This window comes from Paenibacillus sp. AN1007 (assembly GCF_040702995.1).
Taxonomy (GTDB): domain Bacteria; phylum Bacillota; class Bacilli; order Paenibacillales; family Paenibacillaceae; genus Paenibacillus.
On sequence record NZ_CP159992.1, the window covers coordinates 130,172 to 187,842 of the forward strand.

Sequence of the window (57,671 nt, forward strand, 5' to 3'; positions counted from 1 at the left end):
CTGGCGCAGCTGCCTCTGACGCCGAACGGCAAAATCGACCGGAAGGCACTGCCGGCACCAGAGGCCGGAGTAGGCATAGGCAGCGAATATACTGCACCGCGCAGCAGGCTGGAGGCGAAACTGGTTACCATTTGGCAGGACGTACTCGGGCCAGTCAAGATTGGCGTGACGGACAACTTCTTCGACCTTGGCGGGCACTCTCTGAAGGCAACGATGCTCGTCAGCAAAGTGCACAAAGAACTGAGCGTGGACCTGCCGCTCCGCGATGTGTTCAGACACTCGACCATAGAAACGATGGCTGAAGCGATCAGCCAATTAGAATATCAGGAATATCTCTCGATTCCAGTCCTGGATCAGAGGCATCATTATCCGCTTTCCTCCGTGCAGAAAAGGCTGTACATTCAGCAGCAGATGGAAGGTGCCGAGCTTAGTTACAACATGTCCGGCATGACCGTTCTTGTCGGACGCTTGGAACGGAATCAATTCGAGTTGGCGCTCAATGAATTAATCGCTCGACACGAAATTTTGCGAACAGGGTTCGAAATGGTCGACGGAGAACCGGTACAGCGGATTTATTCGGACTTGAAATTTGCTATCGAGTACACGAAAGCAGCGGAAAGCGAAACAAAGAGCATTGCAGACAGTTTTGTGCGTGTCTTTGATCTGGAACGGCCGCCGCTGCTGCGTGTCGGCTTAGTCGAGTGGGAAGCGGAACGGCATCTGCTCATGCTGGACATTCACCATATCATCACAGATGGCATGTCCATGGGCATCTTCGTTGAAGAACTGCTCCGCCTTTATAACGGCGAGACGTTGGAACCGCTCCGGATTCAATACAAGGAATTTGCTGCTTGGCAGCAGTCTGAACCTGTGAAAGAACAGCTGAAACGTCAGGAAGCTTACTGGCTGAACGTGCTGGAAGGTGAACTGCCAACACTTGAACTGCCTACGGATTTTGTCAGACCTGCTGTTCGCAGTTTTGAAGGAGATGTGCTGCCCTTCAACATTGACAAGCAAATGACCGACAGCCTGCAGTCCATTGCAGATGAGCACGGTGTCACCCTGTATATGGTGTTATCGGCTGCTTATTCGATCCTGCTCAGCAAATACTCGGGACAAGAAGACTTCATAATAGGAACGCCAGTGTCGGGCCGCACACATGCCGAACTGGAGCCGCTCATCGGGATGTTTGTCAACACGCTGGCGATCCGCCACTATCCGTCCGGAGAGAAAACGTTCATCACTTACTTGAATGAGGTCAAAGAAACCATGCTGGGGGCCTACGACAACCAGGACTATCCGTTCGAAGAGCTTGTGAAAAAGCTGCAGGTGCCGCGAGATCAAAGCCGTAACCCTGTATTTGATGTTATGTTTGCTGTGGAAACGAAGGAAGATAACGTGCAAAACTTCGGGGAGATCCAGATCGAGTCTTACCCTGAAACACATACGGTTTCCCAATTTGATCTTACTTTGGTTATTTCGATGCTGGATGAAGGAATGAATGGGCAGTTTGAATATGCCACCAAGCTGTTTACGCGTAATCTGATCGACAATTTCGCTCAGGATCTGCTCATGATTATCAACCAGATTTGCGAACAGCCTTCTGTGCTGTTGAAAGATATTTCCCTGAACGGGCAATCCGAACAGGAACAAGATGAGCTGGAAGCCATTGATATTATTTTCTAATCTCTTACCCGGTTTGGGTGTATGCCGTGCTTCTCGCGGTCGCATCCTGCCGGGTGTTTTTATGGTGATCTGTGGTGGAGTTGGACTTTTTATTGTTATTTTAATTAACTTTTTACAAAAAAATGATTACTATAAGAGAGAAGATAAAATTTAATGTTGTAATAAGGAGAAGATATGAGTAAAACACTGGATATAAAAAGTTACCGTAAACTTATTGATGTGTCTCTTGAATTAAGTCCAAACATCAATTTAATCTCTGGTACGAATGGAACTTGTAAAAGTTCTATTTTGTATTTGCTTTCTAATTCGTATCAACAAAAGGTTTCTACTAATGCTTACGGTAATATGAAAAATTGCATTAATACTATAAATAATATTAACAACATCATGAATCCAAAAATAGAAACATTGAGTCGTGGAGATAAAGTGTCAAATGATCCGACAAACGGAAGAAAAGGGACAATTTTAGAAGTTACATATTTTGACAATAAAAAACTTGAATTTAGAAAACATAATTCTCCGAAGAATTCAAGATATTCAATAAAACCTAAGTATAGACCTGGAAAAAACGAGTCACTTCCAGAAATGCCTGTTATTTATTTAGGTTTATCACGCCTAATGTCATTTGGTGAGTATCAAGAATTACAATTAGAAAAAATCAATGATAAATTAAGTAAAAGTTTGCAGCTGGATGTTCAAATACTCGCAAAAATAAAATCAATTTTAAAAAAAGAATTGAAAGATAGCTACATCACTCAGATTAAGAGCTCTCTTCCTGACGATTATATTGCTAAAATAAATAAACTATATTCATCATTCACAAATATAGAGGTAATCCATGAATCTTATAGCAATATTGGTTTGAAGAAAAGAGCGGAGTTTGTGACCAGTTTAAATGGTATTGATTCAAACACTATTTCCGCTGGAGAAGATAATCTATACATTATAATTACAGCACTTGTTTCTCTTAAATATTACTATGATGAACTCCAAAAAGAAGTAGGCATAGAAAACTACCAAAACATAAGTAGTATACTATTAATAGATGAAATTGATGCTACTTTACATCCTTCTTACCAATTGAAGTTGTATGACTTACTAAAACAATTCTCAGAGGATTATTCAATTCAGATAGTGTTTACAACACACAGTTTTTCGCTTATTGAACATGCAATTAATAAAAAAGCTAACGTTCTTTATCTTCTCAATGAACAGAATAAAGTCAGTATCTTTGAAGAGATAGATATGTTTACAATAAGAATGTATCTTGAACAAATAACATCTCTTGAATTACAACAAAATAGTAAAATTCCCGTATTTACAGAAGATGAAGAGGCTAGAGATCTTCTCGAAAATATTTTTATGCTCTTGGGGGATTGGGATCCCGAATTTAATAAAGTTAAAGGAAGGTTTCATTTTGTCAATTCAAATGTTGGTTCTAGTAATTTAGAAAGTATTTTCAAAGATAAAATACTAACTAATAATATTATAAAAGCTATATGTATATTAGATGGGGATGCTCGAAATCAATTAGAACATAATATTATTACTTTGCCAGGTAAAGTGAATCCTGAAAAACTAATTTTTGATTATTTGAGCCTACTTATAGATAATCAAGAATATAGCGAGTTTTGGAGTTTTAAAGAAGCACATGTAAGAGAAGGATACTCATATGATAAAGCTAGAGAAATAAGAGGAGAGATAATGAGTATAGAAGATCACTTAGAATCTCTTCCTTCGACAAAGGGAATACGCAGGGAAAAATATAAGAAATTATATCGTAAGTATAAATTCTTTTTTTCTATTGTATTCGTAAAGTGGTTAAAAGATAAAGAAAATCAAGCTGAAGTTCAGTGCTTTTATAATAACTTGTTTACTATGTTTAATAAGACCAGAGTCGCTTACAGCATTCCGTCTTCAGAGTGGAGAAAAAAAATAAACTTATTTGAGAGTGTTGAGCATGCCAATAACTGATAGTCCATTAAGATATCCCGGAGGAAAGTCACAATTAGCAGGATTTGTTAGAAATTTAATGTATTTGAATAATTTATCAAAAATCACTTATATTGAACCGTTTTCAGGAGGGTCGGGAATCTCAATAAATTTACTACTTAAGGAAGTTGTTGATCGAATTTTTATAAATGATTTTGATCCTTCGATTCATGCTTTTTGGTATTCAATTCTACACAAAAATGATGAATTCGTACAAAAAATAATTGATACGCCAATAACTATTGAGTGTTGGCTTGATCAGAAAAAGATTTATGAACAAAATAGAAATGATCCATATTCCTTGTCTAATGGATTTGCTACATTCTATCTTAACAGAACAAACAGAAGTGGAATTATATCAGGTGGTGTAATTGGTGGCCTAAAACAAGAAGGGAAGTATAAAATAGATTGTAGATTTAATAAACAATCATTGATTAACAAAGTGAGAAGAATTGGAGAAAAGAGGTCAAAAATAAATCTGTTTAATTTAGATGCTAAAGTTATGGTAACTGAAATCATTAGTAGTTTAGTACCTAAAAATTCTTTTATATTTTTTGATCCTCCATATTATGTTCAGGGGAAAAATTTGTACCAAAATTCATTTGAGCACGAAGATCACATCTCTCTAAGAGATTCTATTTTAAATTTAAAAGAATATTACTGGATAACAACTTATGATCATCAAGAACCTTTAATCAATCTATATTCTAGCGTTCCTAAATATCAATACTATTTAACCTACTCAGCACAAACTAAAAGAAGAGAGAAAGAGTTGTTATTCTGTAGTGAAAAAACTAAGATTGAATCTTTTGAGAGAGTACTAGTTGAACAATTGAATTAATAGTTAAGAAGGATTTAGGTATAAAATAATCCTACTATTTTTGCGCCTAAAGTCTATAGTAGGATTATTATAATACTCAGGTGGATCACTCATAAAAGCTTACGAGCTGAGTAAATCAGCACTAATGAAGTTTGGAGTAAACTGGCTCATAAAAAAGGATTGTATGATATTTTTACATAGGGGACGGGTATGCGGATGTAAGTGGAATTTACTAAATATGATCCAGCAAATTCATATAATACTGTCTCAGTGATTCCTTCAACGTGAGAGGCTCGATAATCTGAATGGACTTGCCGTAACCGGCGAGGTAGTTCACGATAAAATCCAGTTCATGAGGTTCGTAAGTTCCGACGAGCAGAGGGTCCCCATCCTGCTCTTCAAGCCGCATGGACGGGTAGTGATTTTGTTGAAACAGCTCTATACCGGCTTCATTTAACCTGCATCGAAACGAAACCGCAGCTTCAGATGCTTTCCATAAGGAATGTAAATGTCCACTTTGTAAGTGGGCAAGATGGCTGACAGGTGCCGTATCTGTTAGTGCAGCCGATGCCATTCGATCACAGCGAAATACACGGTAAGCTTTCTTTTCCAGATCATACGCATGACAATACCAATATCCTCTACTAGCGTACAGCTCAAGGGGCTGTATGATACGGGTGCTGATGTTTGTTCTGAACATGGGTCCAGCGCCCTCTTTTTGCAGCTCATCCTGCACAAAACTATTGATTTGGGGATGTTCTGCGTTCTCATGAGCAGCCTCTTTGTTCCCGAATGGAACGATGGCTCTGCTCGGCTTCGCGTTCGTGTTTTGGTCAGGATACGTAATCTGAATCACTTCCTGCTGCACCGCAGCTTTCAATAGAAGCTCCAGATGGGAACTGTCTTTGATCTGTTCGGTATGTTTAAAGGTGACAAGTCGCTGTATATTAACAATATTCTCCCGCTGCCGATCTGATAGTGCCGCCATGAATTTCTCATGGACAGAATGAAATGTCGTCTGAAAAGGCAGGCTGGAGAAGCTGCGCAGGGCCTGCATGGCAAAATACAAGGCATGAAGCTCATCCGTATTAAAAGAAATCGGAGGCAGCTGCATCTGCTGAAGCAGCCGATATCCGCCATAACGTCCATATTCCACATAGATGGGTGCTCCCATCTCTTCCAAAGAAGCGATATCCCGTAAAGCGGTTCGTTTGGATATATGAAACTCCTGCATCAGGTCCGTCAGGGTGAAGTGCTGTTTCTGATTAATGAAGCGAAGCATATGATGTAAACGTTCTGTTTTATTCAAGCGGGTTGACCTCATTTTTGTTCAATTATATTTAAGGTGCCATGTAATGGCACCTTTATTCGTTATAGTCATAAGTGTAAGGCAAACGAATGAAGGAGGCAAACGATATGAATGTTGAAGTAATTCCTTTTCTCTCAATGAATGGAGAAGCAGCGGAAGCTATTGCGTTTTACGAAAAGACTCTGGGGGCAAAGGTATTGTTCCGAAAAAGCTACAAAGAAATGAAGCAGATGAGCCCAAGCTTCACGTACCCTGCAGGACAGGATGATTACATTACACATTCCGTGCTGGAGATTGGAGCGAACAAAATCATGATTGCCGAGGAAGCGATGGATGCGGAAAGACCTTGGGAGCTGGGGAACAGCACTTCGCTGTGCATTCAATCTCAGGATCAAGAGCAGATGGATGGACTGTACGAAGCACTATCGCGGCATGCAGGAGTGAAGGTGCTGGTACCTTATGAACGGAATGAATTCAGTCCGGGGTATGGTATTGTGCGTGATCCATTTGGGGTTGTACTCCAGCTATGTGTAACGGTACATGATTTTTGATCATTGAGTTATTGAATTCCGTGTGAATGCCTGTATATAAGGTTGAAATTTTCTACGGAAGAGTAAGTCATGATGTTCATGATTTACTCTTTTTTCTTCTATTCTCCCACAGATCGTGAATTATGTTCCAGCAAGGAGCATGTAAATAGTGTAAGATCAAGCCCAAAGCCTATAGTGTCAGAAAATGAAAGCTTTATGTAATAAAAAAATATATATAATTATTTCTCTGTTATATGTGATTTTAGTGATCCAAAAGTCCCGAATTCGGGTATCAATACTAGAGTCAAGCGCAGGGGAACTGTTTAAAACGAATCCCTCTGCCCTTAGGCTTATCAAGCGTAAAACATATCGACTACCGGAAGGATTGTGGGGGATTTAGATGTCTTTATTGGAGGCTGGACGGCAAGAACAGGTTACGGACGAACTGATGGTCAAAGCGATGGAGAAAAGCTTGTCAATTATTCGTTTCGACTTAAATCGCAGGGTTACATACGTGAACGATGTATTCGCTTCAACGATGGGGTACTCCAAGGAAGAAATGTACGGGATGCAGCATCGACAATTATGTTTTGGAAAATTTGCAGATAGTCCGGCGTACGAGGCGTTCTGGAGAAGTATTTTTAACGGGAAAAGTTTTCAGGATAAGGTGGAACGCAAGGATTCTAAAGGCCAATCGGTTTGGCTTGAAGCTACATATATGCCCGTGTTCGATGAGTCAGGTCGGAAAATATTGGGGGTCTGCAAGATGGCAACCAATATTACGGATCGTCAAAATAACATTACAACCGTTGTTCAGGAATTGAAGACATTGTCTCAAGAATTGAATGAGCAGGCTGGGGCGGGGATCGAACGAAGCCATGAATTGATGTCCAGCATTTCTTATATCTCGGAAGTGTCGGCAGCTAATCAGTTCACTTTAAGTCATCTGCAGGAACAAGCCGGTTCGATTCAGGGTGTGGTACGAACGATTCGAGAAATTTCTTCTCAAACCCAGCTCCTTGCGCTGAATGCTGCGATTGAGGCTGCACATGCGGGGGAGTTCGGACGTGGATTCGATATTGTGGCAAAGGAAGTACGCAAGTTGTCTGCCATGGTGGAAAATTCAATCAATGAGATTCGTGACAGTGTGGCGGGCATTACCAAAGAGATCACCAATATTACGAGTGGCACAAAAAAGGTTGAAGACTATCTGCAGCAGAGTCATGAGAGAATTGAGATTGCATTAAATGATTTTAAAACCATCTCGACCGCAGCTCATCAGCTTGATGATAAGGCACAGCATGTGACTCGGATTGTGTAAGTGAAAAGAATACGGCTCCGAATCTAGTGCGTGTCTTGAAACCCGCTGAAGTGCATCGTTTACCCCCTTTTCGCCCCCTGCTGCGTCACTTTCCCTTGACGTGCCACCGGCACGCCTGCGGTAAACTTCTTAGCATGGAACAAAAATTCGGCAAAATGGGCTTCCTTCAGCGTTTTCAGACACAACCTAGAACGATTCTGAATGTATTGCAGGATCGTTTTTTTTGTTGTGTCAAAAGATTACTCTCTCATCGGGATTTTCGCAATGCAGCTGGTAAGAAAGCGTTCCACTGCATAACCTGCCAAAATAACGGGAATTTTTACAGGCAAACAGGACACAATAATCCGGAATCCGGAAATACCTGTGGTTTGATTTTGCAGAGAAGGAGGACGGGAGTATGTGGTCAACCATTTTATCTTATATACCGAAGTGGACCATATGGGCACAGGCATTCATGGTATTTATTGTACCGGTTATCATGGTGGTGATTATAAACTGGGTTAATACCGCAATCAAGCGGGGCAGCTTCTCTCGCAAAAGAAAAATGGTTACCTCCCCGAAGGATATCTCACCGGCTGAAGCGGGCTTGGGCTTAGGAACGGAGACCGGGCATTATGCCAATATCAAGCTAACCGGAACATACACGACGGATGTAATTACGGTTCGAGAGACTTTTGGGAAAAATGCAGATGTACATATTCGGGAATTTAGGATCCGGGGAACCAATACGAGAGCGGCAATCATGTTTACAGAAGGGCTGACGGATACGGACCTGCTTGACAGCTATTTAATCAAACCTTTAATGATTGACGGGATACCTGAACTGAAGCAGGAAAGTTTTACGCACCCTGAACAAGCAGATTTCCTGTCCGCATATCTGAAAAATCAAATCCTTCCTGTCAGCGAGATTCAAGAGACAGAATCTCTTCAGGAGGTTGCTTTAGGTGTACTGTTGGGGAAAAATGCTCTATTAATCGACGGCATGCCGGGAGCAATGCTGATTGGAACCTCCAGATTAAAAACCCGCAGTGTTGGTGAACCGTTATCGGAAGGGCTGTTGCGCGGGCCGCGGATTAGTTTTACGGAGGAACTGAGTGACAATACGGGGATTTTACGCCGCTATGGCAGTGATCAGAGTCTGTTTATCGAAAAACTTGAAGTGGGCAGCCGCATCAAGAAGGACTTGGCTGTTGCTTATATTCAGGATATTGCTGATCCCAAACTCGTAGCCGAGGTTCTGAAACGTGTAAAGAGCATCGATATGGATATGATGCTGGAGTCAGGTTACGTAGAACAGCTGATTGAGGATGATACACTGAGTCCTTTCCAGCAAGTACTGAATACAGAAAGACCTGACCGGGTTATCGGTGCTCTGCTTGAAGGACGAGTGGCTATTTTGCTGGACGGAACACCGTTTGCACTCGTTGTACCGGTAACATTCAGCATGCTTCTCCAATCTCCGGAAGACTACTATGAACGCTGGATACCAAGCTCTTTCCTTCGTGTTCTGCGTTTTATGGCGGCCATGTTAGCTTTGCTTGCCCCGGCGCTCTATATCTCCTTCATTTCGTTCCATCCGGGTCTAATTCCGACGAAATTGGTACTGACGATTATTGAAACACGATCCGGGGTGCCTTTCCCTTCCTTAATCGAGGCTTTAATTATGGAGCTGTCAATTGAGATTTTAAGAGAAGCCGGCATTCGTCTGCCCAAACCGATCGCACCTGCGATGGGCATTGTGGGTGGTCTGATTATCGGTCAAGCTGCCGTGCAGGCAGGTATTATCAGTCAGTTTTTGGTTATTGTTGTAGCTGTCACAGCTATTTCATCCTTCACCATTCCCGTGTACAGCGCAGGGTTAACCCTGCGGCTGCTTCGCTTTGCTGCGATGTTTAGCGCTGCTGTACTGGGATTGTACGGTGTCGTCATGTTCTTCCTGCTGGTGTGTACACATCTAGCCCGACTATCCAGCTTCGGGGTGCCTTACATCGCGCCAGCTGTTCCATATCATTTAAGCGATTGGAAGGATTTTGTCATACGTGCCCCGCTTAACATGATGAGAAGACGTCCTGACATGATGAACCCAATTGATGAAGACCGGAAGGAATAGTTGTATTTGCGAAGGTTTGGTGTGCAGTGCAGTTCCCAGCGCTTTGATACAGTTTAAGTTCGATACAGTTCGCAGAAGGTCTGGAGGTGTTATTGCAGTGAATGACTCCCAAGTTAAAATCAGCACCACACAGGCGGTAGTTATTATCGTCAATTACATGCTTGGTGCAGGCATATTGACGCTGCCGCGAACAACCAGCAAAGCGGTTGGGACACCGGACGTCTGGATCTCCATCATTCTTTCGGGGCTTATTATTACGGGTGTTGGTATGATTTTGGTGACTTTATGCCGAAGATTTCCGGGAAAAACAGTGTTCCAATTCACTCGTGAAATCACGGGCCGCTGGATTGGTTACATCTTTGGCTGTGTCACCATTCTGTATTTTATGGTGATTGCAGCCTTCGAAATCCGGGTGATGGCTGATGTTACCGGAATGTATCTATTGGAACGTACACCTACCTGGGCCATTGTAATGGTGTTTATGTGGATTGGCATCTATCTGATCTCCGGAGGACTTGCGGTCATTGTGCGTGTGTTCGAGGTCATTTTGCCGATTACCTTGGTTATCTTTGTCATGGAAATTTTACTAAGCAATCAGCTGTTTGAAATCAGTAATCTGAGACCCATCCTTGGCGAAGGATTCATGCCTGTCATTAAAGGACTGAAACCTTCACTGCTTTCGTATACAGGTTACGAAGTGATGCTGGTCATTACGGCATACATGCAGAACCCGAAAAAAAGCAATAAGGCGATGACATGGGGGCTGGGGATATCTACAGCGATCTATCTAATCACGGTAGTTATGGTCGTCGGCAGTCTGTCCCTCGACGGGATTAAAACGAGAACTTGGCCGACACTGGATTTGGTTCGTAGTTTCGAGATTCAAGGGTTGATTTTTGAACGCTTTGAGTCGTTACTGCTGGTTATATGGATTTTGCAGATTTTCTCTACCTTTGCCATCACGCACTACTGTGCTTCGGTGGGAATTCGTGATCTGTTCAAAGCTAAAAAGATGCGCACCATTATGTACGTACTTCTGCCGTTCATCTATTTGGCAGCCATGATACCTAAAAATGTATATGAAACCTTTGCACTTGGTGACATGCTGGGCAATGTGTCTGTCGTGTTGTTTGCTATTATGCCCCTGGTACTGCTGCTGCTGAGCATTATTCGCAAAAAAGGAGGTAAACAAGCATGATCTCACTCCGTATGTGGCTGCGTATCATCTCGGCATTATTAATTCTCAGTCTGATCTCGGGATGCTGGAGCAGCCGGGAGATTGAAGAGTTGAGTCTGTATGTCGGTCTCGGAATTGATGTTGGAGAGGAAACCGAATTTGAAAAGATTATATCCGCTCAGGGAGGACGCTATCCCAAAGAAGACAATGTCACGGCAACCGTTCAGATTGCTCCAGGGAAATCCAGCGGTCAGCAGAGTGAACAGGGAGGTTCACCTTCAGCGGGGAAATCCTCTTACTCCAACGAACGACTTACGGGGGACTCCATGCTTCAGATTTTTCGTCAATTTTCCCTGCGTAGAGATCGTCCGCTTATTGGACATCATCTGAAAGTGATCGTCATCTCCAAGGATATCGCTAAAAAATTCGGGTTGAAACAGCTGCTTGATTTTGTGCTCCGGGATAACGATATTCGCCCAAACTGTCTTGTGCTGATCAGTCATCAACGAGCATTGGATGTACTCACATCGAGAGATCCTTCCCGGATTCCAGCCTTCTATCTCACGGGAATTATGAACAACTCCTATATATCCAATAAAATATTGGAGCCTGTTTCCCTTGCCAAACTGGATGCACAGATGCAGTCCGGGTCCAGCTTCCTGCTGCAAAATGTACTCAATGCAGAGGGAGAGGATAAGTTTTCCGGGGGCAGCATATTTGCAGCTAAAACAACGAAATTTGTGGGAGAGCTCAGCCAAACCGATCTTGAGGCTTTGTCATGGATTATTCCCGATCAACACGGAGGTCTCATAAAGACATACAGTAAAGAAGGCTTCACGATTCTTTATGAGATTAAGAAAAAAAAGATAAAAATCATTCCAAAGGTGGTCGGAGGCGACATATCGTTCCACGTCAAGGCAGAGTCCGAAGGCTGGTTAATGGAGGACTGGCGTGCTCCTGAAAAAGAAGAGAAGGGAGCTTATTTGAAGGAACTGGAAAAGGATTTTGCCAAGATCGTGGACCAACAGATTGACCAGATGCTTTACAAACTCCAGCATACCTATAAGGCTGACGTTGCCGGTTTTCGGGACAGCATCCGCATCCATTACCCCAAAACATGGAAGAAGGTTAAAGACAACTGGGATGAGGTGTTTGCGACAGTGCCCATTACGTATGAGATCAAAACGAGTGTGGTGAACCCGGGATCTTCTACAGAATAATTTGATGCATGTATGACTGTACGGAGATGCTGGTATTTAAATGTTGACACATCAGGCGTCAATCGATATAGTTATACAAAATCATTTTCTTATCCAGAGAGGTGGAGGGACTGGCCCTTAGAAACCTCAGCAGCAGATCTGAAGGATACTGTGCTAATTCCAGCGGGTGAAAGCCTGATAGATAGGAGCGTTTGTTTTTATTTGTCAGCAGCGGCGCACTCTTCGGAAAGAGTGGGTCTTTTTTGTTTGTTCTGGATGAAGAAGCAGGGAGCAGGTCATATGGAGAACAGCAGCGATAAAGGTCAATTTCAGCGAAAAATGAAAACAAGGCATGTGGTCATGCTCTCCCTTGGCGGCGTCATCGGAACTGGGCTGTTCCTCAGCTCGGGGTATACCATTCAACAGGCCGGACCCCTTGGAACGATTCTGTCTTATCTGATTGGCGCATTGGTGGTCTATCTGGTGATGCTCTGCCTTGGCGAACTGTCAGTTCATATGCCCGAGACAGGAGCATTCCACAGTTATGCAGCCAAATATATCGGACCAGCTACAGGGTATACTGTGGCATGGCTTTACTGGCTCACCTGGACCGTGGCGCTGGGTTCGGAATTCACAGCCGCCGGGCTGCTTATGCAGCGCTGGTTTCCGTCCGTGAACGTCTGGATCTGGAGTGCACTGTTTGCCTTGATGATATTCCTGTTTAATGCGTTCACGGTCAAACTTTTTGCAGAATCGGAATTCTGGTTCTCCCTGGTAAAGGTGATGACGATTATCATCTTTATTATTCTTGGCGGGGCCGCCATGTTTGGTATCATTCCCATGGCGGATGCTGCACCGGCTCCGTTCTTCTCTAACATTACCGCATCAGGGTGGTTTCCCCATGGCGCGACTGCAATTCTGATGACGATGCTGGCTGTCAATTTTGCCTTCTCGGGTACGGAACTGATTGGAATCGCCGCAGGTGAGACGGAAAATCCGGAAAAAACGATTCCGAAAGCCATCCATACCACGTTGTGGCGCCTGATCATTTTCTTTATCGGGACCATTGTCATACTGTCTGCATTACTGCCGATGTCGGATGCGAGTGTGCTGGAAAGTCCATTTGTGGCTGTCATGGAGCGGGTTGGTGTCCCGTATGCGGCGGACATTATGAATTTTGTCATTTTAACAGCAATTCTGTCAGCGGCCAACTCGGGACTGTATGCTTCCTCACGGATGCTCTGGTCACTGGCAGATAAAAAGACGATTTCTCCATGGTTTGCCCGCCTGACGAAAAGCGGAGTACCGTTCAATGCGCTTGTGCTCAGCATGGCTGGCGGCGCCTTGGCTTTACTGTCCAGCATCATTGCACCCGGGACGGTCTATATTACACTTGTCTCCATCTCGGGTCTTGCGGTAGTGGCGGTGTGGATGAGCATCAGCGCATCCCAGTACATGTTCCGCAGACAGTACCTTCGGGAAGGGCATGACGTGAAAAATCTCGTTTACCGCACGCCGCTGTATCCCATAGTACCTGTCGTTTCATTTTTGTTGTGTCTGGCTTCTTGTATAGGTATAGCTTTTGATCCGACGCAGCGGATTGCTCTGTACTGTGGTATCCCATTTATTATTTTATGTTATATCGTGTATTATTGGACGGATCGTACGAAGAAGAAAAGAGGGCTGACTTCATGAATCAATCACAATCACAACAACAAACGGATTCCATAAATGGCATACAGCAAATTCTGAACGAATATCCGGTCATGATTCTGGATGGTGCGCTGGCAACGGAGCTTGAACAGCATGGTTGTGATCTGGATGACCCGCTGTGGTCTGCACGTGTGCTGCTGGAGAACCCGGATGTCATCGTGCAGGTGCATGCTGATTATTTCCGTGCTGGAGCAGATTGTGCAATCACCTCCAGTTATCAGGCATCCGTAGAAGGTTTCCGCAAGCGCGGAATCGAAGAGCGACCTGCACTGGACCTGATTCGCAAAACGGTAGAGCTGGCTGCCCAGGCGAGAGATGAGATGTGGGCAGAAGTACAGGCCAGTGGAGCGGGCACCCGGCGTCCGAAGCCGATCGTTGCCGGTTCTGTTGGCCCTTACGGTGCCTATCTGGCGGATGGTTCGGAGTATGTGGGACATTATGGCGTATCGGATGAAACGTTGGCGGCATTCCATCGTCCGCGCATGGCAGCGCTGATTGAAGCGGGAGCAGACATCTTGGCCTTTGAGACCATCCCTTCACTACAGGAAGCACGGGTGCTGGTCGAACTGCTTAAAGAGTTCCCGGATGCGTATGCCTGGCTTTCTTTTTCCTTAAAAGATGGAACAAGCATCAGCGAAGGAACACCGCTTGAGGTATGTGCACAAACCTTCGGCTCCGAGCCGCAGATTGCGGCAATCGGCCTGAATTGCGCTCCGATGGAAGTGGTCACGGAAGCCGTCGGTATACTGCATCGTGCCAGCGATAAACCTGTGATCATATACCCGAATTCGGGTGAGATTTACGATGCTGAGACGAAAACATGGAGCGGCCAGGGTTCCTGCAGCAGTATGAAAGATTCATCTGAGGCATGGGTTGAGGCAGGTGCCCGAATAATTGGAGGATGCTGCCGTACCACACCGCATCAGATTGGCGAACTCGCGAAAAAGTGGCGGGGCCAAGGCTAGGGATAAGATAAGAATTAGGAATTTGCCGTACAGGGCGAGCAGAAGGATATGAATATAGATAAGAACAGAAACAGCCCTTCCTATCTGGTGTGATAGGCAAGGGCTGTTTTAGGTTGTTATTCAATCACTAACATACGTGGGGATGCCCGGCGAATTTCTTTCGAAGCCAGCCAGCATCCAACTGCTGCCGCAAATATACTTAAAGAGGCAAACAGCAGGATACCCCACCCATTCAGGACCAAGGGGATTTGTACGATACCGTATCCTGAGAGAACTTTTTCAAGTAACAGGGGAAGAAGATACAAGGCTGCAATAACACCAAACATCGAACCGATCAGGGATAACAATGCGACTCCCAGCGTAATAGAAGAACGAATACTTCCGGATGTCATGCCTATCGATTTGTAGATGCCATACGTCTTGTTTTCTTTGCGAATGCTGATCCGGCAGGTAATGAAGATGATCATAAACGTAACCAGGATGAACAGAAGACCCATTAGTGCCATAGGATATAGAAGAATATTTGCAGCTTCCTTATAAACGGAATCATCCAGCAGTGCTTTTTGCGTGACAATGGATACAGCGTCTTTGAACCGTTCATTTAGCTGGGCAGCAACCACTCCTGCTTGAGAAGGATCAACGACATTAATGAAGGCAGCATCTACATCTTCGTACCCCGGATTTATGCTTCGGACTGCTTGAACGTTGATTCTCCCGGATATGGACATGTTGGCAATCGCTTGATAGATGCCCGAGATCATAAATGTACGCTTTTTCCCCTCAATGTAGAGATCAACAAGATCTCCCAAATCCTTTTTTAACATCCTGGCGGCACTGACCCCGAGTGCAATCTCATTTTCACGTTCGGGGTTGCTGCCTTTCAACGTCTCGAAGCCAAGATCTTCATAGCTTCCATCTAATACACCTAAACTAAGACTGATGGACGGATTGACTGTTATGCTCGCAGCAACGTCTGAGGGGATAACTCCGGTAATGTTTCCCTGCCAGCCAACATTTTGGATGCGTGGATCTTCTTCCAGTGCGCTCTGCAGTGCTGCTCTTGAAAACATCGTTTTGTCTACAACAACACCGGCAATATTGGCGTTGTCATATCCCCATTTGGCTGCCGTCTGGTCGATCCCGGTAATGCTGGTTAGGACTAGATATCCGAAGACAAGCACGGAGGCGGCTGCTGATGTCAGAAGGACCATCAAGACAGAGCTCTTGCTATTTTTGATCAGACTGCGTACTCCGATAACGAAAGAGACAGGCAGCTTTCCAAATGAAGCTGCATTTGCAAGCGGTGAATTCATACGTTGGGTCATACGTGCGTAGTCGATCTCGGACATGCCGTAGCGAATAGCCTGAACCGGCTCAATCATTCGATTTTTTTGCACATACAACATAACGAATATAATCACCAGAAGGAACAAGAGTAATCCTACAAACACAGCTGCACCAATACCCTCAACCGGAACATGACCATGATTGGTCCGTAGGGACGATGCCGAGATGTTAATGATGAATTTGGAAAGGAACACACTCAGCATGAGCCCGGGAATAACAGCGATGAAGGACAGCAGGGCATATTGAATAAGATAGGTGCTCATAATTCCTCGGGAAGTTAGTCCCAGTGATTTGAGGACACCTGTTGTTTGGTAGTTGGCCAGAATCGCGTCGGAAATTGTGAAACCAATCGTAATAAGCGCAATCATCATCATGAGTGCCCCCAAAAAAATCATGATGAAACCGATAATTTGGTTGATAATTAGATAAAAGGATGAAATACTTTCAAATTCCATGGTGGTTTCCAGAAACGGAGCACCCGTCTCTTTACTATAACGATCCCAGTAGCTGGAACGGCTGCTGTACTCGTCAAAATGAATGCCCATCATATGCTGTTCTTTGCCTGCAAACCCGGTAAAATCATGTTGGTAATCACTGCTATTCATCCATATTCTTGCCGTGTTGCTAAACGGAGCGCCATAAGGAATATCGACAACAACAGCCGATACTTTGCGGCTTAGTACAGCAGCCCCCGTTTTGAATTGAACGGTATCACCGACAGCAATGTTATAGCTGTGTGCCATCGAGGCAGGAATCCATACACTTCCTTGTGCGGGAGAGGCGCTTTCTTGTCCAGCGGTAAATACGAGTTGATCTGCATTCCACGGAGGCGGCGGAGTGTTCATCATGAATAAGTAAATGTTGGAAATATCTATACCGTCCAGAGTTATTCCCGACAAAATGCGATAAGTATGCAGTGGCGAGACCTGGACACCGTTCTGAGCAGTCCACCAGTCATACACCTTCTGAGGATCATTCAGCCCTTTTTCAAATGTCAAAACCTGATGTGCCCCGTTCGTTCGGCTGTGCATCTCCTTGAACTGATAACCCGTGTTAGCCAAAATGATGACAGCAGTACACACAAGAAATGTGGACAGCAGTATAAGAAGAGTAATAAACAGGTTTTGAATTTTATTTTTAATTAGATAAGACAAACCCAGCTTCAGTATGGCAGTCATCGGCTACTCCTTCCCCGACACAAAGGCGAAGACAATCGACTCTCGATCCTGAATCTGATGCTCTTCATATTTGTCGAATTCCAGGATATCGCCGACCTTACCATCTCGGATCAAAATCAGGCGATCAGCTCGGCAGGCAGCTTTGATGTCATGTGTCACCATAACGACGGACTGTCCTTTTCGATTCATATCCGTCAAGATGTCGAGCACCGCTTTACCATGTTCATAGTTCAAACTACCGGTAGGTTCGTCGGCAAACAGAATATCAGGTGAATTGATGAGCGCACGAGCAATCGCGGCACGCTGCTGCTGTCCGCCTGACGTTTGGGAGGGCAGACGATTGTGCTGACCATCGATCTCCATAGCCTGCATGAGCTGGTGCGCCCGAGCTTTAACCTCACTTTTTTTATGTCCGGCAATATAACCGGGAAGGGCAATATTATCCCGAATAGAGAGGTCGGGAACAAGGTTGATGCTTTGATAAATGTAGCCGATCCGGCGGGCACGGAAGGCAGACAGTTCCCGTTCATTGTAAGTGTCAATCCGTTGATTCTGAAAATAAACCTCGCCAGCTGTTACCTGGTCAAGCCCGCTAAGCAAATATAACAGCGTAGATTTACCTGAGCCGGAATTGCCCATGATTACGGTGAAGTCCCCTTCATAAATATCCAGATCCACATTGCGGATCGCATGATACTGTTCACTTCCGGTACGGTAAGTCCTGCACAGATTTTGGGCACGAATAATGGACGTTTTGGTCAAGCAGATCACTCCCCACAGCAGTATATCCTTCATCCTAAAGGGAAGATATTGAGAAACTCTTATCTAAATATGAATAAAGTCTTACACCTCAACATAAGGGCAGGTTAATTTGAAAAAGAGTGCCTTGGTCAGTTTTGCTGGAAAATTGAATCTGTCCGCCATGTGCTTTAATGATGCTTTTGCAGATAGAAAGGCCAAGTCCTGTCCCTTCTTGAGCTGAAGTGGAGGAGGATGGCAAACTTCCTCTAAAATAACGTTCAAACACAAAAGGCATATCCTGAGCTCGTATACCCTGCCCTGAGTCAGCGATGGTCAGCTTGAATTGCCCGGAATGCAGTTCAGTACGGATGCGAATATAATCACCGGAAGCTGTGTGTTTGAGTGCATTGGATACCAGATTGGAAATCACTTGTTCTATTCGCACTGGATCGATTCGAATCAGCACATCAGGTATAGATTCGGGTTCTTCATATGTCAATCCATGGGAACGCACAATATGTTCAATGGGACGCAGCATATTTTCAAAAACCTTACGGCTGTATTGTTCTCGCGGTTCAACTGAGATCTGCCCGAGTTCCTGCAGAGCGTGAACAAGGAGGTCTTCTACGAGCCGAGCTGTCTTGTCTGCATGGATGTGCATGATTTGCATATATTCCTGAAGCGTTTCTTCATCTTCGCATATTCCTTCGGATACTGCCTCTATGTATGCCTTTAGGGTAGTAATGGGCGTTTTAAGGTCATGGGAAATATTGGTGATTAGCTCTTTCTGAGCCTTTGCCTGCCGTATATGCTGTTCACTTAAATACATAATCTCCAATCGCATCAAGTCCAGCATCGCATACAGCTCGCCTATTTCATCCGTACGTTTATATTGAATCGGCTCATCATATTTTCCCTTAAGAATGGATTCGGCGTGATACTTCAACTGTTTGACCGGAGTTAACACCTGTCGTTTGACTCCGCGTGCCATTGTGATCAGCATCAGCATCAGCAGGAGAGAAAGCATAATCAGCACACCCAGGATCGATAACGGCAGCGTGGACGACTGCGGCGTAAAAACAAGGAAGCGGGGCACTGTGAAAATGGCATTTCCGATCTGATTGCTATCCGGGCCGTCCATGACGGGAAAAGCAATATTCAGTGAATCCTCTCCGTCCGCGATCTGCAGCGCATCTGCCAGATTGTAATGAAGCGCTGATCTCAGGTTAACAGATTGACCTTCGGTCGAAGCGATGGAAGATAGTGTGATACGGCCATCCAGCTCCACATAGGTAAAAGGGATGTTCTCTTTGCTGGCTGCGAGCACGAACCTGCTCCTGAACGACAGGATCACGAAGTTTGCTGCTGTTCTGTTCCAGTTTCAACAGGAGCGGGTTCACCTTCAGACGCACCTGATTCATGGTTGGAATGGATTCGCTTGAAGAGCGGGATACGAGCAAGGAGAGGAAAAGGCCGAGACTGCACAGCAGAATCAGAAGCAGAAGAAGTAATGATGTTTTCAGCCAACGTGTAGACCAGAGATGTAGTGACATGAACGCTGCTCCATTCCTCGCTTAGTTATGATTAAACTTGTATCCGACTCCCCAGACGGTTTTAAGAAGCGTTGGATGGGAGGCATCGTGCTCAATTTTCTCCCGAAGTCTGCGAATGTAGACCGTTACCGTATTTTCGTCTCCATACGCATCATAGCCCCAGACTGCATCGAGTAACTGGGATTTGGAGAAGACCTGATTTTTGTTGTTGGCAAGATAGTGCAGTAGTTCGAATTCTTTGGCCGACAGAGAGACTTCATTACCATTTACGGTGACCTTGTATGCTCTCTTGTCGATTTCAAGGTTAGCGAGGCGCAGCAGATGGGAAGGGGCCCGTGCTGCGTTTAGACTGTCATATCTTCGGAAATGTGCATGAATCCGGGCGATCAGCTCGCTGAGTGAGAAGGGTTTGGTCATATAGTCGTCTGCTCCGAATCCAAGTCCGAGAACCTTATCCGTATCACTTCCCCGCGCACTCAGAATGAGAATCGGAATGTTGTTACGTCTCCGAATCTCGCGGCATACATCGATGCCGTCCTGATCCGGCAGCATAATATCAAGGATGATATAATCCGGCTGGATCAGCTCCATAATCTGAAGCCCATCCTCTCCGGTGGCGGCGACGGCAGCCTCGTATCCATTCTTGGTCAAGTAATCTCGCAAAATGCGGGAAATATCATGTTCATCTTCAATGATGAGGACTTTGCGTTTTGAGTTCATGGGATCGCTCCAGTAATGAATAATTAGAATGAAAGGAATCTGAATTTGTCAGAGTTAGATGATTAGATGCATGATGCATAGATTTGTAAAAATATGCTTCTATCTATTGTACATTTTTGCCAGCGTAGAGTCACAGTAAAGTTTGATTAAGAGAAATGTAGAAAACTGTCGTATTATGCAGTCTGCTTTGTCGAATTACCTTGACAGAGTATGTGCAGCGTGACATAATACATTTCATACTAATTTACTATGAATTACGAATCATGGTTAGAATAACAGAGAGAGAACACAACAAGGGGGACATAACAATGAAAAAGAAATTTGTGCCGGGAATCCTTTTATTAGTGCTTGGGTTGATGATTGCTGGTTGTGGCAACAAAAACGAAGCAGGTTCAGGTGCGGGATCAGACTCTGGCCAAAAGACCATTGTTGCTGCAACGAGCGGCGTTAGTAACCCGTTCAGCTACGATAAAGACGGTAAACTTACCGGGTATGATGTTGAAGTTATGAAGGCGATCTTCGAGAAACTTCCAGAATACAAGCTGGAGGTACAAGCTATTGAATTCGAAGGCATTTTGACAGGTTTGGACAATGGGCGTTTTCAGTTAGGGGCTAACAACTTCAGCTCCAATCCGGAAAGACGCAGCAAGTATAATTTCTCTCTGCCGATCATTGAAAATGCCAACGTATTTGTCGTGCGCAAGGATGATAATACCCTTAAATCGATCGAAGATTTGAAGGGATATAAAGCAGTAACCGAAGTAGGAAACTCGGGAGCAACGCTGCTGGAGAACTACAATACAGCGCATCCGGATGCCAAAGCAGATATTATGTACACCGAAGAAAACTTTGTTAAACAGTTCGAAGGCATTGAAGCAGGACGTTATGACGTTCGCATCATTTCTCGGGTCTCGGCTGAAAAAGCAATCAAGGAACATGGTTTCACCAACTTGAAGGTGGTTCCGTTCTCCAGTGAAAATAGTGATCCAGGTTCGTACATTCTGCTCTCCAAATCTGCGGACAGCACACTGCTCGATGCGGTAAACAAACGAATTAAAGAAATGTACAATGACGGTACATTGCTCAAGATCAGTGAAGAACAGCTTGGCGGCGACTATCTGCCGAAGAAAGAATTAATGGAGTAGGGAAGGGGATAACATGAAATTTATCGTTACAGGAGACGCCTTGTTTTCCAGTCGGAATGTAGATAAAACCATGGATCCGAATCTGCTGGCTCTTCTGAAGGAAGCCGATGAGGTCTTCACCAATGCAGAGTTCATTACCCCACGCAAAAATACGGCACCGGCTCGGGCCGAGGATATCAGACGAGTGTACGTCCCGGGACGCTGGATGAGTTTGCACGGTTGAATATTCGTTATGTCGGCTTTGCCAACAACCATACAGGGGATTATGGCATCGAAGGGCTTACCGATACGATCGAGGAAGCCGAGCAGCGCGGCCTGATTCCTCTGGGAGTTGGGATGAGTCTGCATGAAGCTCGTAAACCGGTGTTTATCGACACAGCAGATGGACGGATTGCTATCATTACCATTGGTGTAACGCGCAGCGAAGTATTTGCCGCATCCAATCCGGGGAACGGTGTTCCCGCACGTCCAGGTTTAAACCCGCTTCGCTGGTCACGTACATATGTGGTCAACGAGCAGGACTTTGAGACGTTGAAAGGCATTAGCGAACGGATCGGCATTGCTGCAAGTATGGAAACGGGCAAACGAATCGAGACATTCAAAAGCAAATCCGAGAATCATTATGAGTTTGGCTCTCTGTTCGAGGGTTACCTGACTTTTGAAAAGGGCGAAAATCCCCGTGTCAAAACAGCAGCACATGCGCAGGATCAGCAGGAAATTCTGGAAACGATTCGTGATGCCAAAGAGCGCAGTGATTTTGTCTTCGTTAATCTGCATACGCACGAGGGAGAAAATGAAGACTGGTATTCCGATTATCCTGCAGCGTTTATTGAAACCTTTGCAAGAAGTGCTGTGGATGCAGGAGCTCATTGTGTATTCGGACATGGGGCGCACTTTACAAGAGGTGTGGAATTGTACCAGGGTCAGCCGATCTTCTATAACATCGGAAGTTTGCTGATGGAGTTCGAAGCAGGGGAATCCATTATCTCTCCCGAGATGTTCACCGCATATGGGTATGACGAGAATGAATCTCCTTCCACACTGCACAAAAACAGAACCAAAGACAGCGAGGGAAACTGGCAGGGCTTTTATAGTCATCCCAAGTTTTCGGAAAACTTCTTGATTTCATTTGATCTGAATGCGGATCGGCAGCAGTTTGATTATGAGCTGATTCCGATTGATCTCAGACTGACGCATTCGAGCGTGACTAAACGAGGTTTACCTGTACTTGCTTCAGAAGAGGCTGCGGGTTCTTTGCTTGAAAGGCTCAATGCTGTGAGTAAAGAGCGCTACAAAACCGAAATTATACGCCAAGGCGAACGTTTAACCGTGAAAGAGTGGAAGTAATTCCGCTCTTGCTTTTTTTTGAAAATGAACGTGGAAGGATGTAAATCATGGGAGAGATTTTTGATATCAACGCGGTATTCTCAGCGATTCCTCGTCTGTTAGAGGTTCTTCCTGTGAGTCTGCAGATTACAGCGATTTCGATGGTCGTTGGTCTGGTGTTTGCTTTGCTGTTTGCGGTCATACGTATGAAAAAAGTGCCGGTGCTCAGCCAGCTTGTCACATTATTCATCTCATTTATCCGCGGTACGCCGATCATTGTTCAGTTATATCTGACCTATAACGGAATTCCGCTGTTATTAAAATTTATTAATCAGCAGTACGGCACAGATTACAACATTAATGCGGTACCCGCAATGCTTTTTGTACTGGTGACGTTTGCGTTTAATGAAGCAGCCTACAATTCCGAGACCATTCGTGCAGCGCTGCAGTCCGTTAACAAAGGACAGATTGAAGCAGCCGAATCTCTTGGCATGACGTACCTTCAAGTGCTGAAGAGAGTTATTGTTCCCCAGGCCCTTGTCGTAGCCATTCCACCTCTTGGCAATGCACTTATTGGACTGTTAAAAGGGACATCACTCGCTTTTGTTGCAGGGGTTATTGAGATGACGGCACAAGGGAAGATCATTTCAGGCAGCAACTTCCGCTTTTTTGAAGTTTATCTGGCGCTTGCCCTCATCTACTGGGTGATGACGATTATTATCGAACAAATTCTTCGTTTCCTGGAGAAACGATTCTCTATTCCTGATCCAGTACAGCAAACAATGAATCGCGGCTGGTTCTCATGGGGAAGGAGGGGGATTTAATGATTAAAGTAAGTCATTTGTCGAAATCCTTCCATAACAATCTGATTCTGAACGATCTTTCGGTCGATATTCAGAAGGGAGATGTCGTGGCGCTGATTGGCTCTTCTGGCGCGGGAAAATCGACTTTTCTGCGGGCATTAAACTGCCTGGAAGCAGCCGACCAGGGGCAGCTGGATCTGGAAGGATTCAAGGTTGATTTCAGTACAATCACGAACAAACAGCGGCTGGAGCTGCGGAAACAGACGGCTATGGTGTTCCAGCACTTTAACTTGTTCCAACATCGTACGGCACTGGATAATGTTAAAGAAGGATTGAAAATTGTTAAAAAAATGAATGACAAAGAAGCGACCGAACTGGCTAAACAGCAGCTGGAACAGGTAGGATTATCCGAACGGGCACATTATTATCCCAAACATCTGTCCGGGGGCAGCAGCAGCGTGTGGGTATCGCGCGTGCACTCGCCATGAAACCCAAGCTGCTTCTGCTGGACGAGCCGACTTCTGCGCTTGACCCGGAACTTGTGGGTGAAGTGCTGCAGACGATCAAAAAAACAGCTGCTTCAGGTCAGACGATGCTTCTCGTTTCGCATGAAATGAGTTTTGTCTATGAAGTGGCAACCAAGGTATTGTTTCTGGATAAGGGGAAAATTGTTGAAGAGGGTACACCGGATGAGGTCTTTAACCACCCCAAATCGGAACGTGCCAAAGAGTTCCTCCACAACTATTTCCGCAATAAAGGCGAGCACCGCGCATAGGATCGGCTGGAGCTTTAGGATGGCTTGGAAGAACATAAGAAGCATCGCTTCCATTTCTTCTGTGGATAACACGAAACGCTTTGGGTGAACACACGGCATGTGTGAATGACCCAAAGCGTTTTTAATTCTGCTGCTGCAGCGTGATGATAACCCTGCAGCCATTTTTGCAGTTACTTTTATAAAAAAACGAGCTTTAGCTAATTGATGTAAGACTTACGTTACTGCTCTCTCCTTAGGTTAGGACCCACATACTCTAAATTCGTCCGTCAGTTTACTCTACACATGTTCGAGATCATCGATCGGTTCATGCTGTCTCGATCTTTGGTACTCTGCCGGAGATACGCCAAAATGCGCCCGAAACACCCTATGGAAGTAAGAGTAGCTTGCAAAACCGCAGGATTCTGCGATATGCTCCAGTGTCATTTCGCTGTATTTCATACGCTCCAGGGCTGCATTCAGACGGATTTCAATAGCATACTGAATCATGGTTTGATTATAGTGTTCCTTGAATAAACGCACGGCCCGGGACAGACTGAGTCCGGCATAACGGGCAGCCTCCTCCAGTTTAAATGTAACGGTGGCATGTTCTTCGATAAAACGCTTCAGCTTAAGTGCTGAGGAGACGGCCCGGTCCGTCTGGATATTCTCCGTAATGGCCCGGTCAATGTACAGGCATAACCCCCGCAGCAGTGCATCCTTCAGCTCCGCGTTCTCTTCCAGCGGCCCGCGCCGTTTTTCCAGGAGCATATTGCGCCACAGGCTGATTAATTTGTCATCCAGACCAATACGACTTACGGTCGGACGCTGCTGGCGTTTCCACCACTTTTCAATCCAGCGCCCTTCACAGAATAGATAGTAGTCACCGCTGGACAATCGTCCTTCCTTATGCGGTTCATCTACGACAAGGCGGTAATCATCCCCGGGTTTAAGCAAAAGCAAATCACCGCTGCTCATGCGGAATTCCTCTTCCTGTACATATACTTTGCACGAGCCTTCCGTCTGCAAGCGGAACAGATAGGTGGACAGCTCGCCTTTCATATTATGGGTGAATGCCTTGTAATGATAGGAGTAGTCACAGATCAATACGGATGTGTCCAATGTATCCAAAGATGTCGCCTCCCATACGCTCGCGCTGTTAACCAGCGGATGATAGTGCTGCTCATGTGCAGCCATGCCAGAATTCATGAGATAAATCAGGGTCGAAATAAAATTTGATCAGATAGTTCATGTTCTGACTATATTGTATATGTTCATTCTAGCCTGTTTTGCGTTAGGATGATACCAGATAGAGCAATGCAAGCAAATTTGAGAGCAGAGGAGTATCTGTCATGAAAAAATTGAACATTGGTTTGCAACTTTTTACACTCCGTGATGAAACTGCAGCAGATTTTCGTGGTACACTGCGCAAAGTGGCCGCGCTTGGATATGAAGGCGTAGAATTTGCCGGATATGGCGACATTCCAGCAGAGGAAATGAAAGCGCTGCTAGATGAGCTTGGTCTGAAAGGTTTCAGCAGCCACGTGTCCCTTCATGCGATGCGAGAAGACCTGCAAAAACAAATCGACTACCTGAAAACGATTGGTGCACAATATATGATCTGCCCATATCTGATGCCGGAGGATCGCCCGGACAATGCAGAGGGCTGGACAAAGCTGTTTGAAGAACTGCAGCAGTATGGAGCCGAAGCGGCAAAACAAGGTTTGATCTTCGGTTACCACAACCATGACTTTGAATTCCATGGTCGGGTTGGGGACGCAAATGCTTTTGATGCCATGTTTGCTCAAACGACACCTGAAGCAGTACAAGTGGAAATGGATGTATGTTGGGTTCAATTTGCGGGACAAAATCCGATCGAGTATATTAATAAATATGCGGGACGTTTGCCGCTGCTTCACTTGAAAGATTTCAGTAAAGACGAGCAGGGTCAGATGAAAACACTGGAGCTTGGACAAGGCGAAGTGGATCTGCCGGCCGTGATTGAAAGCGCAGCACATGCAGGTGTAGAGTGGTTGATCGTCGAACAGGATGTATGTCAGAATCCGCCGCTTGAAAGCGTGGAGAACAGCCACAACTGGCTGAAACAAAATTACCTGAACCAGTTCTAAGAAGTTAGATACTTAATGCGTCTATTTAAACTGAATCTAATCGTCAAAGGAGACTTTTGTACATGAGTAAAATTAAAGTTGCTGTATTCGGTTGTGGAGCCATCGCTCAGCGCAGACATATTCCAGAGTACGCTGCCAATGAGAACGTAGAACTTGTCGCATTTGCTGATCCGGTTGTGGAGCGGGCGCAGGAAATGGCTGAAATGTACGGCGGTAAAGCGTATTCCAGTTATGAGGAATTGCTTGCAAACGAAACAACAGTAGAAGCGGTGAGCGTATGCACACCGAACTATCTGCATGCACCAATGACGATTGCCGCTGCCAATGCGGGCAAGCATGTGCTGGTTGAGAAGCCGATGGCGGTTTCCACTGAAGAAGGCGAGCAAATGATTGAGGCGGCTAAGAAAAACGGCGTATATCTGATGGTGGGTCACAACCAACGTCTGATGCCTCCTCACGTGAAGGCAAAAGAAATTCTGGATTCCGGCCGACTGGGCAAAGTGCTGAATTTCCGTACTGCTTTTGGTCACCCGGGTCCAGAAGGCTGGAGTTTAGACGGGGCAGGCAGCTGGTTTTTCCGCAAAGAAGAAGCCATTATGGGCGCCATGGGTGACCTCGGCGTGCACAAATCCGACTTTATCCGTTATTTGCTGAATGACGAAGTGTCCGAAGTAGCTGGTTTCATCAGCACGCTGCACAAAGAAGGTACGGATGTAGATGACAATGCCACCTGTCTGCTTCGGATGAAGAGCGGTGCAATCGGTACACTCGTAGCCAGCTGGACACAATACAGAGCGGGCGATAATAGCACGGTACTGTGGTGTGAGAACGGCGTGATGAAAATTGGTACTGTAGATGGTGATGAGGTCATCGTCGAATTGACTAATGGTACGGTTGAAACGTACAAAGTCGGGGCAATGGCAACGAATGAGAAACAAGTACCGAGCGGCGTAATTGACGCATTCGTAGAATCAATCTTAACCAAAACGCCTCCAACCATCTCTGGTGAAGAGGGCTTGCGTTCCCTGCAGGTCATCCTGGCTGCATTTGAATCTCAGAAAACAGGTCAAATTATCAAGCTGTAGTACATTTTTGATTTGATATACAGGTCTTTAAGCTAATCTTTGATTAATTCTGTTCCTGCATATTGTGCAGACAGTCTAAGAATTAACAAGTTAATAATTATATTCAAGGACATTCTCCCGTGCAGTACGTTGGAGGATGTCCTTTTTATATGAGCGTGCTGGATCGGGGAGGTAGACATCTGTTAGTGAGATAGCGGCACACATGGAGATCGATCAGAAAAGCGTACACTTACGGTTAGGTACATAGGTGGGATGCGTTGATTTATTATTTTGCACTGCACTTTTGCTGTGGACTTACACTGTACTTTCCACTCTGGTTAATGCTCCATTCTGGCCCATTCCCGTTCGATTCTTACTTTACTGCACTAACGATCTCAGAGGAGCTTATTTGCTTGATTTAGGGGTCAGAGAAATGTAACGATCCCCAGCGACGCTATTTCCTCCGAAATGCCTCAAAAGGTGCTGATTCGAGCGTAAAATGTGAAAATAACGTTTCTCTGAATTGTTACGTTTCGGAATAGGCTGAAATGGGGCGAATAGCGTTATCTGGAATCGTTAGAAATCTGACGCAAACTTTTGGATGCAGCTGCTGGTTCCAAAAGGTATACATAAGGATTTGTATCCAGATCTCCCTCTTATACAGCACCGTTCAGCACCGCGACTGTGGTGATCGCATCAATAAACAGCGGGACCCAGGCCGATAGTTACCTGCCTGGGTCCCGCTGTTTATTTGCGGCAATCTGCTGCTAAAATTAAACCGTCCATTATTAGAGTGATTGCCCGTTAATTAGTTTGTTCTCTGAATGTTTATCCCGCTGCGTGCTATTTTCCGCCAAGCTGCCGCAAGATGCATCGTCAGATTTGTTCACGGTTATTAATAGACATGAGCTGGAGGGTTTAAAGCCGCAGTATGGGCAGCATATTATAAGCCAGCCGGCTTAACCTCACTCGCCAGATCAATCCATGCGATCTCTTCAGGTGACAGTGTGATGCGGGAGCCTTCGTCACAGGAGAGCAGTTCTGCCTGATTCTGTGCTCCAATCAATGCGCAGGTTGGGAAGGACTGATTCAATACATAAGCCAATGCAATCTGAATCGCTGTTGTTTTCTTGGATGCAGCCAATTCCCCGGCACGGCGCAGTCTCTCCCAGTTACCATCGCTGTAGAATACACGCACCAGGTCTGCGTTGTCCCGTACCTCAGGTGTGAATCGTCCAGTGAAGAAACCGCGGGCCTGGGAGGACCAGGACAGGAGCGGCAGCTTCGTCTGCTCATGCCATGCGAGCGTCTCGGCATCCGCTGATACACAGCCTGCCCAGAATGGCTCGTTCGCTTTGGCGAGACTGAGATTCGGGCTGCTGAACGTGAATCCCTTTAGACCATGGGATGCGGCATAAGCGTTAGCTTCCTCCAGCCGCTGCCAGGTCCAGTTGGAGGCGCCGATGGCGCCGATTTTGCCAGACTCGATATGGTCGTTCAGTGCTTCCAGAATAACAGCGACAGGAACGTTGGGATCATCCCGATGCAGGGCGTACAGCTCGACATGGTCCGTCTGCAGCCGCTCCAGACTATCCGTTAGGTCACTGCGAATAGCGTCGGCATTTACACGGGGGCCGTGTTGATTATGATGCGCTCCTTTCGTCAGAATGACCATCTGATCGCGATTGCCGCGTTCTTTCATGTACCGTCCTAGAACCTCTTCGCTCTGTCCTCCGCAATATATATGTGCTGTATCTACCGTGTTACCGCCAATGGCCAGAAAGGCATCGAGATTTGCTGCGGCCTTCTCATAAGCATCATGCACAAAGTAGTCTGTTCCTTTGATGAGTCGGGAGATACGTTTGCCTGCACCGGCGATTTCAATATATTCCATAGATAAACCATCCTCTCTTATATCAAAGTGAAATCTGCAATGAAGGGTTAGTTAATCGTATTAAAGAGTTAAATTCGTAGTTACTGCTTACCCGCTTCACAGCGTAATTCGTGTACGTTCTTCAGCTGAGCGAAGACAAGCTTCGAGCACTTTCATATTGGCTGCCGCATCGGAAGGAGCGAAACGAAGTTCTTTCCCTTGAAGTACAGCGCGAGCCATATCATCCCCCTGGAGTGCATAGTGATTCACCTGCGGTACCTCCACCTCTCGGCGTTCACCGCCTGCTGTAACAAAGAAATTGGAACTGCTGTCCGGACGAGCAATGTAAGCCGAAGGTACTTCAATAATACCGTCAGAGCCAAGTACCTCCAGCGTATTACGGAAGGCTGCCCACATGCTGCTGTCAAATGTAACACCAACATGGTTATCGAATTCAAGCAATCCGGAAGCCATCATATCGACCTGATCATGCTCTGGTGAGAACATACCGATGACGGTTACCGCCTTAGGCTCATGTCCCAGCAGGAGGCGAGCCGCACTGATGGAATAACAGCCAATATCGTACAGGGCGCCGCCGCCCCATTCCTTACGGAAGCGAACATTGCCGGACGAACCGGAATTGTTAAATGAGAACGTACTGTGGATACCGCGAATTTCACCAATCTCGCCGCTAGCTATAATCTCCCGAATCTGGTCATAACGCGGGTGATGACGGTACATGAACGCTTCAGCCAGATGGACTCCCTTATCAGCACACGCCTGGACCATCTCCAGTGCTTCCTTTTCCGTGAGGGCGAGTGGTTTTTCGCATAAAATATGTTTTCCGGCCTCTGCCGCGCGAATCGTCCATTCCCGGTGCAGATGATTGGGCAGTGGAATGTAAACGGCATCAATTGAATCATCTTCCAAGATCGCTTCGTAACTTCCGTAAGCCTTTTCAATACCAAGTTTATCAGCAGTTTGCTGTGCTTTATCGAGGTCCCGGCTGGCAATGGCAGTGACTTCGTTCAATTCCGATTGCTGTAACCCAGGAATGACGGAACCTATTGCAATGTTGGCGCTGCCAAGAATACCCCAGCGTAACTTTTGAACAGAATTCATAACTTGTTTCCTCCTGTATTTGAATGTATATTGTGATTATAATGAATAGATGATTGAATTAAAATGATAATATATTGAATTGAATTAACACAATATTGTTTAATGAGGTGAACGGTAATGATGAGACAGACCGTGCTTCTCACGCTGCAGGATATCGCCTATTTCTGTTACCCGGAGTCTGTCGGACATTATACGAATCATGTGCAGCACGCTGTTCTGCGGGAGGCAGGCGTACTCAATAATTTTAACATTCACTATGTTGCGGCAGGTAAAGGATACGTGGAGGTTGACGGGGTGGTGCATGAGCTTCGGGCAGGCCAAGCGGTGCTGTATTTCCCCCATCAACGGCAGCATTACTACAGCAGTGAAGATGAGCCTTGGGATGTACGTTGGGTTCATTTTTATGGCGAACGGCTTCATGACTATATGCTGGAGAGGGGCCTGCACCGCAATCTGTTATGGACGCTGAGACAGCGGACTTCCTGGGAAGACGCTCATTTGGCACTGCTTGAAGAGGCGGAGCAGAACAGGATGCTTCGTCCAGCCCAGTTATCCACGCTAACCTACGCTTTGTTGGCAGAATTCGTCCAGCATGCCGTGCCGCTCAAGAACACACGAACGACGAGCAAAACGGAGAGCCGTGTGCTTTCGTTACTGCCGCAGATGCAGCAGGAGGCATGTGAACCGTTTCTATTGCAGGACTGGGCGGATCGCGCAGGGGTGAGTACCTATTATTTTTGCAAAATATTTAAAAATGCCGTCGAGATGACTCCGATGGAGTTTATTACTCGTTCACGTCTCCAGATGGCGAAGCAGTGGCTGCTTGAACGCCCGTCGGCCAACATCGGACAGATTGCGGAGGAAGCAGGATATCCGAATGCCAGCTATTTTAACCGTCAGTTTATGGCGCATGAGGGTATGACACCTACAGATTACCGTGGGCTGTATCATAACTGATCATGGTGAAGAGGAAACTTTTAGCGGTTGTAAGAGGTTTGAATCGGTGAAGCAGGTACTTTATTGAGGTCATCACGACTGTATGTATTGCTGTGCTGTGTTTATCCCCATGTCGCGACCTGTCCCTTTGGGAGCTGTCCCCTTACAGCTTCTAGGATGGAGTCGTTTGACAGAGCGGTTAATCAGGTCTATTATGGATAAATTAAATCCGTATATAATGAGGTGTCCTCTCATGAAATATTCCAAAGCGACAAACTATGCCCTGCATACGATGTTATATCTTGTCAGCACAGCGCCTGAGCAGCTGGTAAGTGTGCATCAACTGGCCGAGTTTCAGAAAGTTTCGCCAACATATCTGTCCAAAATACTAACCAAATTGGTGAAGGCCGGCATGATCGAATCCACTTCCGGTGCCAATGGCGGTTATCGGCTGAGCCGCAGGAACCCTGACCCTTCTTTCCTGGAGATCATTCATGCGATTGAAGGCAGAGCCTCGTTATTTGAGTGCTCGCAGAACCATAACGCAGCCTGTTTGATCCAGCAGGTCATGGTTCAGGCAGAGGAAGCTATGGAGAGTTTCCTGCATCACAAAAAAATGTCAGAGCTGGCTTCTCAAATGAGGGATGCCCATTCCTTGTAATGAAAACAGGATTTCTATCCCCCACGTCTCATTAGAGATCTGGGGGATTTTCGATATGTCCAGGGGGCGATGAACAGATTGATCAACTAGGCCGTACACCACTAAGATAAATTACTTCTTCATAATATTTTTTATGGTATAATAAGTAAATTATTCATTGATAACCCATTTGGAGTTTTGCGTTATGAATATAATATTGAAAAAAGGGGTGACCTATGAAGTACCAACAGCTTACAATCCCGTTAATGCTAATCTCCCTACCGGGTATTTTTCTATGGGTGCTGCTTCCGATTTATATCAAAGAGTTGGGTTATACTACCTTTCAATATTCAATAACCATATCGATTCTATCTTTTACAAAAATTATATTGAAGCTTGTCCTCGGTAAAGTATCAGATCGATACAGCCGTCATCGAATATGTCTGTATGCGCTGGTAAGTTACACAGCGGCCTACTTTATCTACGCAGCAGCCACCACACTATCTACTCTAATTGCTGCAATCATCGTTCATGGAATTGCTGGCATTCTGCTTACTATGGCATTAATCGGGCTTGTTTCGGACAGCAATCACAAGTTAGGTCAGCAGATGGGAGCTTTCGACAGTAAACAGCAAATCGGAAGCCTAGCGGGCGTAGGCATATGTTATCTCGTATTAAGCAGCTTTGGATTTATTCAAGGCTGGGGTGTGTTGTTTCTGATTTGCGGAGCTGCTTCGCTGCTGGGCTGTATCTACATATTTAAATCGCCGGAAGTCCCCAACACAAAAGAGATGGCAATTCAAAAAAAAGAGAAATCCAAACTATCTGTTAAGCAGCGAAAAATATGGGTTTTTAATTTAGGTCTTAGTACCGTATCTGCCATGTCTGGAATCATTTTTATTCCATATATGCAGCAGGTGTATGGAGCCGGCATTGAATTAATAACGGCTGCATTCCTTGTCCCTATGCTTATTTTTCCATTTGTAAGTTCGAAATTGGGGAGGGTAGGGGATCAGAGAGGGTATCGAAAAACCATAATTCAGTACATCCCCGTATTGTGCATGGGTGCTCTAGGTTTGGCTTTCTCACCAAGTCTGCTTTTGTTTGCGATCATCTATACGATCATGGATCTGTTTTCCTCTATTCAGGCGTACGCATTGGATGGGGTATTCATTAAGGGGACACCGCAGTCTCATATTGGAGATGCGTATGGCAAGTTCACGATCAGTGCTAATCTGGGAGGGATGGCTGGTGCAGCGCTGGGAGGATATCTATTTGATGCATTTGGTCCGAGCGTGCCCTACATCGTGTTTGCAGTGAGTATACTTTTATTTTTACCATTGGGATTGTACCTGATTCCTGCGAGTAAAGAGCAGAGTGTTCAGGAGCGTCTGGTCTAGTATTCTATGAAGACTAAATGCTACAATAAGGAAGATGCTGTATATACATACTTAATCGGACTAACATCTCTGGAGGGAATACACATGAGTCAAACGACAACGATGACGGAACTGGAGCAGCTGCTCGCACTCGAAAATATTAGAAATACCAAGGCGCGTTATTGCCGATATATTGATACGAAAGCATGGGATGAGCTTGGTGATGTATTTGCCCCGGATGCTGTCGCCGACTTCAGCACAGAAGGCAACCCGATTCCGGTTTTGACTGGACGTGACACCATAGTACAAGTGTTCCGTGACCTTGTAGACCCAGCGGTAACTGTGCATCATGTACATAGTGCAGAGGTGAAGTTCATATCCGCGACCGAAGCGAAGGTTATTTCCCCGATGGAGGACTGGGTGACGTTTCCTGAAGGTAATGAGAATAAGTCTTTTCACGGATTTGGACATTATCACGAGACATATGTCAAAATTGAGGGACAATGGTGCATTCAGCATACCAGCTTGAAGCGTCTTCGCCTCGATTTGTTTGAATAAAAAAAATAGAAAAACGTTATAAATCACCTGCAGAAATTTGGGATGCAGGTGATTTTTCTTATCTATTTGGGATGCAGATAGCTGCCTGAGGACCTGACAGAACAAGATATATTTATGTAAATTAAAAGATTAAATTACAAAAAATGCAATAATAGCATTGACGATCCAATAATTCATGAGTTAAGATAGCAATAATTAAATAATTACAAAAAATTACATGGATTGAAGCGTAGAGTTTTGTTTCTCGATTATGTATTCTTCTGTTCGACTACTCTGCAAATCAAAGGATGACGCGATGAACTGGTACGCATTATTCGTGCATACAGGAAGCGAAGAAGTCATTAGGAGATACCTACATATGTATCTGGGAACTTCCATCCGTGTTTTAATCCCCAAGAGAAAAGTCCCGGAGAAGAAATCAGGTATTTTTAAATCCTCTACCAAAAAAGTCTTCCCTGGTTATGTACTTATCCAAGTCAATATGACCGCCGAAACTTACCACTTGATCTGCTCCATACCTCATATCATCAAGATGTTGGGAACCAATGCAAGCTGCACTCCGATCCCGGATCATGAAATGACCACGCTGCTAAATCTTATTAATCCGGAAGACATTATCGATTATTCAACCGTTTATATGGAAAATACCAAAGTTGTTGTGCTCGACGGTCCCCTGAGGGGCCATGAGGGTATTATTAAGAAAATTGATCGACATACGCGCAGAGCCAAGATTTGGCTTCAGCTAACAGGTGATGAAGAACCTCGGATTATCGATTTAGGTGTAGATATTTTATATGCAAGTCACATGGAAAAGTAATTCTGTAATCTGTAAAAGTACAAAACTGGAGGATCAAAATGAAGCTTAGGCACATTTTGTAACCAAAGGGGCCATACATCTTTTATTATGAAATACACATCGTGGTGTGTATCAACTGGGCGAAGCTGTGTACAGGGTAACGATGCTGACTTTAGATCTTAATACCACTATGCCGATGGCAGTGAAGCGCAAAGGAGCGGCTGAACTGTTTTTTTTGTTGTCTCCAAAGAATCTGGTATCCGCAGATCAGGGAAAGGAAGATGCGAAACATGAGACAAATGATCGTCAAAGGTATGGGTATGTATGTGCCGGATACGGTGCTGACGAATCAAGCGCTTGAGGCTATGGGGATTAACGCTAACGCGGACTGGATTTACCAGAATCTCGGCATACGTGAACGGAGAATTGCAGCGCAGCATGAGCATACCAGTGATCTGGCGGCAGAGGCTGGAAAACGGGCTGTTCAGCAAGCCGGACTGGATCAGGAGGATATCGATCTGATTATTATGGCAACGTTCACACCAGACCGACTGGTTCCTCATTCAGCTGCACTTGTAAAACAGAAGATAGGTGCCAATCAGGCCAGCTGTCTGGATATTCGGGCCGGTTGCGCCGGTTTTAGTTATGGCATCATGAATGCGTATTATACGCTTCAGGCAGAGGAGGATATAAGTAATGTACTGGTCATTGGAGCAGATACTTACTCAAAGGTGACCGATTGGCAGGATCGTGCAGCATGCTCCAGTGTGGGCGACGGTGCAGGAGCTTTTGTTTTACAAGTATTGAATGAGGAGGATAACGCCAGTCACGGCGTTTTTATGGATGGTATTATGCATCATGAAGTAATGGAGGATATCGAACACGGAACGCTGCCGGTGCATTATGGCCGCATCCAAGAAGGGGCTGTTTCTGTTTATACATCCAACGGGAGATATCTGTACGAGCAGCTGGCCAGAGGTATTCCAAGACTCGTTAATCGGCTGCTGCGCAGAATAAAATGGGATATCCGGGACGTTGATCTGTTTGTCTTTCCGCAAACGAACAGCAATCTGATTCGTGAACTCGCAGTTTCTCTTGGTATTTCTCAGGATAAAGCCTATATGGCGATGGAGAAGTTTGGATATACCTCGAATGCCTGCCTGCCGATTGCAGTTAGCGAAGCCGTGCGAGAGGGCGTGTTGAGACCAGGTGCACGTGTAGTCATGGTTGGTGCAGGAGCAGGCACCTATTATTGTGCCACAGCCATCCGATGGGGCGAGATCTTGTAAACCGAGAGGAGATTATATGTCCAAGATTCGACTATATTGTGTTCCATATGCAGGGGGTTCGGCATCCATCTATCACAAATGGAGAAAAGGACTGTCCGAAAGTATTATACTGACTCCTGTTGAATTGGCAGGAAGAGGATTGAAATTTTCTAAACCTTTGTATGAAAGCATTCACCAAAGTGTGGATGACGTTTTTCAGTATATAGCTCAGGATCTGCCGGAGGGTGAGCCTTATGCTTTGTTTGGCCACAGCCTGGGGAGTCTGATTATTTATGAATTGTACAACAAAATGCATAAGCAGGAGTTTCAGAAACCTGTGCATATGTTTTTCTCTGGTCGGGAGACACCGGATTACAAAAAAGAACACGTCTACTATCACCTGCCTGAGGGTCAGTTCATTGATCGAATGAAGGAAATGGGCGGGACGCCGGATGAGTTTTTTGAAAATCGGCAGCTCATGGATATGTTCATTCCTGTCCTGCGGAAAGACCTGGAAATCAATGAGACTTACGTCTATGAAGAGAAACCATTCAAACTGCAGTGTGATGTTACCGTACTGAACGGAGCGGATGATGAAGAATACATTTTGGACAGTGCCGAGCATTGGAGGGATTTTACGCAGCAGGGCAGTGCTTCCCGAATCTACAAGGGAGGTCACTTTTATCTGTTTGAAGGGAGCATGCACCGGGTCGTCAGCATGGTTAATCAGACATTAACGAGTTATACCGAGTAAATCCAAAATCTACACGGAGGTGTCCTATGAATCAACGACAGATCACATCGCCACAGCAGCTGGAAGAGAGCATTTTGGGTGTTTTTCAACAAGTACTGGGAACGGAAGCAGGTATTACAACGACTAAAAATTTCTTCGATCTGGGTAGTGATTCCATGCTTCTTGCCCAAGTATACAATCAACTTGAAAAGTTATTTCCCTCTCAAATTACGTTAACCAATATGTTTGCCTACCCCAGCATTGCCAGATTGGCTCAATTCATCGCTGAACAGGAAGGCATGATCCTGGAGGCATATCCTGTTCCGACAGAATATATGAAACATTCCGGACAAGCCGTACAGGATAATCGATATGAATTCGTAATCGAGAAGGAGCGGTTGGGTGAGATCAAAACATTCTCTGGGCAGGCAGGCATCACCCCGATGGAATGGTTATGGTCCTTGTTTGCATATCTGCTGACCGAGATTGGCAGCCGTTCGCAGCTCCATGTGTTTACATTAATCTACCGGATGAATCACATTAGTTCCATATCCCTCGATGTACAAAACGTCGGAAACTTTAACGAGCTGTTTGCTGCAGCAAAACAAGCGCTGCGTTCGGTGGACGAGCAGCCGGGGTATCATATTCAGGATTTAATTCGATCAGACATGAAGTCCAGGCTTGATGCGATCAGGCCTTTATTTTGTGATGCGGATTACTTCAGCGGAGGGAGAATTGCGCTGGAAGAACAGTTTGATATCATCTGTGAAATGCAGCAGGAGAAAAGAAAAATACTGGTAACAATGTATTGTCAACCTATATTGAATGCTTCATTATGGCATACGTTTTTCCGAACCTATGACCGGATGTTAGACAAAGTCATTGAAAATCTCCGTTCAGCGGAAGCGAGGGGATGATCCAGTGAAAAACAAACTGATGGATTTCAGTGAGCTGCACGTTCAGGACACAAGTCAGATGGAAACAGGTGGTCAGCAGACTGCTGCTCCCGTTACATCGCGCGTCCGCTCACAAGATATCGCTATTGTTGGCCTGGGTGTGCGAATGCCGCTTGCAGACAATCCGGAGAAGTTCTGGGATAACCTGCTGCATGGTCTGGACTGTACCCGGGACCTGCCGGAACATCGTCGCCGGGATGCCGATGATTTCGTGTACCGCAAGATGAGCACGGCAGAAGAGGTTAAGTATCTGGATGGATCATATCTGGATCATATAGATACGTTTGATTATCCTTTTTTTCGTTTTTCTCCAAAAGAAGCAAGTTTGATGAATCCGGCACAGCGTATTTTTATGGAAACAGCATGGGCAGCTTTGGAGGACGGCGGATATACCCAAGAAAAACTGGCTGGCAGCAATACAGGGGTATATGTTGGACTGGTCTCCGATCTGGAGGGATACCGGTATAAAGAGATGATACATGAAGTGGACCCGGAATCTCTTCCCATTTCGGTGACCGGCAATCTGTCCTGCATTTTGCCAAGCCGATTATCGTATATGCTTGATTTGAGAGGACCAAGTATGGTGGTGGATACGGCTTGTTCCTCGTCTCTTGTTGCTGTCCATCATGCCTGTAATGCGATACGGCTGGGCGAATGTGATATGGCTCTTGCTGGAGGTGTGAAGCTCAATGTCCTTCCGCTGGATAAAGAATATTACCGCATGGGCATCGAGTCTTCGAATGGCATGACCAGACCCTTTGATGACAGTTCGGATGGCTCGGGCATAGGCGAAGGGGCGGCAGTAGTCATGTTGAAATCGCTGCAGGATGCTTTGAGGGACAAGGATCAGGTATATGCTGTTATCAAAGGCAGTGCGATCAATCAGGATGGCAACTCTATGGGGATTACGGCACCTAATGCCAGGGCACAGAGTGAGGTTATCGTAAAAGCATGGAAAGCAGCAGGGGTAGATCCGGAGAGTATTCATTATATTGAAACACATGGTACCGGAACCATATTGGGAGATCCGATTGAAATCGACGGGATTAAAGGTGCCTTCGCACAGTACACCGACAAGAGGCAGTTTTGTGCCATTGGTTCTGTGAAATCGAATATTGGGCATCTCTACGAAAGTGCAGGCATAACCGGGCTGGTAAAGGCAGTCATGTCTCTGAAAAAAGGAATATTACCTGCGATACAGCATTTTGATCGTCCGAATCGAAATATCGATTTCAGCGGTACACCTGTGTATGTGAATACACGCAGCCGGTCGTGGCCTTCTGGCGGAGAGCCGGTTCGTATGGGCATTAGTGCATTCGGATTCAGCGGAACGAACTGTCATGTCATTGTGGAACAGGCCGAAGAGTCCTGGAATGATGAGGTTCAGATTCAGGACACGGACACGGAGAAGGGGACGGGGACGGCAAAACGTGAATATCTCTTTCCTCTTTCAGCCAAAACATCTTCATCCTTGCAAAAGTATATTTCCAAATATATAAATTTTCTGAGCAGCACCCCGCATACGCTGGCCAATATTTGTTATACAGCTGGCACGTCCAGGAATCATTACGAACATCGCATCGTTCTCACTGCTTCGAGCAAAGAAGATCTCCTTGCCCAGTTAATGGAGCTGGAAGCAGATGATCTGGGCTCGCTTCGGGATAAAGCTGTTTCAATGCCCGATCACCCCGACTTGGGGGCACACTGCAGAACGTATCTGGACGGTGGCGAAGTGAACTGGACAAGTCTTTATGTTGGTGAAGAGGTACGGCGGGTCAGCATTCCAACGTATGCCTTTGACGCTCACCGATGCTGGATTGACCTTGGTTCTCGTCAAACTCATGTCGATTCCAATTCTGACATAGGCACTGCCGGAATAGAAGACGTGCATCACTACGAGATGGGCTGGATTCATGATCCGGAACGCAATACGGATCGGAAGAAACCGGAGGGACCTGTGATCATCTTTGTAGATGAACAGGAACTTAACCATCCCTTGAAAGAAGCACTGCACAAACAGGGACAGTCCATAATTACGGTGGTTCATGCTTCTTCCTTTGCGTGTGTAACGCCCGAGCAGTACAGGGTCTCACCTGAACGAGAAAGTATGGAAGAGTTATGGTCTCATCTGGGTACATTGAACGTGCAGCGAATAATCTATATCCAAAAAAATCAGCCTGTTGAACCATTCTTCCACCTGCTGCAGCAGCTGCTGCGTGTGTGCTCATCTGCTGCATATGATCTGGTGCTGCTGAGCGATCCCATCTATGCCATCACAGGCATGGAGGATACGCTGAATCCCGGGCATGCGCTGATGTTTGGTCTGGGGCAGGCTGCGCGGAAAGAAGATGCACGTCTGCAGTGCCGTTCTGTTCAGGTGGACAAACAGACCTCGCTTGAGCAGGTTCTGGCCGAACTGGAGCACGACGGTGAGGATTATGGTACAGCCTACCGCAGTGGAAAAAGATACGTGCAGCAGTTCGGTATACTTGATCCGGCTCAGTATCCAGAACGCCCTCAACCGATTCGCAGCGATAGTCTCTATCTGATTACCGGCGGACTGGGAGGCATCGGACTTGAAGTCGGCAACCGGCTCGCCGAGAGATATCCGGGTATTACACTCGCTCTCGTAAACCGAACTTCGCTTCCGGCACGTAAGGAATGGGATCGGATTATTGCTGTAGATTCGAATCATTCCATCATTCAGAAAATAAAGTCAGTGCAGCAGATGGAAGCACTCGGAGCCCAGGTCCTCGTGTACCAGGCCGATGCTGCGGATGAAGTATCGATGGAAGGCGTGCTTCGTGAACTTCGTCAGCAGCACGGCCGGATTGCTGGAGTTATCCATGGTGCAGGCGTTGCCATTGGAGGGGATCATCCGCTAATGGACAGAACGATTACAGAGGCTGAGCAGGTCTTTCGCTCCAAAGTACAGGGAACGCAGGTCGTGGATCGGTTAACCCGGATAGACAATCCGGATTTTTTCATTCTTTTTTCTTCGATCGCAACTTTGTTCAGCGGACCAGGACAAGCAGATTATGTCGCAGCCAACGCATATCAGGATGCCTATGCGGCGTACCGCAATCGCGAAATGAGCGGTACCATGACCGTTAACTGGTCTACCTGGAAAGAGACAGGTGCTGCGGCCGCAACCGGCTATGGTGTGGATACCTTGTTTAAAGCGATGACCAATGAAGAGGCACTTTCCTGGCTGGATCAGGTGTGGGGACGCCAGGTTGAGCGAGTACTTATTGGACACATGTCCACAGACCGCGGTATGCTGCAGCTGATTCGGAAGTATCCATTCAGACGGTCTGCTGAAGTGGAGAATTGGATTGAGTCGCGATTAAAACGGTCAACCGGATCACATGCCCCCGCTGTGCAGGCAAAGACGGCAGGACAAACAACGGCATTAAGCGGATCAGATGGCGGTGAATACAGTCCGTGGGAACGCCAGGTTGCGAATGTATGTCAGGCTGTTCTTGGTTTCCACGAAATGGATATCCATGACAGTTTCTTTGAGCTTGGAGCCGATTCTATTTTGATTAAACAAATGTATGCGCAGCTGGACCGGGTGTATCCGGGCATTCTTGTAGTTGCGGATCTGTTTGAGCACCCGTCAGTTCATAGACTGGGCGCTTATCTGGCTGATAAAACGGAGGGCACCCGGGAGAAGGAACAGACGGATACTGCGGCCTCAACCGAAGTGACGGGGCTTGGTGAAGAGGTCCATTCTCTTTTTGACCAATTGGAGGATGGCACAATCAGCATGGAAGATATGCTCAAAGGACTAAAACATATCTGATATGTAAGGGGAGGATACATTGGAACAGCTGCTTAAATACATTATTGAGAATACGTCCGGCGGCAAAATTGACAAAAAGACAGCGATAGATATGATTACACTGCTCAAACAGCAGAAACAGAATCAGCGTGAGGATATTGCCATTGTGGGCATATCTGCGCATATGCCGATGGCGGATCACGTCGAAGCCTTCTGGCATAACATTGAGAACAAAGTAAATTCTATTGTGGAATTTCCTGAAGCGAGACAAGCGGATGTTCTTAACTACGTGCGTTTCAAGCAGCAGGAAGAAGTCGGGCTTCGTTTTATTAAAGGTTCCTATTTGGAAGAAATAGACAAGTTCGATTACCGCTATTTCAAGCTGACTCCCAAGGAAGCATCACTGATGAGTCCGGATCAGCGGATTTTTCTCCAGACAGCCTGGGAAGCTGTAGAAGACGCCGGGTATGGAGGGACTAGCTTATCAGGCACGAACACCGGATTATATGTAGGATATTACAGCAGTACGCGTGACAATTACGCCAACATCATTGCTGATGTGGAGCCTGAATCCATCTCCATGTCGGTGACGGGAAATGTGACTGCTGTACTGGCAGGGAGAATATCCTACCTTCTCAATCTGAAAGGTCCAAGTATGGTGGTGGACACGGCATGTTCATCCTCTTTGGTAGCAGTGCACATGGCTTGTCAATCCATCAGAAGCGGAGAATGCGACGCCGCGATAGCCGGTGGAGTGAAGGTCAATACGCTGCCTGTTTTTAATAAATACGAACAATTTGGCATTGAGTCTTCCGACGGAGAGACCCGCACGTTCGACGATGCTTCGGATGGAGCCGGTGTAGGTGAAGGGGTGGCAGCCATTCTGCTGAAACCTTTGAGCCAGGCTTTGAAAGATGGGGACCATATCTATGCCGTAATCAAGGGAACCGCCGCCAATCAGGATGGGACATCCATTGGACTTACCGCTCCGAATCCGCGTGCCCAATCGGAAGCGATTATTAGAGCCTGGGAGGAAGCAGGGATCGACCCCGAAACCATTCGATATATCGAAGCGCATGGTACAGCAACAGAGCTTGGTGACCCGATCGAAATTAAGGGGATCACCAATGCTTTCGAGCAATTTACGTCACGAAAACAATTTTGTGCGATAGGTTCAGTTAAATCCAATATCGGACACTTGTATGAATGTGCAGGTGTCACAGGGCTTCTCAAAGCAGTGATGGCTTTGAAACATCGGAAACTTCCGCCCTCTCTTCATTTTGCCAAACCTAACCGCAATATTCGCTTCGAGCAGACACCGGTATATGTGAACACAGAACTTCGGCCGTGGGATACGGAAGAAGGCGTACCGAGAAGATGTGGTGTGAGTGCCTTCGGGTTCAGCGGGACCAACTGTCACGTGGTACTTGAAGAAGCTCCTGAAGCTGCAGCTGTACAGGAGTCCGGAGATGCATCTGTCTCCAGCTCGCATCTGTTTGTATGTTCAGCACAGACGGAAAAAGCCTTGAAACGGCTGATCCAGAGTTATCGCGGCTTTCTGAAGGAACGTCCGGAAATTCCGCTTGAAAACATATGTTATACGGCAGCAGCCGGTAGAGGACATTACGAATATCGCATGTCTGTGGTTGTAAAGGATACAGGGGAACTGATGCAGCTGCTGGAACAGCCTTGGGAACAGCTGAAAACGCAGCGAGGGGTGTATATCGGTGGACAAGTCGTCCACGCTGCGGGGATTGAGGATACGGCAGCGGAAGAGCGGGCACGTATCCGCCGTCATTCCACCCAGGCGCAGGAGCGAATCAAGCAGCTCGGAGAACCCCCCTCCGCTTGGGATGAAGCAGTTCTTGGGGAACTTGCTTCCAGCTATGTACAGGGAGCCAATGCCGATTGGGCACAGCTGTATCAAGGAAGAAAGATACGGAAGCTGAGTCTGCCGACGTACCCGTTCGAACCCAGCCGATGCTGGATTGATATTCATGACCCTTCTGCCGTCCGTTTACAGGATTATTTCCATACTGTGAAATGGGTGGAGGATCAGGGCTCAGCTGCTGAGGCCGTCTCCACAGATTCATCCACGAATTCGATCCTGATTATTGGAGATGGAAACGAGTGGGAGCAGAATCTTGCTGAAGCACTGAGAAATGAAGGCTGCCAAGTCATTCAGGTGCAGCCGGGGAGCCGATTCGAGCAAATATCGGACAAACGGTATGCTGTTGGCAGTCCCGGACCGGATATGTATACCGAACTGCTGGAGAAATTTTCAGACGGGGATATCGCTGAAATTATCTATTCATCCATGGTTGGCAAATCCGCTTACCCGAGTGATCTGGATTCACTTGAGGCTGTGCAGAAGGAAGCCTTCTACTCGCCGGTGTATCTGATCCAGGCATTAATGGCTAGAGGGTTTGCCGAAGAGATTCGATTGACCCTGCTTGCTGAATATGCCGGTCAAGTTACAGGAAGCGAAAAGGCGATCGCACCTCACAATGCACTGCTGATGGGACTCGGGAAAGTCATTCAGCAGGAATATGGACACATACAATGCAGGTTTATTGATATGGATACGTCCGCCTCTGTTGAAGATATTTGCAGGGAGAGAGGTATCCGTGGTGAAACGTATGCTGTTTCGTATCGTGATGGAAAACGGTATACCGAAGTCTTTACAGAAATTGACTTGAATGAAAAAGAAAATGTACCCTTTCAGATCAGACCTGGGGGATTATATCTCGTCACAGGTGGTACAAGCGGGATTGGTCTGGAGACAGCCAAGTTTCTCGCTCGCTCATCCAAGTCTGTAAAGCTTGCGCTGATCGGACGAACGATATTGCCGTCAAGAGAGCAGTGGAAGGACCTGCTGCATGCCGGGGACAATCCGCATTGTGCCAAGATGCAGGGTATTCTTGATCTTGAGGCTGCAGGTGCTGTAGTGGAATATTTCAGCACCGATCTGGCTGATGAGAAGGGGATGGCACAAGTCATTCGGGACATTACCACGCGTCATGGAAACATCCATGGCGTTATTCATGGTGCGGGTATTCCCGGTGATGGCTTTATATACCGTAAAAGCAGTGAGGAATTTCAGACGATTCTGGGACCGAAAGTGAAAGGGACCTGGATGTTGGAGAAACTTACACAGGATCAGGATATGGATTTTATGATGATATTCTCATCGGGGATATCAGTGATTGGTGAGATTGGGCAGGGGGATTATACAGCAGCCAATTGTTATCTGGATTCTTTTGCCGCATGGCGTTCAAGCACAGGACGCAGAACATTATCGATCGACTGGGTGTCATGGAAAGAGACCGGGATGTCGGTAGACTTTGGCATCAACGTGGACGGGATGTTCAAAACGATTCCTACAGCGGACGGTATTAAAGCTATAGAAGCAGCAATGAATAGAAGTCTCTCACGCATATTTATCGGGGCGATGAATTACGGAAGCAAACATTTGGCTGCACTGGGACAGTTCCCGTTTCGGCTTTCTGACAAGCTGCAGGCTGGGGTGAAGCACAGCAAAGAGCTGGCCGATCAAGGAACACAGCGTCATGCAAACCGGACTGTACCACAGGAGAAGCATACTGGTCCTGTAGATTTGTCAGGTAAAGAAGCTGGAGCCTATTCCGAAACAGAGCAGCAGGTCGCCCGCATATACAGTGAAATCCTAGGTTATCAGGAGATCAACATTTACGATAACTTTTTTGATCTTGGCGGGAATTCCATCATGCTGATTCGTATGCACGAAAGACTGAATGAGGAGTTTCCGGGTAAAGTGAAGATTGCTCATTTGTTTGCGCATACGTCTATCCACAAACTGGCTCTGCATGTGAATCAAGGAAGAGAAAAGCAGGCTGCATCGGCAAATACCCCTTCGCCGGGAGAGGGAGAGGTCAAGAAGCAGGTGGCGAAGGAAGATGAGGCAATTGCCATTATTGGCATTGCTGCTGAAATGCCGATGGCCGATACAGCGCAGCAGTACTGGGATAACGTTGTGAACGGCGTAGACTGCACGGTTGATTTTCCGGATGCCCGAAAAAAGGATATGGATGCGTATCACCGATGGATGAATGCCAGGTTGGGTTCTGACAAAGAAGTCCAGTATCTGCAAGGCGCTTTCCTGGACAACATTGATCAGTTCGATTACCAATATTTCAGACTTTCTCCCAAGGAGGCCGGTCTGACGGACCCAATCCAGCGTTTATTCATGAAGACATCATGGCATGCGGTTGAAGATGCGGGGTACGGCGGACGAATTGAGGGAACTAACACAGGCGTTTACATGGGATTTGCAAGCAGCTTGAATGATTCCTATCTGAAGATGATCTGTGATTTGGACCCCTATCAATACCCGATGTCCATTGTGGGCAACATCACCGCCATGATGCCTACTCGCATTGCTTATCCACTGGATCTCAAGGGACCAACCATGGTGATTGATACCGCCTGCTCGGCGTCCCTTGTGGCGACACATCTGGCCTGCCAGGCTCTGCGTAACGGAGACTGCGAGATGGCTATTGTTGCTGGTGCCCGAATTAGTCTCAGTCCGCTCGATCATGATTACCTGAAAGTAGGTATCGAATCTTCGGATGGTTTAACCAGACCTTTTGACCAGGATGCAGATGGTTCGGGCCTCGGAGAAGGCGGTGCAGCAGTGATCTTGAAACCGCTGAGCAGAGCAATAGAAGACAAGGACAATGTTTATGCGGTCATTAAGGGCAGTGCCATTAATCAGGATGGTGCCTCCATCGGCATCACCGCCCCTAATCCCGAAGCGCAGACAGAGGTTATTGTGAAGGCATGGGAGGATGCCGGAATTGATCCCTCGACAATCGGTTACGTGGAGACTCATGGTACAGCAACCAAACTGGGTGATCCGATTGAGATGGATGGGCTTACTACAGCTTTGCGGCGGTACACGGATAAGAATCAGTTTGTTGCCATCAGTTCAGTGAAGTCCAACGTAGGGCATTTGTTTGAAGCTGCTGGTGTAGGCAGTCTGGTAAAAGCGGCGATGGCGCTGAAGCACCGGGTGCTGCCTCCGACCCTTCATTTTGAGAAACCTAATGCGGTCATTCCGTTTCAGGATTCGCCGCTTTACGTCAACACCAAGGCAAGGTCGTGGGAAGGGAACGGAGCACCTCTTCGCTGCGGTGTAAGTGCGTTTGGTTTCAGTGGAACGAACTGCCACCTGGTGCTTGAAGAACCTCCAGTTATACAGGAGCGCTTCATCCCGAGGAAAGCAGAGATATTCACGTTGAGCGCCAAGAACCGTCAATCTCTGTTAGCCATGATCGATCAATATATACGTTTTATTTCTGAACATCAGCAGACAATTTCGCTCAAAAATATATGTTATACGGTGAATACCGGACGCTGGCAGCATGTCCACCGCATTGCTTTTGCAGTGGTGGATATCTCTGATCTGCTCCGAAAACTGCAATCGCTCGCTGTTTCCGGCCTTGCATCCGAGTCAACTGGCGAACAGTTGTATTACGGAATGCACAAAGTCGTCACAGAGAAAAGTGATGCTGCGGGCAGTGAATTAACAGGGCAGGAGAAGTCGGAATTGAATCGGAAGGGGAAGGACTGTCTGTCCCGTTATCTGGAATCCTCTGATGAGGGGCTGATGCAGGAGCTGACACAGAAGCTGTGCAGCATGTATGCTGCGGGCAGTGATCTGGATTGGAAGCTGCTGTATGAAAACGAAGAGATTCGTAAGATCAGTCTGCCTCTGTATGTATATGACAACACACGATGCTGGGTGGATCTTCCCGAGCCATCTTTGGTGTCTTCACATGTCGGTGTCCACGCAGTACCTGAAGCTTATGAGCTTGTGTGGAAGCCTGCAGCAGGAAATAGTGATGCAGCAGTCGGTTCGCAGCTGACTGACCCGGCTGAAGGCAAAACACTCGTTATTCTCGATGGTTCTGATGCGGCATCACGGATTGTATCCCATATGGAACAGACAGGTGTGGAGGTCTATTCGATTCTTCAGAACGATACGCTGCTCTCACTTCCAGATACTCATGATATATCTGATGTCGATATATACATCCGGGCTTTACAGCAGGCAGGCATCGAGCAGGTGTCGAGAGTGATATATCTGAACGGTGCTGGTGATGACGACTCTTCCGAAAACGATGCATCCGATGTAGATGTAGAAAGCTTTACTTCAATACTAAATAAACGTGTATATGCGTTCTATCGATGGATTCGAGCCTTGGTATCCAGTAACTTGAGCAGTCCTGTCGATCTGGTATTGATCTCCCGCGAGGTGAACAGCATCCATGGCAGAGAACGTATCAGGCCGTATCTGTCCTCGGCGTTTGGCATGGGGCGGGTCGTCGGCAAGGAGAACCTGCATATTCAATGCCGCTGCATTGACATGGATGCGGCCACGCCTTTGGATACGCTGGTGCAGGAGATAACGACCCCATCCGCTTATTATGAGGTTGCCTTCCGGGATGGGGTCCGATATGTGCAGCAGTTCAGGGAGCTTCAGGCACCAGAAGCTGCACCAGCCAACATTGTATTTGATAACGATGGCGTATACGTGATTACAGGCGGCACAGGTGGAATTGGATTGGAGACGGCCAAATACATGGCTGCAGGTCAACCGGTGAATCTTGCGCTGATCAGCCGTACACCTATGCCGGCACGTGAGGACTGGGATGCGGTAGTGGCAGCACAGAGCAGCCTGAAAGTTATACATCAGATTACGACCATTCGTGATCTCGAAAGTCGGGGACACCATGTCAGCTGTTATGCTGCAGATGTATCCGACCTGAATTCGATGCGTGTGCTTCTGGACCAACTGCGGGACCAATACGGAAGGATCAGAGGAATTGTTCACGGAGCAGGTGTGGGGAGTTCAGAACTGATCATTAATCGCTCGCAGACCGGATTCAATGAAGTGTTTTATCCGAAAGTTTACGGGACATGGGTGCTGGATCAGCTTACCCAGCAGGATCAACTGGATTTCATGGTGCTGTACTCGTCTATTGCTTCTATCTTCAGTGCACCAGGTCAAGCGGATTATATTGCAGCCAATGCTTATCTGGATGCTTATGCCGATTACAGAACCAAACTTGGCAAACGCACATTGACCGTGCAGTGGTCCACCTGGAAAGAGACCGGGATGTCCGCAGACCATGGTTTTGCTGTAGATACGCTGTTCAAAGCCATGCCAACGGCACAGGCGATACGACAGTTGGCTCATGTCATGCAGCAGCCAGCGGTGAAGCGGGTATTGATCGGAGAAATTCATTATGAAGGTCAGCTGATTTCTTCACTGGCCAAAAGTCCATTTGATCTTTCATCCGAAATTAGGCTGCAGCTGGATCAGCGGATCAAACAGCTGGAGAGCAAACGTGCTGCTTCTTCCTTGAAAACGAGTGTCACGGGAGAAGTGACGTTAGTCGGAAAAGCGGACGGTGTGTATACGGAAACTGAGCGGACCCTTGCATCCATCTGTCAGACCATGCTGGGCTTTCAAGAAATCCATGTGGGAGACAGTTTCTTTGAGATGGGTGCTGACTCTATCGTTCTTATACAGGTTCATGCCCGGATTGATCAGCAGTTCCCTGGTCTGACCAAAGTCACCGATTTGTTTGCCAACTCCAATATAACCCGGCTGGCCCGATTTATGGATGAACAGTCTGAATCGAAGGCGCAGGATATGGAACAGGATTTGAAGCGTGTCATCGATCAGATGGAAAGCGGCGATGTGACGCTGCAGCAGGCGCTGAACAATCTGATTAACTTGTAAAGGAGAAATGAGATGGAGCATGTATACAAGTTCATCATGGAACATCTGCAGGATGGAACGCTGGACAAGACGGTTGCGGTGCAGCTTCTTCAGAAACTTAAACAGGAAGAGGATACCTGCAAAGCGTCCGGGTCCGTGCAGGGAACCAAGGATATTGCCATTGTAGGCATGGCTTTAAAACTGCCTCAGGCCGACTCGCCGGGAGAATTCTGGAACAACATGATCAGTGGAACGGACAGCATCCGTTCCTTTCCGGAATCCAGAAGACCGGATATCCATTCGTATCTGGAGTATCTGGGCATGAATCCGGATGAGATTGCTTTTAATGAGAATGCCTATCTCGATGAAATCGACAAATTCGACTATGCCTATTTCAAAATGTCTCCCAAAGAGGCCAGTCTGACAGACCCCAATCACAGATTATTTCTTGAAACAGCCTGGAAGGCGATAGAAGATGCAGGGTATGGCGGCGGTAAACTTACGGGCAGCCGAACAGGCGTATATCTGGGGCTCTCCAATAATATAAGGGACCTGTATTCCCGCTTTATTTATGATGCGGAGCCGGAAAGCTTCGCTTATTCCCTGGTCGGTAATCTGGCATCTGTAGCCGCAGGTCGGCTGTCTTTTCTGCTGGATCTGAAAGGGCCGAGTATGGTGGTAGATACGTCCTGTTCTTCCTCTCTGGTGGCAGTTACACTGGCCTGTCAGGCGATTAAAGAGGGGCAGTGTGATCAAGCACTGGTAGGGGGAATCAAAATCAATCTTGTGCCACTGAAGAGTGATCACATCAAGATTGGCATTGAATCTACAGACTGGCGGACCAAAGCGTTTGATGATGATTCCGATGGATCAGGGATCGGTGAAGGGGCAGGAGTCGTGCTGCTGAAACCGCTGGAGAAAGCACTGGAGGATCGGGATCAGATTTATGCGGTCATCAAAGGGTACGGTGTAAATCAGGATGGAAAATCAATCAGTATCGCGGCTCCGAACCCGGAAGCACAGACGGAAGCCATACTGCAGGCTTGGGCTGATGCTGGTATTGAACCCGAAACGGTTTCTTATATTGAAACCCATGGCAGCGGCACGATGCTGGGCGATCCGCTTGAGGTACAGGGGATAGAGCAGGCTTTCCGTCGTCACACCACGAAGTGCCAATTTTGCGGAATTGGTTCGGTCAAAACCAATATTGGTCACCTTTCAGAGGCAGCGGGAGTGATCGGTTTGATTAAATCGGCACTTTCCCTGCATAACCAGCAGATTCCCGCTTCAAAACATTTTCACAGACCGAATCGTTCCATTGATTTTGCTTCATCTCCTGTTTATGTGAACGCCCGTTTACGGCATTGGGAGGCAGAAAACATACCGCGGCGCAGCGGTGTAAGTGCATTTGGAATCAGCGGAACCAATTGTCACATTGTACTGGAGGAGGCACCCGCTGCAGCATTAGCTGATCCGGTAATTCATGGAGAGCATCTCTTAACGGTATCAGCCAAAACGGAGGAGGCCCTGCGCATTCTGATCAAGCAATATGTGGATGTGCTTTCCGCAGCCGCTCCTTCGGAGCTATCTTCCATCTGTTACACCGCGAACACGGGAAGAGGGCATTATGCATATCGGCTGCTGGTTTCGGGTCAGAATGCAGGCCAGCTTCAGCTTCGACTGATGGAGGCAGAGCATCTTCTGGAGAACGCAGCAGAGGATAACAAAGGAAGTACTGCGATGGGCAATTCATCGGGGAAATCCCCGAAAACGGGAAGCCAGGGGCTCTATTACGGCTATCATAAACCTGGAAGCAGTGAACCTGGCTGTTCCGATTCGCCGGAAACAACCGGTTTGAACCCGGAACTCGCAAGAATAGGAAAGGGGCTGGCATCTGCCTCAGATGTAATGGACCGAATCGGACTGCAGTATGTACAGGGCGCTGATCTGAATTGGGAGCTTCTATACACCGAAGACGGGCTGCGAAAAACAAGTCTGCCGACGTACCCGTTTACACGAACCCGCTGCTGGTTCGAAGTACCAGAGGGGGCGCGAGCCCGGTCAGTAAGGACGGAAAATATCACTTTAAATGAACCATGGTCAGCACGTTTTTATCGGATGAACTGGCGCAGGGCAGACATACCGGAGATGGCAAGCCAGCAAAATTCGGGAGCAGTACTGGTCCTAAAGGATGAAGGACGCCGGGGGAGCGAATTGACGGAACTCCTTCAAGCTTCAGGGCGTCGTGTTATTGAAGTTAACTTCGGTGAATCCTTTCATCGTGAAAAGGACGGGGCATTTACAGTAAACGGCTCGGAGGATGATTTCGGAGCACTCTTTACCGCACTGGGTGAGACGTCTGTAAGTGACATTGTGCATTTGTTTGCTGCATCGGCGTCTTCTGAGGTTCGCACGATGCAGGAGCTGGAGCAGCGGCAGCAGAGAGGCGTATACAGCTTGTTTCATCTCGTTCGTGCACTCATTGAACACGGAAATGATAATGCCTTAAACATCATGCTTGTCTCGGAGCTGCTTTACGAAGTCACAACAGAAGAGTCACGGCTTTCCCCGGATGCGGCTTCTTTGACGGGACTTGGCAAAGTGCTTGCCCTGGAGTATCCGCATATCACCTGCCGAAGCATTGACCTGGATGAGAATATCGGGACAGAGGTGCTTTTTCATGAGATGGGTTCACAGGATCAGAGCTATACCTCGGCGTATCGAGATGGCATGCGATATATCGAGGAGCTTGGCGAAGTACTGGCTGATGATCTGGCAGATTCACCTGTGGCCATCAAGGAAAACGGTGTATATGTCATTACCGGTGGTACGGGCGGGATTGGACAGGAGATGGCTAAATATTTTGCTTCGCAGGCCAAAGTCAAACTTGTTCTGCTGGGCCGCAAGCCGATTCCGCCAAGAACAGAATGGGAGATGCTCCTTGAGGACCCGACATTGGATCTTAAGATGGCCGCCCGTCTGCAGAACTTTCTGGAGATTGAACAGCAGGGATCGGAAATTTCCTGTTATGCGGCGGATACAGCGGATTATGAAGCGATGCAGCGTGTCCTGGCTGATGTCAGAGACAGATACGGGAAGATTACGGGGGTAATCCACGGTGCAGGTGTGCCGGCTGTAGGATATCTGATTCGTAAGACGCGGGAAACCTTTGACGAAGTGCTGCATCCCAAAGTGCATGGGGCCTGGATTATAGATCAGCTGACCCGGCAGGACCAGCTCGATTTCCTTGTTTTCTTCTCATCCGGGCTATCGTTGTCGAGTGAGGTGGGGCAGGGAGACTACTCCGCAGCTAATGCCTATCTGGATGCGCTGGCCTATGCGCGCAGCAAAAGCGGGCTGAAAACGCTGTCCATCAACTGGTCTTCGTGGAAAGAAGCCGGTATGTCGGTTGACTACGGATTTAATGTGGATGCCATCACCAAGGCGCTTCCGACAGAACAGGCAGCTGCCGGATTTATGCAGGCACTTCAGAAGGAAGTCTCGCGTGTATTAATCGGGGAGTTCACCTACCATCCACGCTTTGCCAAGGCGCTGCTGTACAAGTTTCCGTTTCGTTTCTCTGAAGAGATGACGGAGAGACTGCGGGAGGCTGAGAAGCAGGAAGAACTTAAGCAGACGTCGATGGTAACAACCACCAAGAAAAACAAGTCTTCTGCAAACACCCAGGTGGAACTTAAGGGTAAAGAAGGCGAGGATTACAACAGCATCGAGCGTCAGATTGCGAGTATGTATCACGAAGTGCTTGGTTTTGAGGAACTGGATATTCACGACAGCTTCTTCGATCTGGGTGGAGATTCCGTTTTGCTGAACAGGCTGTTTGCGCTGCTGGAAGAGGCCTATCCAGGAAAAATGAAGTTAATTCATCTTTTCTCCTACACAACCGTGCATGCACTGTCTCAATTCATCATGACCAAACTGGACGTGAAGCCGGCTGTTCCGGCATCCCGGGCAGAAGATGATTTTGAACAATTGTTTAAAGATATTGAAGCCGGGAGTCTGAGCATTGACGATGCTGTCAAGAGCTTCGAAGATCGTTGAGGAAGGAGAAGCTAATGAACCAAACCAGCCAAATGTTAAGAATGATTATTGAGAACGCGGCTGCAGGTAAAATTGACAAGCAGGTAGCAGCCCAGCTGCTGAAGGGATTGAAAGCAGAAGGAAGACGGAAGGATTCGGAAGGCATAGCCATTGTAGGCATCTCGGCAATGCTTCCCTCAGCAGATACGATTGACGAGTTCTGGGATAATATTCGGGGACGCTGCGATTCCATTGCCAATTTCCCGGATTCGCGTCGTCAGAATATTGAAGCTTATCTTCAATATGCAGGATACGGAGATCACATCAAGTTCAGCAGCGGCTCTTATCTGAAAGAAATTGATCAGTTTGATTACAAGTTATTTCGGATTCCTCCCCGGGACGCAGCGCTGATGGACCCTTTTCAGAGGTTGTTCCTGCGGACAGCCTGGAGTGCTCTTGAGGATGCCGGTTATGGCGGGAAAAGTCTGGCAGGCAGCCGCACGGGTGTATATCTGGGGTTTGCGAGTAATATCAAGGATAGTTATCTGCGGATGCTTCAGGATATCGACATTCATCTGACGTCCGATGCAGCCGTTGGCAACATTTCGGCTATGATGCCTGCCCGGATCTCGTACCTGCTTGATCTGAAAGGTCCTTCGATGGTCGTCGACACAGCCTGTTCTTCATCTTTGGTAGCTGTTCATTTGGCTTGTCAATCGCTGTTAAATGGAGACTGTGACATGGCTCTTGCGGGGGGCCTGCGCGTAAATCTCATGCCGCTGGATACAGAATATTACCGGGGAGGACTTGAGGCCTCGGATGGTCGGACAAGAGCCTTCGATCATTCTTCGGACGGGGCTGGTATCAGTGAAGGTGTGGCTGCCGTCGTTCTTAAACCGCTCAGCAAAGCGCTGAAGGATCATGACCAGATTTATGCTGTAATCAAAGGCAGTGCAATTAATCAGGACGGGGCTTCCATCGGGATAACGGCTCCCAATCCTGAGGCACAGGCCGACGTTATATCCAGAGCGTGGGATCAGGCCGGTATTCACCCGGAGAGCCTCTCCTATATTGAGACGCACGGCACAGGAACGAAGCTTGGCGACCCGCTGGAATTGGAAGGGCTGGAGCTTGCTTTTCAGAAATATACCGACAAAAAACAGTTCTGTCCCATTGGAACAGTAAAATCCAACGTAGGTCATCCTTATGAAGCGGCTGGGCTGGTAAGTCTGATCAAGGCGGCACTGGTGATCAAAAATCGTGAAATCCCGCCATCTCTTCACTTTGATCGGCCAAACGGACAGATTGACTTCAAAACTTCACCTGTGTATGTAAACACACGGCTTCGTAAATGGGAGAAAACAGCGTCAGAGCAGCCTATGCGCTGCGCAGTCAGCAGTTTTGGCTTCAGCGGTACCAACTGTCACCTGGTCCTGGAGGAAGCGCCAAGTGGGAGTGTGACGGCTGCTGGACCTTCGGATAGGTTTTCCGGACTGCTTGTATTATCCGCAAAATCCGAGATGGCTTTACGTGAGCTTGTCACAGCCTATGAAAATTTCATTCAGAAAAAGGAACCCGACTGTCACCTGCAGGATATATGTTATACCGCGAGTTCGGGCAGAGGACATTATAATTTCCGGTTAGCTGTAACCGCAGACAGTATTGCAGACCTCGAATGGAAGCTGCGGGAACTCTCGTCCAGGGAGAGCTGGAGCGGGGATAAGCCATGGTTCCACTTCGGGGAGCATAAGATCGTACCTGCCAGCAAAGCGAAGCTTGAAGCCGGAGATATGACAGAGGCTTCACGGAGGAAACTGGATCAGCAGGTGCAGCAGCTGGTGCAGGAGGTGATTCGATCCGGGGCGGCAGATGAAAAGGAGCTGCTCGAACTGGGCTCGTTATATGTTCGGGGAGCAGACGTGAACTGGTCAGAAATGTACAGCGAGACTGGTGCAAGACGGGTCAGTCTGCCAGTGTATCCTTTTGAGCGTCATCGCTGCTGGATTGATTTGCCGGAGGAGATGACTTCCAATCGAAGAAGTCTTGGACAGGGAACGCTGCCCTTAACGAGTGAGGAAGAGTTTCACTATACGATGCAGTGGAAGGCAGCTGAGCGCAGACGTCAGGAAGGCGGAGATACTCAATTTCCGTCCGCTGTGCTGCTGATTGAGGGAACACCTGGTGCGGGAGACGCCGCCGCTCTTGTACTTGAAGAGAATGGAGCTGCCGTAATCCGGGCTGCCTTAGGTGCTTCTTATGAACTAAAGGCGTCCGGCCAGTATGTTCTGGGAGACCAGGAAACGGATTATGATCGGCTGTTCTCCAGCCTGCAGGGAAGGACTCTGGAACACATCATTCATGTTGGCAGTGCGGTACAGCATCATCGTGCATCCGGTATTGAATCCCTTCACGAATTAAGGGACTGCCAGCGCAGAAATGTATACAGTGTGTATTACCTGGTACGGGCTCTCATGAGAAGTAAGTTCGCATCCATTACAGGCATAACACTAGTGGGGATGAACGCCCATCGTGTTACAGGTACCGAGCATATTCAGCTGCCGGAGCATGCCGCGTATCTGAGTCTGAGCAAGGTGCTGAGCCGGGAGCATCCCGACATAACGTTCCGATCGGTTGATGTGGACCATGAAACGACTGCAGCCGTTTGGTTAGAGGATGTCCTGGGAGCAGATTCGGCAGGGGACCATCTGGCAGCTTACCGTAATGGACGGCGATACGCCGAAGAGTTTACCCGCATCGACGTGAAGCATGATGCTCCCCTAACAATCCGTGAACAGGGCGTATACCTCATTACCGGGGGCGGGGGCGGCATTGGTCTGGAGACGGCCCGTTTCCTGGCTTCGAAGGCAAAAGTCCGGCTGGTGCTGGTTAATCGTACTCCCATACCCGAACGTACAAGCTGGAAGGATGTGCAGCATCAGCCGGGGCAATCGAAACTTCGGCGTTTCATCACAGCCGTTACGGAACTGGAAGCAGCGGGTTCGGAAGTATTCTGGTACAGTGCTGATGTTGCAGACGAGAACACGATGGCAGATGTGATCGGTGATATACGAACACGTTATGGGGCGATCCATGGCATTATCCACGGAGCAGGTGTTGGGGGAGACCAGCTCCTGGTGGACCGAAGTGAAGATCGGTTTACCGAAGTGCTGGCATCCAAAATAGATGGAACATGGAATCTGGATCAGCTTACGTGTAACGATGATCTGGATTTCTTTGTCATGTATTCTTCTGTAGCCACAATGTTCAGCGGTGTGACTCAAGCAGACTATGTGGCAGCCAATGCTTATATGGACGCTTATGCTGATGAGCGCAGCGCAAGAGGAAAACGTACACTTACGGTGAACTGGACAACCTGGAAAGAGACAGGCATGTCCGTAGATGCAGGGTTTACTGCCGATACAATCTTCAAAACAATACTCACCGCTCAAGCTGTTGCAGGTCTGGAGCAGGCGATGAACTCCTCTATTCGCAGAGTGCTCATCGGGCAGCTGAATTTCAGCGGAGGCGGTGTGCGGCTGCTGGATAAAATGCAGGTGCGTTTATCCGCTGAACTCAGCAGCAGCGTGGCTGCATATTTGCAGCGCGCGGCCTCCAAAACCAGATCGGCCAAGAAGGCGGGAGGCGTATCCAGCGGTGAAGTCATATTGTCAGGCAAAAGCGAGGGCGGGTACACCGCGACAGAACGCCATGTTGCCAGCGTATGCAAAGAGGTTCTGGGCTTTGATGAAATTGATGTCTATGAAAATTTCTTTGAGCTGGGTGCAGACTCCATTCTGCTGCTCCGGATTCATGCAGGGCTATCCAAACGATATCCGGGTGTTCTTGCCGTAACGGATTTATTTGAATTTTCGACCATTCATAAGCTTGCTGCATTCATCTTCAAGGAACACGGTGAGACAGAGGAGATCGAAGAAGCTGTGCCGCCGCAGGAGCAGGTAGACATTGCCTTGGAGGCAGATACAAAACCCAAGGGCAGTATGAAATCGGACGCCTTGACTACAACGAAACCGGGAGATCTGGCTATTGTAGGCATGGCACTGAATGTTGCCTCCACAACCGATGTTTCCGAATTCTGGGATCATATTCAGGGCAAGGTTGATCATATAAGGCCTCTCCCGGACCGGAGGCAGCAGGACCTGGACTGGTATCTGCAAAATACAGCACTGGATCTCCCGGAGCTGGGTTCCAAGGCAGGTGCTTTTATTGAGGATATTGACTTG

The 57,671-nt window shown here is 47.1% G+C and carries 37 protein-coding genes, 1 pseudogene and 1 riboswitch (2 of these 39 running past the window's edge); of the genes and pseudogenes, 29 read left to right on the forward strand and 9 right to left on the reverse strand.

Annotation, left to right across the window (positions count from 1 at the left end):
• From ABXS70_RS00570 to ABXS70_RS00580, 3 genes are all read left to right on the forward strand, one after another.
• On the forward strand, positions 1–1,686 hold the end of the coding sequence (locus tag ABXS70_RS00570) for a non-ribosomal peptide synthase/polyketide synthase (RefSeq protein WP_366293179.1). Its footprint begins 15,342 nt before the window's first position; only the last 1,686 of its 17,028 coding nucleotides appear in the window; its start codon lies off the left edge, out of view; the stop codon is at positions 1,684–1,686.
• A 174-nt stretch (positions 1,687–1,860) separates the two neighbouring features.
• The gene (locus ABXS70_RS00575; protein ID WP_342552936.1) at positions 1,861–3,660 is read left to right on the forward strand and encodes an AAA family ATPase; all 1,800 of its coding nucleotides are present in this window, start codon (positions 1,861–1,863) and stop codon (positions 3,658–3,660) included.
• Positions 3,647–4,519 carry a DNA adenine methylase gene (locus ABXS70_RS00580; protein ID WP_342552935.1) on the forward strand — a complete coding sequence of 291 codons (873 nt, stop codon included), beginning with the start codon at positions 3,647–3,649 and terminating at the stop codon, positions 4,517–4,519. The genes ABXS70_RS00575 and ABXS70_RS00580 overlap by 14 nt, the downstream gene beginning before the upstream one ends.
• A gap of 211 nt (positions 4,520–4,730) precedes the next feature.
• Here the strand turns inward: ABXS70_RS00580 and ABXS70_RS00585 are convergent, their stop codons facing one another.
• On the reverse strand, positions 4,731–5,807 hold the full coding sequence (locus ABXS70_RS00585; protein WP_342552934.1) for a YafY family protein: 1,077 nt from the start codon (positions 5,805–5,807) through the stop codon (positions 4,731–4,733).
• A gap of 107 nt (positions 5,808–5,914) precedes the next feature.
• On the opposite strand from ABXS70_RS00585, the gene ABXS70_RS00590 reads away from it, so the two are divergent.
• The 7 genes from ABXS70_RS00590 (at position 5,915) to mmuM (ending at position 14,822) form a co-directional block, all read left to right on the forward strand.
• The gene (locus ABXS70_RS00590) at positions 5,915–6,358 is read left to right on the forward strand and encodes a VOC family protein (RefSeq protein WP_342552933.1); all 444 of its coding nucleotides are present in this window, start codon (positions 5,915–5,917) and stop codon (positions 6,356–6,358) included.
• Between the two features lie 379 nt (positions 6,359–6,737).
• The gene (locus ABXS70_RS00595; protein WP_342552932.1) at positions 6,738–7,658 is read left to right on the forward strand and encodes a methyl-accepting chemotaxis protein; all 921 of its coding nucleotides are present in this window, start codon (positions 6,738–6,740) and stop codon (positions 7,656–7,658) included.
• Positions 7,659–8,055: 397 nt separating this feature from the next.
• The gene (locus tag ABXS70_RS00600) at positions 8,056–9,768 is read left to right on the forward strand and encodes a spore germination protein (RefSeq protein WP_342552931.1); all 1,713 of its coding nucleotides are present in this window, start codon (positions 8,056–8,058) and stop codon (positions 9,766–9,768) included.
• Between the two features lie 97 nt (positions 9,769–9,865).
• Positions 9,866–10,966: a spore germination protein gene (locus ABXS70_RS00605; RefSeq protein ID WP_342552930.1), complete on the forward strand. Its 1,101-nt coding sequence runs from the start codon at positions 9,866–9,868 to the stop codon at positions 10,964–10,966.
• Positions 10,963–12,165: a Ger(x)C family spore germination protein gene (locus tag ABXS70_RS00610; RefSeq protein ID WP_342552929.1), complete on the forward strand. Its 1,203-nt coding sequence runs from the start codon at positions 10,963–10,965 to the stop codon at positions 12,163–12,165. Before ABXS70_RS00605 ends, ABXS70_RS00610 begins: the two co-directional genes overlap by 4 nt.
• 86 nt (positions 12,166–12,251) lie before the next feature.
• A riboswitch (SAM riboswitch) is annotated at positions 12,252–12,353 on the forward strand.
• 91 nt (positions 12,354–12,444) lie between these two features.
• Positions 12,445–13,839 (forward strand): S-methylmethionine permease, encoded by a 1,395-nt coding sequence (gene mmuP, locus ABXS70_RS00615; protein ID WP_342552928.1) that lies wholly within the window; start codon positions 12,445–12,447, stop codon positions 13,837–13,839.
• Positions 13,836–14,822: a homocysteine S-methyltransferase gene (mmuM, locus tag ABXS70_RS00620; RefSeq protein WP_366293188.1), complete on the forward strand. Its 987-nt coding sequence runs from the start codon at positions 13,836–13,838 to the stop codon at positions 14,820–14,822. Before mmuP ends, mmuM begins: the two co-directional genes overlap by 4 nt.
• A gap of 116 nt (positions 14,823–14,938) precedes the next feature.
• Here the strand turns inward: mmuM and ABXS70_RS00625 are convergent, their stop codons facing one another.
• The 5 genes from ABXS70_RS00625 to ABXS70_RS00645 all read right to left on the reverse strand — a co-directional run bounded on the left by ABXS70_RS00625 (position 14,939) and on the right by ABXS70_RS00645 (position 20,361).
• Positions 14,939–17,347 carry an FtsX-like permease family protein gene (locus ABXS70_RS00625; protein WP_366293191.1) on the reverse strand — a complete coding sequence of 803 codons (2,409 nt, stop codon included), beginning with the start codon at positions 17,345–17,347 and terminating at the stop codon, positions 14,939–14,941.
• 3 nt (positions 17,348–17,350) lie between these two features.
• Positions 17,351–18,109 (reverse strand): ABC transporter ATP-binding protein, encoded by a 759-nt coding sequence (locus ABXS70_RS00630; protein ID WP_366293194.1) that lies wholly within the window; start codon positions 18,107–18,109, stop codon positions 17,351–17,353.
• A gap of 88 nt (positions 18,110–18,197) precedes the next feature.
• The gene (locus ABXS70_RS00635; protein ID WP_366293197.1) at positions 18,198–19,415 is read right to left on the reverse strand and encodes an ATP-binding protein; all 1,218 of its coding nucleotides are present in this window, start codon (positions 19,413–19,415) and stop codon (positions 18,198–18,200) included.
• On the reverse strand, positions 19,315–19,641 hold the full coding sequence (locus ABXS70_RS00640; RefSeq protein ID WP_366293200.1) for a hypothetical protein: 327 nt from the start codon (positions 19,639–19,641) through the stop codon (positions 19,315–19,317). The genes ABXS70_RS00635 and ABXS70_RS00640 overlap by 101 nt, the downstream gene beginning before the upstream one ends.
• A 21-nt stretch (positions 19,642–19,662) precedes the next feature.
• Complete coding sequence (locus ABXS70_RS00645) at positions 19,663–20,361, reverse strand: response regulator transcription factor (protein ID WP_366293203.1); 699 nt, start codon at positions 20,359–20,361, stop codon at positions 19,663–19,665.
• Positions 20,362–20,669: 308 nt separating this feature from the next.
• Here ABXS70_RS00645 and ABXS70_RS00650 point away from each other — a divergent pair, with 308 nt between their 5' ends.
• The 5 genes and pseudogenes from ABXS70_RS00650 (at position 20,670) to ABXS70_RS00670 (ending at position 24,410) form a co-directional block, all read left to right on the forward strand.
• Positions 20,670–21,506: a transporter substrate-binding domain-containing protein gene (locus tag ABXS70_RS00650; RefSeq protein WP_366293206.1), complete on the forward strand. Its 837-nt coding sequence runs from the start codon at positions 20,670–20,672 to the stop codon at positions 21,504–21,506.
• Positions 21,507–21,519: 13 nt separating this feature from the next.
• Positions 21,520–21,729: a hypothetical protein gene (locus ABXS70_RS00655; RefSeq protein WP_366293209.1), complete on the forward strand. Its 210-nt coding sequence runs from the start codon at positions 21,520–21,522 to the stop codon at positions 21,727–21,729.
• The gene (locus ABXS70_RS00660; RefSeq protein ID WP_366293212.1) at positions 21,726–22,853 is read left to right on the forward strand and encodes a CapA family protein; all 1,128 of its coding nucleotides are present in this window, start codon (positions 21,726–21,728) and stop codon (positions 22,851–22,853) included. The genes ABXS70_RS00655 and ABXS70_RS00660 overlap by 4 nt, the downstream gene beginning before the upstream one ends.
• A 47-nt stretch (positions 22,854–22,900) precedes the next feature.
• Positions 22,901–23,656, forward strand: coding sequence for an amino acid ABC transporter permease (locus tag ABXS70_RS00665; protein WP_184183252.1), 756 nt, complete (start codon positions 22,901–22,903; stop codon positions 23,654–23,656).
• Positions 23,656–24,410, forward strand: a pseudogene (locus ABXS70_RS00670) (amino acid ABC transporter ATP-binding protein). The gene ABXS70_RS00665 and the pseudogene ABXS70_RS00670 overlap by 1 nt, the downstream one beginning before the upstream one ends.
• A 276-nt stretch (positions 24,411–24,686) precedes the next feature.
• Here the strand turns inward: ABXS70_RS00670 and ABXS70_RS00675 are convergent.
• Positions 24,687–25,508 carry an AraC family transcriptional regulator gene (locus ABXS70_RS00675; RefSeq protein ID WP_342556453.1) on the reverse strand — a complete coding sequence of 274 codons (822 nt, stop codon included), beginning with the start codon at positions 25,506–25,508 and terminating at the stop codon, positions 24,687–24,689.
• 230 nt (positions 25,509–25,738) lie between these two features.
• On the opposite strand from ABXS70_RS00675, the gene ABXS70_RS00680 reads away from it, so the two are divergent.
• Together ABXS70_RS00680 and ABXS70_RS00685 are read left to right on the forward strand one after the other, a co-directional pair.
• Positions 25,739–26,515, forward strand: coding sequence for a sugar phosphate isomerase/epimerase (locus tag ABXS70_RS00680; RefSeq protein WP_342552926.1), 777 nt, complete (start codon positions 25,739–25,741; stop codon positions 26,513–26,515).
• 62 nt (positions 26,516–26,577) lie between these two features.
• On the forward strand, positions 26,578–27,600 hold the full coding sequence (locus ABXS70_RS00685; protein WP_342552925.1) for a Gfo/Idh/MocA family oxidoreductase: 1,023 nt from the start codon (positions 26,578–26,580) through the stop codon (positions 27,598–27,600).
• A 922-nt stretch (positions 27,601–28,522) separates the two neighbouring features.
• On the opposite strand, the gene ABXS70_RS00690 is transcribed toward ABXS70_RS00685, so the two are convergent.
• Together ABXS70_RS00690 and ABXS70_RS00695 are read right to left on the reverse strand one after the other, a co-directional pair.
• Positions 28,523–29,473, reverse strand: coding sequence for an aldo/keto reductase (locus ABXS70_RS00690; RefSeq protein ID WP_342552924.1), 951 nt, complete (start codon positions 29,471–29,473; stop codon positions 28,523–28,525).
• Between the two features lie 96 nt (positions 29,474–29,569).
• Positions 29,570–30,574: a Gfo/Idh/MocA family oxidoreductase gene (locus ABXS70_RS00695; protein WP_366293218.1), complete on the reverse strand. Its 1,005-nt coding sequence runs from the start codon at positions 30,572–30,574 to the stop codon at positions 29,570–29,572.
• 117 nt (positions 30,575–30,691) lie between these two features.
• Here ABXS70_RS00695 and ABXS70_RS00700 point away from each other — a divergent pair, with 117 nt between their 5' ends.
• From ABXS70_RS00700 to ABXS70_RS00755, 12 genes are all read left to right on the forward strand, one after another.
• Positions 30,692–31,531: a helix-turn-helix domain-containing protein gene (locus tag ABXS70_RS00700; protein ID WP_366293221.1), complete on the forward strand. Its 840-nt coding sequence runs from the start codon at positions 30,692–30,694 to the stop codon at positions 31,529–31,531.
• Between the two features lie 232 nt (positions 31,532–31,763).
• Positions 31,764–32,171 (forward strand): Rrf2 family transcriptional regulator, encoded by a 408-nt coding sequence (locus ABXS70_RS00705; RefSeq protein ID WP_342552921.1) that lies wholly within the window; start codon positions 31,764–31,766, stop codon positions 32,169–32,171.
• 215 nt (positions 32,172–32,386) lie between these two features.
• Complete coding sequence (locus tag ABXS70_RS00710; RefSeq protein WP_366293224.1) at positions 32,387–33,550, forward strand: MFS transporter; 1,164 nt, start codon at positions 32,387–32,389, stop codon at positions 33,548–33,550.
• Between the two features lie 84 nt (positions 33,551–33,634).
• A complete protein-coding gene (locus ABXS70_RS00715; RefSeq protein ID WP_366293227.1) occupies positions 33,635–34,087 on the forward strand; it encodes a nuclear transport factor 2 family protein in 453 nt (150 codons plus the stop codon).
• A gap of 295 nt (positions 34,088–34,382) precedes the next feature.
• Complete coding sequence (loaP, locus tag ABXS70_RS00720; protein ID WP_366293230.1) at positions 34,383–34,904, forward strand: antiterminator LoaP; 522 nt, start codon at positions 34,383–34,385, stop codon at positions 34,902–34,904.
• 269 nt (positions 34,905–35,173) lie between these two features.
• Positions 35,174–36,172 (forward strand): ketoacyl-ACP synthase III, encoded by a 999-nt coding sequence (locus ABXS70_RS00725; RefSeq protein ID WP_342552917.1) that lies wholly within the window; start codon positions 35,174–35,176, stop codon positions 36,170–36,172.
• A gap of 16 nt (positions 36,173–36,188) precedes the next feature.
• Entirely contained in the window at positions 36,189–36,905 is a 717-nt protein-coding gene (locus ABXS70_RS00730; protein WP_342552916.1) for a thioesterase domain-containing protein, read from the forward strand.
• A 26-nt stretch (positions 36,906–36,931) separates the two neighbouring features.
• Positions 36,932–37,801, forward strand: a complete 870-nt coding sequence (locus ABXS70_RS00735; protein WP_366293233.1) for an acyl carrier protein — start codon at positions 36,932–36,934, stop codon at positions 37,799–37,801.
• A 4-nt stretch (positions 37,802–37,805) separates the two neighbouring features.
• Positions 37,806–41,645 (forward strand): SDR family NAD(P)-dependent oxidoreductase, encoded by a 3,840-nt coding sequence (locus ABXS70_RS00740; protein WP_366293235.1) that lies wholly within the window; start codon positions 37,806–37,808, stop codon positions 41,643–41,645.
• A 19-nt stretch (positions 41,646–41,664) separates the two neighbouring features.
• On the forward strand, positions 41,665–49,413 hold the full coding sequence (locus tag ABXS70_RS00745) for an SDR family NAD(P)-dependent oxidoreductase (RefSeq protein WP_366293238.1): 7,749 nt from the start codon (positions 41,665–41,667) through the stop codon (positions 49,411–49,413).
• A 12-nt stretch (positions 49,414–49,425) separates the two neighbouring features.
• Positions 49,426–53,451: an SDR family NAD(P)-dependent oxidoreductase gene (locus tag ABXS70_RS00750; protein ID WP_366293241.1), complete on the forward strand. Its 4,026-nt coding sequence runs from the start codon at positions 49,426–49,428 to the stop codon at positions 53,449–53,451.
• A gap of 14 nt (positions 53,452–53,465) precedes the next feature.
• A protein-coding gene (locus tag ABXS70_RS00755) for an SDR family NAD(P)-dependent oxidoreductase (RefSeq protein WP_366293244.1) crosses the window boundary here: on the forward strand, positions 53,466–57,671 show its 5' end (the start). Its footprint extends 4,896 nt past the window's final position; the window shows 4,206 of its 9,102 coding nt (coding positions 1–4,206); its start codon is at positions 53,466–53,468; its stop codon lies off the right edge, out of view.

Excerpts from the sequence above, each read along its gene's own strand:
- ABXS70_RS00725 (WP_342552917.1), top strand. The coding sequence starts at position 35,174 with ATGAGACAAATGATCGTCAAAGGTATGGGTATGTATGTGCCGGATACG.
- ABXS70_RS00650 (WP_366293206.1), top strand. The coding sequence starts at position 20,670 with ATGAAAAAGAAATTTGTGCCGGGAATCCTTTTATTAGTGCTTGGGTTG.
- ABXS70_RS00595 (WP_342552932.1), top strand. The coding sequence starts at position 6,738 with ATGTCTTTATTGGAGGCTGGACGGCAAGAACAGGTTACGGACGAACTG.
- ABXS70_RS00690 (WP_342552924.1), bottom strand. The coding sequence starts at position 29,473 with ATGGAATATATTGAAATCGCCGGTGCAGGCAAACGTATCTCCCGACTC.
- ABXS70_RS00590 (WP_342552933.1), top strand. The coding sequence starts at position 5,915 with ATGAATGTTGAAGTAATTCCTTTTCTCTCAATGAATGGAGAAGCAGCG.
- ABXS70_RS00610 (WP_342552929.1), top strand. The coding sequence starts at position 10,963 with ATGATCTCACTCCGTATGTGGCTGCGTATCATCTCGGCATTATTAATT.
- ABXS70_RS00705 (WP_342552921.1), top strand. The coding sequence starts at position 31,764 with ATGAAATATTCCAAAGCGACAAACTATGCCCTGCATACGATGTTATAT.
- ABXS70_RS00640 (WP_366293200.1), bottom strand. The coding sequence starts at position 19,641 with ATGTCACTACATCTCTGGTCTACACGTTGGCTGAAAACATCATTACTT.
- mmuM (WP_366293188.1), top strand. The coding sequence starts at position 13,836 with ATGAATCAATCACAATCACAACAACAAACGGATTCCATAAATGGCATA.
- ABXS70_RS00695 (WP_366293218.1), bottom strand. The coding sequence starts at position 30,574 with ATGAATTCTGTTCAAAAGTTACGCTGGGGTATTCTTGGCAGCGCCAAC.
- ABXS70_RS00710 (WP_366293224.1), top strand. The coding sequence starts at position 32,387 with ATGAAGTACCAACAGCTTACAATCCCGTTAATGCTAATCTCCCTACCG.
- ABXS70_RS00665 (WP_184183252.1), top strand. The coding sequence starts at position 22,901 with ATGGGAGAGATTTTTGATATCAACGCGGTATTCTCAGCGATTCCTCGT.
- ABXS70_RS00600 (WP_342552931.1), top strand. The coding sequence starts at position 8,056 with ATGTGGTCAACCATTTTATCTTATATACCGAAGTGGACCATATGGGCA.
- ABXS70_RS00685 (WP_342552925.1), top strand. The coding sequence starts at position 26,578 with ATGAGTAAAATTAAAGTTGCTGTATTCGGTTGTGGAGCCATCGCTCAG.
- ABXS70_RS00645 (WP_366293203.1), bottom strand. The coding sequence starts at position 20,361 with ATGAACTCAAAACGCAAAGTCCTCATCATTGAAGATGAACATGATATT.
- mmuP (WP_342552928.1), top strand. The coding sequence starts at position 12,445 with ATGGAGAACAGCAGCGATAAAGGTCAATTTCAGCGAAAAATGAAAACA.
- ABXS70_RS00575 (WP_342552936.1), top strand. The coding sequence starts at position 1,861 with ATGAGTAAAACACTGGATATAAAAAGTTACCGTAAACTTATTGATGTG.
- ABXS70_RS00680 (WP_342552926.1), top strand. The coding sequence starts at position 25,739 with ATGAAAAAATTGAACATTGGTTTGCAACTTTTTACACTCCGTGATGAA.
- ABXS70_RS00715 (WP_366293227.1), top strand. The coding sequence starts at position 33,635 with ATGAGTCAAACGACAACGATGACGGAACTGGAGCAGCTGCTCGCACTC.
- ABXS70_RS00625 (WP_366293191.1), bottom strand. The coding sequence starts at position 17,347 with ATGACTGCCATACTGAAGCTGGGTTTGTCTTATCTAATTAAAAATAAA.
- ABXS70_RS00655 (WP_366293209.1), top strand. The coding sequence starts at position 21,520 with ATGAAATTTATCGTTACAGGAGACGCCTTGTTTTCCAGTCGGAATGTA.
- ABXS70_RS00750 (WP_366293241.1), top strand. The coding sequence starts at position 49,426 with ATGGAGCATGTATACAAGTTCATCATGGAACATCTGCAGGATGGAACG.
- ABXS70_RS00735 (WP_366293233.1), top strand. The coding sequence starts at position 36,932 with ATGAATCAACGACAGATCACATCGCCACAGCAGCTGGAAGAGAGCATT.
- ABXS70_RS00580 (WP_342552935.1), top strand. The coding sequence starts at position 3,647 with ATGCCAATAACTGATAGTCCATTAAGATATCCCGGAGGAAAGTCACAA.
- loaP (WP_366293230.1), top strand. The coding sequence starts at position 34,383 with ATGAACTGGTACGCATTATTCGTGCATACAGGAAGCGAAGAAGTCATT.
- ABXS70_RS00730 (WP_342552916.1), top strand. The coding sequence starts at position 36,189 with ATGTCCAAGATTCGACTATATTGTGTTCCATATGCAGGGGGTTCGGCA.
- ABXS70_RS00700 (WP_366293221.1), top strand. The coding sequence starts at position 30,692 with ATGATGAGACAGACCGTGCTTCTCACGCTGCAGGATATCGCCTATTTC.